This window comes from Rhodohalobacter sp. 614A (assembly GCF_021462415.1).
Classification (GTDB): domain Bacteria; phylum Bacteroidota; class Rhodothermia; order Balneolales; family Balneolaceae; genus Rhodohalobacter.
Genome location: NZ_JAKEDS010000001.1, coordinates 1,546,713 through 1,604,383 on the forward strand (window position 1 = coordinate 1,546,713; position 57,671 = coordinate 1,604,383).

Annotated in this window: 45 protein-coding genes and 1 tRNA gene (2 of these 46 cut by a window edge); 26 read left to right on the plus strand and 20 right to left on the minus strand. The window is 43.7% G+C overall.

Features of this window, described 5'->3' with window-relative positions:
* On the plus strand, nucleotides 1-218 hold the 3' end of the coding sequence (locus L0B18_RS06215; protein ID WP_234570297.1) for an SGNH/GDSL hydrolase family protein. Its footprint begins 526 nt before the window's first position; only the last 218 of its 744 coding nucleotides appear in the window; its start codon lies beyond the left edge, outside the window; it ends in the stop codon at nucleotides 216-218.
* A gap of 188 nt (nucleotides 219-406) precedes the next feature.
* On the opposite strand, the gene pdeM is transcribed toward L0B18_RS06215, so the two are convergent.
* Complete coding sequence (pdeM, locus tag L0B18_RS06220; RefSeq protein ID WP_234570319.1) at nucleotides 407-1,060, minus strand: ligase-associated DNA damage response endonuclease PdeM; 654 nt, start codon at nucleotides 1,058-1,060, stop codon at nucleotides 407-409.
* 175 nt (nucleotides 1,061-1,235) lie between these two features.
* Nucleotides 1,236-3,689: a ligase-associated DNA damage response DEXH box helicase gene (locus tag L0B18_RS06225; protein WP_234570328.1), complete on the minus strand. Its 2,454-nt coding sequence runs from the start codon at nucleotides 3,687-3,689 to the stop codon at nucleotides 1,236-1,238.
* Between the two features lie 409 nt (nucleotides 3,690-4,098).
* On the opposite strand from L0B18_RS06225, the gene acs reads away from it, so the two are divergent.
* Nucleotides 4,099-5,997, plus strand: a complete 1,899-nt coding sequence (acs, locus tag L0B18_RS06230) for an acetate--CoA ligase (protein WP_234570336.1) — start codon at nucleotides 4,099-4,101, stop codon at nucleotides 5,995-5,997.
* Nucleotides 5,998-6,137: 140 nt separating this feature from the next.
* Here acs and L0B18_RS06235 read toward each other — a convergent pair whose 3' ends face one another.
* Both L0B18_RS06235 and L0B18_RS06240 read right to left on the minus strand, forming a co-directional pair.
* Nucleotides 6,138-6,506: a hypothetical protein gene (locus L0B18_RS06235; RefSeq protein ID WP_234570338.1), complete on the minus strand. Its 369-nt coding sequence runs from the start codon at nucleotides 6,504-6,506 to the stop codon at nucleotides 6,138-6,140.
* Between the two features lie 140 nt (nucleotides 6,507-6,646).
* On the minus strand, nucleotides 6,647-7,861 hold the full coding sequence (locus tag L0B18_RS06240) for an alanine dehydrogenase (RefSeq protein ID WP_234570340.1): 1,215 nt from the start codon (nucleotides 7,859-7,861) through the stop codon (nucleotides 6,647-6,649).
* Between the two features lie 185 nt (nucleotides 7,862-8,046).
* Between L0B18_RS06240 and rsmA the strand changes: the two genes are divergently transcribed.
* From rsmA to L0B18_RS06285, 9 genes are all read left to right on the plus strand, one after another.
* On the plus strand, nucleotides 8,047-8,826 hold the full coding sequence (rsmA, locus tag L0B18_RS06245; RefSeq protein ID WP_234570370.1) for a 16S rRNA (adenine(1518)-N(6)/adenine(1519)-N(6))-dimethyltransferase RsmA: 780 nt from the start codon (nucleotides 8,047-8,049) through the stop codon (nucleotides 8,824-8,826).
* A gap of 186 nt (nucleotides 8,827-9,012) precedes the next feature.
* The gene (gene groES / locus L0B18_RS06250; protein ID WP_234570378.1) at nucleotides 9,013-9,300 is read left to right on the plus strand and encodes a co-chaperone GroES; all 288 of its coding nucleotides are present in this window, start codon (nucleotides 9,013-9,015) and stop codon (nucleotides 9,298-9,300) included.
* Nucleotides 9,301-9,350: 50 nt separating this feature from the next.
* Nucleotides 9,351-11,015: a chaperonin GroEL gene (groL, locus tag L0B18_RS06255; protein WP_234570395.1), complete on the plus strand. Its 1,665-nt coding sequence runs from the start codon at nucleotides 9,351-9,353 to the stop codon at nucleotides 11,013-11,015.
* Between the two features lie 333 nt (nucleotides 11,016-11,348).
* Nucleotides 11,349-12,146, plus strand: a complete 798-nt coding sequence (locus L0B18_RS06260; RefSeq protein ID WP_234570405.1) for a DUF305 domain-containing protein — start codon at nucleotides 11,349-11,351, stop codon at nucleotides 12,144-12,146.
* A 47-nt stretch (nucleotides 12,147-12,193) separates the two neighbouring features.
* Nucleotides 12,194-14,215, plus strand: a complete 2,022-nt coding sequence (locus L0B18_RS06265; RefSeq protein ID WP_234570407.1) for an LVIVD repeat-containing protein — start codon at nucleotides 12,194-12,196, stop codon at nucleotides 14,213-14,215.
* Between the two features lie 206 nt (nucleotides 14,216-14,421).
* Nucleotides 14,422-15,732, plus strand: coding sequence for a Gfo/Idh/MocA family protein (locus L0B18_RS06270; protein ID WP_234570417.1), 1,311 nt, complete (start codon nucleotides 14,422-14,424; stop codon nucleotides 15,730-15,732).
* Nucleotides 15,733-15,797: 65 nt separating this feature from the next.
* Nucleotides 15,798-16,739 carry a sugar phosphate isomerase/epimerase family protein gene (locus L0B18_RS06275; RefSeq protein ID WP_234570419.1) on the plus strand — a complete coding sequence of 314 codons (942 nt, stop codon included), beginning with the start codon at nucleotides 15,798-15,800 and terminating at the stop codon, nucleotides 16,737-16,739.
* 491 nt (nucleotides 16,740-17,230) lie between these two features.
* A complete protein-coding gene (locus L0B18_RS06280; protein ID WP_234570443.1) occupies nucleotides 17,231-17,974 on the plus strand; it encodes a phosphoadenylyl-sulfate reductase in 744 nt (247 codons plus the stop codon).
* Between the two features lie 165 nt (nucleotides 17,975-18,139).
* Nucleotides 18,140-18,976, plus strand: coding sequence for a ZIP family metal transporter (locus L0B18_RS06285; RefSeq protein WP_234570445.1), 837 nt, complete (start codon nucleotides 18,140-18,142; stop codon nucleotides 18,974-18,976).
* A gap of 81 nt (nucleotides 18,977-19,057) precedes the next feature.
* On the opposite strand, the gene L0B18_RS06290 is transcribed toward L0B18_RS06285, so the two are convergent.
* The gene (locus L0B18_RS06290; protein ID WP_234570447.1) at nucleotides 19,058-20,011 is read right to left on the minus strand and encodes a DNA-3-methyladenine glycosylase family protein; all 954 of its coding nucleotides are present in this window, start codon (nucleotides 20,009-20,011) and stop codon (nucleotides 19,058-19,060) included.
* Between the two features lie 138 nt (nucleotides 20,012-20,149).
* Between L0B18_RS06290 and L0B18_RS06295 the strand changes: the two genes are divergently transcribed.
* On the plus strand, nucleotides 20,150-21,475 hold the full coding sequence (locus L0B18_RS06295; RefSeq protein ID WP_234570457.1) for an amidohydrolase: 1,326 nt from the start codon (nucleotides 20,150-20,152) through the stop codon (nucleotides 21,473-21,475).
* Complete coding sequence (locus tag L0B18_RS19825; protein ID WP_234570459.1) at nucleotides 21,475-24,432, plus strand: BamA/TamA family outer membrane protein; 2,958 nt, start codon at nucleotides 21,475-21,477, stop codon at nucleotides 24,430-24,432. Before L0B18_RS06295 ends, L0B18_RS19825 begins: the two co-directional genes overlap by 1 nt.
* 221 nt (nucleotides 24,433-24,653) lie before the next feature.
* On the opposite strand, the gene L0B18_RS06305 is transcribed toward L0B18_RS19825, so the two are convergent.
* From L0B18_RS06305 to gltX, 7 genes are all read right to left on the minus strand, one after another.
* Nucleotides 24,654-25,424: an outer membrane lipoprotein-sorting protein gene (locus L0B18_RS06305; protein WP_234570460.1), complete on the minus strand. Its 771-nt coding sequence runs from the start codon at nucleotides 25,422-25,424 to the stop codon at nucleotides 24,654-24,656.
* 144 nt (nucleotides 25,425-25,568) lie between these two features.
* Nucleotides 25,569-26,564 carry a prolipoprotein diacylglyceryl transferase gene (gene lgt, locus L0B18_RS06310; protein WP_234570469.1) on the minus strand — a complete coding sequence of 332 codons (996 nt, stop codon included), beginning with the start codon at nucleotides 26,562-26,564 and terminating at the stop codon, nucleotides 25,569-25,571.
* 135 nt (nucleotides 26,565-26,699) lie between these two features.
* The gene (locus tag L0B18_RS06315; protein WP_234570470.1) at nucleotides 26,700-28,643 is read right to left on the minus strand and encodes a hypothetical protein; all 1,944 of its coding nucleotides are present in this window, start codon (nucleotides 28,641-28,643) and stop codon (nucleotides 26,700-26,702) included.
* A 130-nt stretch (nucleotides 28,644-28,773) separates the two neighbouring features.
* The gene (locus L0B18_RS06320) at nucleotides 28,774-31,866 is read right to left on the minus strand and encodes an AsmA family protein (protein ID WP_234570477.1); all 3,093 of its coding nucleotides are present in this window, start codon (nucleotides 31,864-31,866) and stop codon (nucleotides 28,774-28,776) included.
* A 108-nt stretch (nucleotides 31,867-31,974) separates the two neighbouring features.
* Nucleotides 31,975-34,254 (minus strand): TonB-dependent receptor, encoded by a 2,280-nt coding sequence (locus L0B18_RS06325; RefSeq protein WP_234570479.1) that lies wholly within the window; start codon nucleotides 34,252-34,254, stop codon nucleotides 31,975-31,977.
* Nucleotides 34,255-34,256: 2 nt separating this feature from the next.
* Complete coding sequence (locus tag L0B18_RS06330; RefSeq protein ID WP_234570481.1) at nucleotides 34,257-34,736, minus strand: hypothetical protein; 480 nt, start codon at nucleotides 34,734-34,736, stop codon at nucleotides 34,257-34,259.
* A 192-nt stretch (nucleotides 34,737-34,928) separates the two neighbouring features.
* Nucleotides 34,929-36,419, minus strand: a complete 1,491-nt coding sequence (gene gltX / locus L0B18_RS06335) for a glutamate--tRNA ligase (RefSeq protein WP_234570483.1) — start codon at nucleotides 36,417-36,419, stop codon at nucleotides 34,929-34,931.
* 188 nt (nucleotides 36,420-36,607) lie between these two features.
* Here gltX and L0B18_RS06340 point away from each other — a divergent pair, with 188 nt between their 5' ends.
* Together L0B18_RS06340 and L0B18_RS06345 are read left to right on the plus strand one after the other, a co-directional pair.
* The gene (locus L0B18_RS06340) at nucleotides 36,608-37,333 is read left to right on the plus strand and encodes a DUF1499 domain-containing protein (RefSeq protein WP_234570485.1); all 726 of its coding nucleotides are present in this window, start codon (nucleotides 36,608-36,610) and stop codon (nucleotides 37,331-37,333) included.
* A 111-nt stretch (nucleotides 37,334-37,444) separates the two neighbouring features.
* Nucleotides 37,445-37,864, plus strand: coding sequence for a VOC family protein (locus L0B18_RS06345; RefSeq protein WP_234570486.1), 420 nt, complete (start codon nucleotides 37,445-37,447; stop codon nucleotides 37,862-37,864).
* 65 nt (nucleotides 37,865-37,929) lie between these two features.
* On the opposite strand, the gene L0B18_RS06350 is transcribed toward L0B18_RS06345, so the two are convergent.
* Entirely contained in the window at nucleotides 37,930-38,931 is a 1,002-nt protein-coding gene (locus L0B18_RS06350) for a serine hydrolase domain-containing protein (RefSeq protein WP_234570488.1), read from the minus strand.
* Between the two features lie 154 nt (nucleotides 38,932-39,085).
* Between L0B18_RS06350 and L0B18_RS06355 the strand changes: the two genes are divergently transcribed.
* Nucleotides 39,086-41,368 (plus strand): glycosyltransferase, encoded by a 2,283-nt coding sequence (locus L0B18_RS06355; protein WP_234570490.1) that lies wholly within the window; start codon nucleotides 39,086-39,088, stop codon nucleotides 41,366-41,368.
* Nucleotides 41,369-41,413: 45 nt separating this feature from the next.
* Here the strand turns inward: L0B18_RS06355 and L0B18_RS06360 are convergent, their stop codons facing one another.
* The 3 genes from L0B18_RS06360 to L0B18_RS06370 are packed head-to-tail and all read right to left on the minus strand — an operon-like array spanning nucleotide 41,414 to nucleotide 44,140.
* Entirely contained in the window at nucleotides 41,414-42,760 is a 1,347-nt protein-coding gene (locus tag L0B18_RS06360) for a pyridoxal phosphate-dependent decarboxylase family protein (protein ID WP_234570492.1), read from the minus strand.
* Nucleotides 42,761-42,766: 6 nt separating this feature from the next.
* Nucleotides 42,767-43,642 (minus strand): DUF3078 domain-containing protein, encoded by an 876-nt coding sequence (locus L0B18_RS06365; protein WP_234570517.1) that lies wholly within the window; start codon nucleotides 43,640-43,642, stop codon nucleotides 42,767-42,769.
* 15 nt (nucleotides 43,643-43,657) lie between these two features.
* Nucleotides 43,658-44,140 carry a phosphoribosyltransferase family protein gene (locus tag L0B18_RS06370; protein WP_234570519.1) on the minus strand — a complete coding sequence of 161 codons (483 nt, stop codon included), beginning with the start codon at nucleotides 44,138-44,140 and terminating at the stop codon, nucleotides 43,658-43,660.
* A 128-nt stretch (nucleotides 44,141-44,268) separates the two neighbouring features.
* On the opposite strand from L0B18_RS06370, the gene L0B18_RS06375 reads away from it, so the two are divergent.
* From L0B18_RS06375 to rnhA, 10 genes are all read left to right on the plus strand, one after another.
* Entirely contained in the window at nucleotides 44,269-44,550 is a 282-nt protein-coding gene (locus tag L0B18_RS06375) for a hypothetical protein (RefSeq protein ID WP_234570522.1), read from the plus strand.
* Nucleotides 44,543-45,709, plus strand: a complete 1,167-nt coding sequence (locus L0B18_RS06380) for a DUF2851 family protein (protein WP_234570524.1) — start codon at nucleotides 44,543-44,545, stop codon at nucleotides 45,707-45,709. The genes L0B18_RS06375 and L0B18_RS06380 overlap by 8 nt, the downstream gene beginning before the upstream one ends.
* 48 nt (nucleotides 45,710-45,757) lie before the next feature.
* Nucleotides 45,758-45,828: transfer RNA gene (locus L0B18_RS06385), tRNA-Gln, on the plus strand.
* A 68-nt stretch (nucleotides 45,829-45,896) separates the two neighbouring features.
* A complete protein-coding gene (locus L0B18_RS06390) occupies nucleotides 45,897-46,829 on the plus strand; it encodes a ribose-phosphate diphosphokinase (RefSeq protein WP_234570525.1) in 933 nt (310 codons plus the stop codon).
* 18 nt (nucleotides 46,830-46,847) lie between these two features.
* A complete protein-coding gene (locus L0B18_RS06395; RefSeq protein WP_234570527.1) occupies nucleotides 46,848-47,543 on the plus strand; it encodes a 50S ribosomal protein L25 in 696 nt (231 codons plus the stop codon).
* 20 nt (nucleotides 47,544-47,563) lie between these two features.
* A complete protein-coding gene (gene pth, locus L0B18_RS06400) occupies nucleotides 47,564-48,121 on the plus strand; it encodes an aminoacyl-tRNA hydrolase (protein ID WP_234570528.1) in 558 nt (185 codons plus the stop codon).
* Nucleotides 48,122-48,164: 43 nt separating this feature from the next.
* The gene (locus tag L0B18_RS06405) at nucleotides 48,165-50,351 is read left to right on the plus strand and encodes a sodium-translocating pyrophosphatase (RefSeq protein ID WP_234570529.1); all 2,187 of its coding nucleotides are present in this window, start codon (nucleotides 48,165-48,167) and stop codon (nucleotides 50,349-50,351) included.
* Nucleotides 50,352-50,500: 149 nt separating this feature from the next.
* Complete coding sequence (locus L0B18_RS06410; RefSeq protein WP_234570531.1) at nucleotides 50,501-51,160, plus strand: hypothetical protein; 660 nt, start codon at nucleotides 50,501-50,503, stop codon at nucleotides 51,158-51,160.
* A 147-nt stretch (nucleotides 51,161-51,307) separates the two neighbouring features.
* On the plus strand, nucleotides 51,308-52,147 hold the full coding sequence (gene pyrF, locus L0B18_RS06415) for an orotidine-5'-phosphate decarboxylase (protein ID WP_234570533.1): 840 nt from the start codon (nucleotides 51,308-51,310) through the stop codon (nucleotides 52,145-52,147).
* Nucleotides 52,140-52,589: a ribonuclease HI gene (rnhA, locus tag L0B18_RS06420; RefSeq protein WP_234570535.1), complete on the plus strand. Its 450-nt coding sequence runs from the start codon at nucleotides 52,140-52,142 to the stop codon at nucleotides 52,587-52,589. Before pyrF ends, rnhA begins: the two co-directional genes overlap by 8 nt.
* Before the next feature lie 7 nt (nucleotides 52,590-52,596).
* Here the strand turns inward: rnhA and L0B18_RS06425 are convergent, their stop codons facing one another.
* The 4 genes from L0B18_RS06425 to pruA form a co-directional block, all read right to left on the minus strand.
* Nucleotides 52,597-53,502: a universal stress protein gene (locus L0B18_RS06425; RefSeq protein ID WP_234570536.1), complete on the minus strand. Its 906-nt coding sequence runs from the start codon at nucleotides 53,500-53,502 to the stop codon at nucleotides 52,597-52,599.
* A 15-nt stretch (nucleotides 53,503-53,517) separates the two neighbouring features.
* Nucleotides 53,518-55,137 (minus strand): BCCT family transporter, encoded by a 1,620-nt coding sequence (locus L0B18_RS06430; protein WP_234570538.1) that lies wholly within the window; start codon nucleotides 55,135-55,137, stop codon nucleotides 53,518-53,520.
* A 43-nt stretch (nucleotides 55,138-55,180) separates the two neighbouring features.
* Nucleotides 55,181-56,332: a hypothetical protein gene (locus L0B18_RS06435; RefSeq protein WP_234570539.1), complete on the minus strand. Its 1,152-nt coding sequence runs from the start codon at nucleotides 56,330-56,332 to the stop codon at nucleotides 55,181-55,183.
* A 283-nt stretch (nucleotides 56,333-56,615) separates the two neighbouring features.
* A protein-coding gene (gene pruA / locus L0B18_RS06440; RefSeq protein WP_234570541.1) for an L-glutamate gamma-semialdehyde dehydrogenase crosses the window boundary here: on the minus strand, nucleotides 56,616-57,671 show its 3' portion. Its footprint extends 576 nt past the window's final position; 1,056 of the gene's 1,632 nt are visible here — the last part of the coding sequence; its start codon lies beyond the right edge, outside the window; the stop codon is at nucleotides 56,616-56,618.

The following is a 57,671-nucleotide window of genomic DNA, read 5'->3' on the forward strand; positions in this document are numbered from 1 at the left end:
TGTGGCCACAAATGAAAGAAGTCAATCAGCGGATCGAGGATCATATGAATGAGAATAGCCAGTTTTACTATGTAGATCTTGCCTCACCAATTTTAGGTTCCGACGGTACGCCGGATGATTCTCTTTTTATGGATGATCTGCTTCATTTGAATGAAGACGGTTATGCGAAATGGAATTCGGTAATTCGTCCAACACTGGAGGAATTAATGGATGAATAAAAAGACTGTCATTCAGAAGGAGGGGAGCGACTGAAGAATCTCGTAACGTAAGCTTCAGCTTTAATCAACGAGACCTTCTCATCTTCTGTTGGTTTGATGGTGTGAAATCCAGCAAGATTTGATAGCGCGAGCGTCTCGTTCGTGTTTACCGATTTGTGGCACAAGCGAAACGTTACACCATTTTTCTTCTATAATTCCAGAATCGATTCCTCTACAATCGCATAAACCTGCTCATCCTCTTCCGGTTTGATGGTATGCAAGCCTGTAAACTCACCAAACGCGGGTAGTAAAATTTTCTCATCAGAAAAAAGAAAACAGGGAAATCGTAACGATTGCCGGCCCTTTCCCTTTATAGAAATTCCGGGATGAATATGTCCGGCAACGACAGTGGTTGATGGCTTTAAGCCACTCAATTCTTGCGGATCATGCACAAAAAGAAAGTCATTGATTTCGAGTTTTTCATGAACGGTGATGTTTGCCGATTCATAAAAAGATTGGTGAAGGAGATCGTGGTTTCCAGTCACAAGTTGAATATCGAGAGTGCCAAAACCTTCCAGCCAAGCTTCAAACTCCAGCCATTCGCGATTGGCTTTGCTGTGGAATAAATCCCCCAAAATTAAAAGTCCATCCGGCTGAAGGCTTTCAATCAGGTTTCCAAGGCGACTCAATGTCTTTGCATTTATACCAGCCGGTGCTGCAATTCCTGATTTTCGAAAATGACCCGATTTTCCGATGTGAAGATCGGTGATGATCAGTGTTTTTCGATTCTTCCAAAAAACAGCCTTTTCGGGCAGTAATTCCCAGGTTTGGTTTTGGACAATTTTTGTGATTGAAGATGACATCAAAGTTCAAATTATAAAAAATTACGTCAGTCTGAGCGCAGTTCCATTCAGTTTTTTGAATGGAACGAAGTCGAAGATAATTCATTGGGAGGATACGAATCCAGAGATACATTTCGACTTCATATCAAAGGAAGAGCACTTTCGAAATTGCGCTCAATGTGACGACTCAGAAACTTTATTCCTCCTCCAACTGCTTCTGCATTTTTTTGACGCGGTCAATCAGCTTTTCGGAAGATAACTTCTCGCGCAGGCGATCTACAAATATCGGGAATGCGAATGGAGAAAACCGGTCCACGTGATTCAGAACAACTTCTTGCTTTCTGATTCGCTGTAAAGCCTGGCGCAATCGTGCTTCATCCAACTGGTGTTGGAGCACTTCATCATGAGCTTGCTGCAAAAGTAGATTACCGGGTTCGTGTTCGGAAAACACATCAAAGAAAAGCCCGGATGACATCTGTAAATGACGGCTTTTTTTTTGATTTCCGGGATATCCGGGAAAAATCAATCCCGCAATTTGACTGATTCCCCGAAATCTCCGTTTCGCAAGTTCAGTACTGTTCAGGCTTCCGCGAATATCGCGGACAAGATTTTCCTCAGAAAACAAATCATGTTTTAATGCTTCTTCAATGGGGATATCCTGATCAGATAACAACTCAAATCCGTAATCATTCATGGCAATGGAAAATGTGATCGGCATCCGTTTGGAAATTCGATGCGCCACCAAAGCCGACATTCCTTCATGGACATATCGTCCCTCAAACGGAAAGAAGAAGCAGTGGCAGCCTTCTTTGGAATAGGATTTTTCAATCAAAAATTGATCGTTTCCGGGAAGAATAGATCGCTTTCTCTGGATATCAAAAATGGGTTCGATGGTTTTTAGATCAATGCTGTCATGCATTTCATTCACCGCATCCTGAAGTTTGCGTCGGAGTAGTTCGGACATATTGGACGAAAGCGACATCCGTCCCCCAAGCCATGCCGGAACACGACTACTTGAGCCGGTCGTTTTACGAACATATGCCGTCAAATCTTTTACGCGAACCAGTTCCAGATTTCGTCCCGCAAACCAAAACGCATCACCTACATTCAACTGCGATATGAACCACTCCTCAATTCGTCCAAGCGATGCTCCTTTCAGGTATTTTACACGCATCATGGTATCACTTTCGATGGTGCCGATACTCATCCGGTGACGTTGGGCAATCCGGCGGTCAAATACTTTCAGGAGTCCGTTTTCGTCCGGTTCAACCTTGGAAAATTCATCATATCGCGAGAGAGATTCTCCGCCAAACTGGATGAATTTCAGAATCCATTCCCATTCATCTTCCCGCAGCGTTTGAAAAGCAAATGTCTGTTTTACTTCTTTGAAGATTTTATCCGGATCAAATCCCTCGGAAACCGCAAGTGTGACCAGGTATTGAATGAGCACATCAAACGGTTTTAAAACCGGGATTCTTGACTCCACTTTTTCTTCCTGAACGGCATCTTTCAAAGCAGCGGCTTCAATCAGTTCAAGTGCATGCGTGGGTACAAACCAGATTGTACTGATGGAGTTTGGTTGATGGCCGCTCCGTCCGGCACGCTGAATGAATCTTGCCACGCCTTTCGGGCTGCCGACCTGGATGACGGTATCTACCGGAGTGAAATCAACTCCGAGATCAAGGCTGGACGTACAAACCACAGTTTTTAATAAGCCGGAATGGAGTGCTTCTTCCACAAAATTTCTAACGTTTCGGTCCAGCGAGCCATGATGAATGCCGATCGTTCCCGCCAAATCCGGTTTTGCATCCAACAGTTTTTGGAACCAGATTTCGCATTGTGAACGGACATTCGTAAAAATGAGCGTTGACCCGCTTTTATCAAGAATCGGCAAGACTTTGTGAAGCAGGTTTGTCCCCAAATGACCCGACCATGGGAATTTCTCCACATCATCCGGCAGAACGGTTTTTACATTAATTTTTTTGTGGATATTCGCTTTGATGATGACGGCATCGGGAGGAGAGGGCGCGCCAAGCAGTACCTCAAACGCTTCATCAAAATTGCCGATGGTTGCCGAAATTCCCCACGTTTGCAGATCTTTATTCATGCCCCGAAGTCGTGATAATCCCAGTTCGGTTTGAGTTCCTCGTTTGGAGCCGAGCAGTTCGTGCCATTCATCGACAACAACGGTATTCAAATTTTTGAATCGTTTTGGATATCCTTTTTGTGCGAGCAAAACATGCAGACTTTCCGGCGTGATGATCAACACTTCCGGCATCTGCTTTTTCTGTTTCTGCTTGATGGAGGAAGAAACATCACCCGTTCGGCGCTGAATACTCCACGGGATTTCAAGGTCATTCACAACCTCGTGCATGATTTCTTCGAGATTTCGGGCGAGTGCACGCAGCGGTGTTACCCAAAGGAGTTGGAGTCCGTTATTCTCTTTGGTTTGATAACCTTCGGGATGGGCTTCAATCCACCGCATCAAAGCCGGCATAAAAAGGGCGAATGTTTTGCCGCTTCCGGTCGGGGCATTTAACAGTCCTGATTTTCCATCGAGAAAAGCCTTCCAGACCTCCCGCTGCCAATCAAACGGAGACCATTCTTTGGACTCGAACCACTTTTCTATGATGGATTGTGCTTGTTGCATGAATTGTATTTAAAAATTTCAAAGTGACCTGACAGCGTCACGGTGTAGTTCCGAGTCCTGTCAGCGTCGCACCATCAACGCTGTCAGGTCCTTCGGGCGCAGACAGATCCTGTAGTTACTAATTCGCAAACGAAGCCGTCAGATCGCTCAAAGCGGTCAGACGGCAAAATTTTAGCTGAATATACTCATCTGATGACTTTCTGATGATTGTAAAGTTGATTCTAAATTGAATGTAACGATGAATGCCGCCTAAATCGTTTTCCTGAAAAAACCGGCTGATTTTATAAGAGCTTGTAAAAAAAGAGAAATAGATTCATTTTTTTCTTGAAAATGGATGCAAAAAACGTCAACATAGAAGCGCTTACGTTATTTGAAAACCATAACATAGAATTAAACAGATTTACTGAATATGTGGCTCAATATTAAATCCTTTGAAGAGTACCAGGACGTTTACCAGGAAAGCGAAAAAGATCGCCTGAAATTTTGGGAGCATGAAGCCGGAACGTTTTATTGGAGAAAAAGCTGGGACAAGGTTCATTCCGGCGGATTTGAAAAAGGAGATATTAAATGGTTTGAAGGCGGGAAACTGAATATCACAGAAAATGCACTGGACCGCCATCTGAATACCATCGGCCATAAAACGGCCTTTATTTTTGAGCCCAATCACCCCGACAGTTTTCGCCGAACCATTACCTATCGTCAGTTATATGAGGATGTTTGCAGGTTTGCCAATGTTCTTGAGAGCAAAGGTATTGAGAAAGGCGACCGCGTCTGTATTTATATGGCGATGACGCCCGAATTGATTATTTCCGCTTTAGCATGCGCAAGAATTGGTGCGGTTCACTCTATTGTATTTGCAGGGTTTTCTGCACAATCATTGGCCGAGCGCATTCAGGATTGCGATGCTAAAATGCTGATCACCAATGATGGACTCCGCCGAGGTGACAAACACGTTCCGCTAAAAGATATTTCCGATGAAGCTCTTGAAAACTGTCCTTCGGTAAAAAATGTGATTGTCTGTCAGCGGACAAATCGTGAGATCGACTGGGTGGAAGGCCGCGACGAATGGTGGCATATGTTGATTCGAAACGCGTCCAAAAAACATAAGGCTGTTGAGATGGATGCGGAAGATCCTCTTTTTATTCTTTACACATCCGGTTCTACCGGTAAACCAAAGGGTGTTCTTCATACCTGTGGCGGGTATATGGTTTACACCAGTTACACTTTTAGAAATGTTTTCCAGGTTTCTGAGGAAGATGTCTATTGGTGTACGGCTGATGCAGGCTGGATTACAGGCCACTCGTATATTATTTACGGCCCACTTTTCAACGGGGCTACGGGAATTATTTTTGAAGGGGTACCGACGTATCCCGATGCAGGGCGATTCTGGGAAGTGGTTGAAAAGTACAAAGTCACTCATTTCTACACCGCTCCGACAGCCATCCGCGCTTTGATGAGTTATGATTTGGATTACGTGAAGAAGTACGACCTCAGTTCACTCAAAGTACTTGGAAGTGTGGGTGAGCCGATTAATGAAGAGGCGTGGCACTGGTATCATGATCATGTGGGTGGGGGAAAGAGCCCGATTGTGGATACCTGGTGGCAGACCGAAACCGGTGGAATTATGATTTCGCCACTTGCAGGAATTACTCCAACCAAACCAGGTTTTGCAACACTTCCGCTTCCCGGAATCAAGCCGATTTTAATGGATGAAAACGGCAAAGAAATTGAAGGAAATGCCGTCAGCGGAAATCTATGTATCAAGCATCCGTGGCCGGGAATTGCCAGAACCGTTTGGGGAGATCATGATCGATATCTGCAAACTTATATGAGCACGTATAAAGGATATTATTTCACCGGAGACGGATGTCGTCGAGACGAGGAAGGATACTACCGAATTACCGGCCGTGTGGATGACGTGTTGAACGTATCAGGACACAGGCTTGGAACCGCTGAGATTGAGAATGCAATTGATGAACATCCGAATGTGGTTGAGTCTGCAATTGTGGGCTATCCTCATGATGTGAAAGGACAGGGAATTTTTGCATTTATGATTTGTGAAAATGAACCTAAAGATCCTCATGATTTCAAAAAAGAGATCAATAATCTGGTAACAAAAATTATTGGCCCGATTGCAAAGCCCGATAAAATTCAGATTGTGCCCGGACTTCCGAAAACACGTTCCGGAAAAATCATGAGAAGAATTCTGCGGAAGATTGCAGCCAATGATCTCGAGAATGTTGGAGATACTTCAACGCTGCTGGATCCGGCCGTGGTGGAAGATATTAAAGAAGGAAAAGCGATTTAAAAATCCCCCTTTGAAGGGGGGAGCGAACGGTGTGAGCAGGGGGATGACTCATCATTTATGATTTTGATTGAGAAAATCCCTCTGATTTTCTAAAAAATTTTTGATAGAATCTGTCTCTCTTCAAAGGGAGATTGACAATCCTATCTTATAAGAAACCCAATCAACAAAAGGACCAGGCTGATGAAGAACAGGAACAGCCTGAAACGGGTACTGATAATGAGAGAGTGAAAAAGAAGCCCGTACGTTAACGGATATTCTTTCAGCCAGGAGTAGTAATGCTGCCGGTGTGCGGCACCCAACGCCATTGTTACGTGACCGTGAAGAATGGTGAGCATAAACGGGAGTCCAAAGATAATGGCACCCGGGAACGAAACAGCTTTGTGAATGCTGAAGATTTCACACAGGAAATAGAAGGGCCATGCGAAAATCAATAATAAAGGAACAGACAGTGCCCAGTTGATGTACGCAATCCGACGATAGTTGCTTTCATTTAATTCAGAACTCGACATCTTTACTATAATTTGAAAATTTGCCTGTTAAGATAGTTTACAGTTATTAAAACGTTTTTGTCAGTAGTTAGTTGTCAGTTGTTTTATACATCACACAACGGGCCAACCGACAACAAACAACTAACAAATCTTTCCTTCTATCAAATCTGGCTCGCAATCAACACTTCAATATCCCGGAAAGGCATTTCAAACTGATCGGCAAGGGCTTTTTTTGTGAGGTGTTTTTTGTAGGTGTATGCACCATTTCGAAGAGCTGTATTTTTCCAGAGGCAATCGTGAATTCCGGCTGAATCACCAAGTTCAATCAGGTAAGGGACAATCACATTATTTAAAGCGTAGGTGGCAGTTCGCGCTACATTTGAAGGAATGTTTGGTACGCAGTAGTGAGTGACTCCATATTTGGTAAATACCGGATTTGAATGCGTTGTCGGTTCACTGCTTGCTATACAGCCGCCCTGGTCAATCACCGTATCCACAATTACGCTGCCCGGTTTCATAGACTCGACCATGGGTTCGGTTACCCAGCAAGGAGCGCGTTCGCCCTCCGTCATGGCTGCACCAATTACAACATCGGCAAAGCCCAAAGCCGTGGACAAATATTGATGATTGGCGGTAGCCGTAATAATTCGGCGATCGAGTGCATTTTCGAGATGGCGCAGCCTGGTCAGGTCGTTATCCATTACAAAAACCTGGGCGCCATATCCCAAAGCGGTTCGGGCAGCATATTCGCCGGTAATTCCCGCTCCTAAAATGGCCACCGTTGCCGGTGGAATTCCTGAAATTCCACCGAGCATAATTCCCTGCCCGTCACTGCTATTCTCGAGGTAGTGAGCGGCAATTTGAACCGACATGGAGCCGGTGATTTCATGCATCATTCTGACGATTGGGAATTCGCCATCTTCAGCCTTTAAAAATTCATACCCGATTGCACATACGCCTTTATCAATCAGGGTTCTCATAAATTCATGGGTGGTGTGCCCTAAATGGAGTGCAGACAATAAAATCTGGTTGGGCTGCATCCAGCTCAATTCGGTTTTTGTGGGAGGGGCCACTTTTACAATCATTTCCGAATTGGAAAACAACTCTTCTGCACTGTAAGAAATTTCGGCTCCCGCTTCCTGGTATTCATGATCGGAGAAATGGGCGTCAATTCCGGCGTTTTTTTCAACAAAAACTTCATGGCCGTTAGCCGTTAAAATGGATACGCCGCCCGGTGTGAGAGAAATGCGGCGCTCATCATTGGAGGTCTCTTTTGGAAGCCCGATCTTCAGGGATTTTTTGGATTTCGATTTCATCAAACTCTTCTCCAAGGTTTTGATGCCAATTTGTTCCGTATCGAAAGGGCTTAACTCCATAGTGCAATTTTGGTTACTGATTAATAGGACACAAAAATCAATCACTTATAAAGTGATGAAATTCGGGTATATTGGAACGTAAATTAAGATTTAATAATGTTATTTAATAGAATGTGGAATTGAAAATGATCCACGGTTTTATCATAAGCATTCAGCCATCAGCTTTTTCAAAGTAGTAAACTTTCATGTCAAAATATCCACGAACAAAAAAGAGTCTCGGCCAGCATTTTTTAACGGATGGGAATATTATTCGGAAAATAGTAGATGCCATTCCTGCAAAACCAGATGATTGTATTGTTGAAATTGGCCCCGGTTCCGGCGCTGTGACTGAGATTTTGCTTCAGCGGTTTAAAAATGTTACTGCTATTGAATTAGACCAGCGAATGGTTGAATATCTCACTGAAGAGTATCCAGATCTGAATGTTATTCATAAAGATATTCTTGAGTATGACTGGAGTGTTTATGAAGATCAGAACCGGCCCATTCACGTAATAGGAAATCTGCCGTACTATATTACCAGCCAGATTCTTTTCAATTTATTTGAATATCGGCCCATTTTGTCTACAGCAACGTTAATGATGCAGAAAGAAGTTGCCGAACGAATTGTGGCTGAACCCCGCAACAAAGACTATGGAATTCTCAGTGTGCAGTCTCAACTGATGAGTTCTCCGGAGATTCTGTTTGATGTATCTCCTCATGTTTTTTCTCCGCCGCCAAATGTTCAAAGTTCGGTGATTCAATTTACGTTTGATAAAGGAGGTTTGGACTGCTCAGATCAACATTTGAAAACCGTTGTTCGGATGGCGTTTAATCAGAGAAGGAAAAAACTGAGCAATGCACTAAAAAGGCTCGATGCAGAACTGCCGGTTGATGAGTTCAATTTTGACTTGCGGGCAGAAGCTTTGGCACCGCATATGTATGAAAAGTTGACAGCACGTCTTGAACAACTTGGCACGTTTGGGTGAAAAACCGTCAAAAAGATCAAATCTGTGCTCAAAAAACAGGAAATCGAGACCATTCCGGATATCTTTTGACAAATCAGATGTTTTGGTACGGAACTTGCTACCAATAGTAACAGCTTGCATCACTTGTGTGGATGCTAAAGATTTTTAAACAACTAACACTAAACAATAAAAGTAAGGAGTCATCATATGGCCACCATAAAACCTTTAAGCGATCGTGTATTGGTTCGTCCGGTCGAAGCTGAAGAAAAAACCAGTTCAGGAATTATCATCCCGGACACAGCAAAAGAAAAACCACAAAGAGGAACTGTAGTTGAAGCAGGCCCCGGTAAAGTGGAAAACGGAACCAAGATAGACATGTCGGTTAAAAAAGGAGATGAAATCCTTTATGGTAAATATTCAGGTACTGAAGTAACTCTAGACGGAGAAGAATACCTGATTATGAGAGAATCCGATATTCTCGGAATTGTATCATAACATTGATCTAACCAAACATTTTAAATACTAACCAAACAAATAAATAAATTATGTCAGCAAAACTAGTTCATTACGATGCGGATGCACGCGACGCGCTAAAACGCGGTGTGGATAAGCTTGCAAACGCTGTTAAAGTTACTTTAGGTCCTCGTGGACGAAATGTTGTTATTGAAAAGTCTTTTGGTGCACCTACTGTGACCAAAGACGGTGTAACTGTTGCCAAAGAGATTGAACTCTCTGATAAAGTTGAAAATATGGGCGCACAGATGGTGCGTGAAGTTGCATCAAAAACAAGCGACAATGCCGGTGACGGTACGACCACCGCAACTGTATTGGCTCAATCTATTATTCAAACCGGCCTGAAAAACGTTACTGCCGGTGCCAACCCAATGGATCTGAAACGAGGTATCGACAAAGCTGTTGTAGAAGTTGTAAAAGAGCTGAGAAATCAAAGCAAACCAGTTGGAGACAGCCTCGACAGTATTCGCCAGGTAGGAACCATTTCTGCCAATGGCGATGAAGAAATTGGTGGATTCATTGCACAGGCCATGGAAAAAGTTGGTAAAGACGGTGTAATTACTGTTGAAGAAGCCAAAGGTACCGAAACCTATCTCGATACCGTTGAAGGTATGCAGTTCGACAGAGGATACCTCTCTCCATATTTTGTTACCAACAGCGAAACCATGACCGCTGAAATGGAAGAGCCTTACATCCTGATCTTCGACAAGAAGATTTCCAGCATGAAGGATCTGCTTCCAATTCTTGAAAAAGTAATTCAAACCAGCCGTCCGCTCTTGATTATTGCTGAAGATGTGGAAGGCGAAGCTCTCGCAACATTGGTTGTTAACAAACTGCGGGGCTCTCTGAAGATTGCCGCTGTTAAAGCTCCCGGCTTTGGCGACAGAAGAAAAGCAATGCTCGAAGATATTGCGATTCTTACCGGCGGTACCGTAATCAGTGAAGAGCGCGGTTACAAACTTGAAAATGCTACTCTTGATTTCCTCGGCCAGGCTGACCGAATCAACATTTCCAAAGACGAAACAACCATCGTTGGCGGCCAAGGCAAAGATGAGGACATCAAAGCACGCGTAAACCAGATTAAATCTCAAATCGAGACAACCACTTCTGATTACGACCGTGAAAAACTGCAAGAACGACTTGCCAAATTAGCAGGCGGCGTTGCAGTTCTTTATATCGGTGCAGCTTCTGAAGTTGAAATGAAAGAGAAAAAAGCACGGGTTGAAGATGCTCTGCATGCAACAAGAGCAGCCGTTGAAGAAGGTATTGTACCCGGCGGTGGTGTTGCATTCCTGAGAACTCTCAAAGTATTCGAAAAACTCGAAGGCGATAACAACGATCAGAAAGTTGGTTTCGACATTATTAAACGTGCGCTTGAAGCTCCATTGCGTGCAATTGCAAACAACGCAGGCGCTGAAGGTTCTATCGTTGTCCAAAAAGTTCTTGAAGGAAAAGGCGCTTTTGGATACAACGCACGAACTGAAGTGTACGAAGACCTGATTAAAGCCGGAGTTATTGATCCGACTAAAGTTACCAGAACTGCTCTTGAAAACGCAGCTTCTGTAGCCGGACTCATGCTTACAACCGAAGCTGTTGTTGTAGACAAACCTTCTAAGAAAGGTGATGACGACAATGACGGTGGCGGAATGCCAGGTGGAATGCCCGGCGGCATGGGCGGAATGGGCGGCATGATGTAAAATCATCCCCCCGTTTTAACTCCTTTTAAAGGACGTCAACAAAACCCCGTTTCAGATTCTGAGGCGGGGTTTTTTATTTGTAATTCAACAAACTCTACGTTGAAGCTTTTATGATTTCAGCGATCACAAACTCTCGTTATTTAAATGATTTCTGAGGAAATGGGATATCGTGGATTTTGGGGCGAGCTGCAGAATCAGCATAAAAATGAGTAAACTTCTGAAGATTTATACCGATTTTTTGTACATTCACAAGTCCTGATTTAATCAGGAAGAAGGGCATTAGCTATTTCTTGCCAAAATCGAAGAAAAGATCACTGTAGATTTCTATTCTCTATGGATCAAATTGTAGGAGTTTCAAAGAGTATTTTTGAGCTCTATTTGTCAAAGCATACGTTTACATTACTTTTTTGCTCAATCGTTTTCAGTATTGTGTCTTGTACCAGTACGGGGCAACTCTCTGAAAGTGCAAGTACATCTCACACCTCTTTCAAACCGGAAAAAACGGAAACAGAAGAACGTCTTGAAGAAGTGTATTGGGCCAAGGTGGAAAGTGCTAAAATGAACTTTACCCAAGCCGATGTGGATTTTATGGTGGGGATGATTGCGCATCATTCTCAGGCTCTTATTATGTCGGATTTAGCTCCCAAAAACGAAGCCGGCTCAATGGTTCAAACTCTTGCCGCAAGAATCATTAATGCTCAAAAAGATGAAATTGCATCAATGCAAAGGTGGCTGCGTGAACGAAATCAGCCTGTCCCCAAGGTTCATATCGATGGCCTGACGCTTACAATCACGATGGAATCTCCCGAAGGCCAATCTTCAGGACACGAGCATATGGAGCATTCTCATTCAGCCCATGCCGGACCCGATCATTCAGGTATGCCTGGTATGCTCACACAAGATCAACTCAATGAATTGGCCGGGCTCAACGGAGATGCATTTGATCAGGCTTTCCTTACGTATATGATATCGCATCATGAGGGCGGTGTAACAATGGTAAAAGAACTTTTTAATACAGATGGTGCCGCTTTGGACCATCAGGCTTTTCGTCTGGCATCCGATATTCAGGTGGATCAAACTACAGAAATTGAGCGAATGGAACTCATGCTTCAAAACATGAAGGGCTCTTAAAGCACTTTGGACTTCTCTTAACTAATAATCAACATCCAGTACGCTACATGAATAAAAAGATATCTTTTGTGAACTTTCTGATGAAGGTTTGTACGGTTAAAAAACTATCCATTTTAATAATGATAACGGCATTTGCAGGGTTGATAAGCTGCTCTACCTCAGAAAATGCCCAGCAACGAAATCAATCAACAATTCCACAGCTTTCGGAAGCGCCCCGTCCGGTTCCTGATCCACGGGTTGGATTGCAAGCGGGAGTTTTTGATGCAGAAGAAGCAATATGGAATCTTCGTAAAATGTCATCCACACCACCGACGGAAGATTTTCTCGGTGCCGTAAATTCCGACCTTGCTTTTAAAGGTAATTATGTGATCCAGGGGAATTATAATGGATTTATGGTGTGGGATCTCACCAATCCTGAAGATCCGCAACTGGTAGTTGATTATTTGTGCCCGGCATCCCAAAGTGACGTATCCGTGTACGAAGATCTGCTGTTTGTGTCTGGCGAGGGTTTAGGAGGCAGGCTTGATTGTGGCTCGGAAGGAGTGCCTGAAACGGTAAGTGAAGTTCGTCTGCGGGGGATCAGAATTTTTGATATTTCCGATATAAAAAATCCGAAGTATATCTCGAATGTTCAAACCTGTCGTGGATCACACACACATTCTGTACTGAAAGATCCCGATGATAATGAAAACGTATACGTTTATGTTTCCGGTTCTGCAATGGTTCGGCCGGAAGAGGAGCTTCCGGGCTGCTCGGATTTACTTCCCGAAGATGATCCAAACAGTGCTCTTTTCAGAATTGAAGTGATACAAGTTCCACTTTCAAATCCTGAAGAAGCAGCCATCGTAAATTCACCGAGAATTTTTGAAGATTTGGAAGCGGCACCTTCTCACGGACTTGCACCTGCAGATCTTGAAGAGATTGAACAAGCTAAAGCCGATGGCAAGTTTGTTGGTCACTTTTACGGTCGCGAGCGTATCATTTCGGGTCGGTTTATTACAGAGCTTTTGAATGAAATTGTAGAAGAACGCGGCGGAAATGGTGACCCCACAGCAGCGGACAGTTCCGCTTTGAGAGAAAATCTTCAGGAAATGTTAGATGAGCGAATGGCTGAAAGAAGTACTGGAGAAGATGATCGGGGGCCCAATCAGTGTCATGATATTACTCTTTATCCCGAAATTGGTTTGGCCGGTGGCGCTTGCGAAGGATATGGTTTATTGCTGGATATTTCCGATCCTGTTAAACCTGTTCGGGTGGATGCCGTAGCCGATTCTAATTTTGCATACTGGCACTCGGCCACCTTCAACAACGACGGTTCTAAAGTACTTTTTACCGATGAATGGGGAGGTGGAACCCAGCCAAAATGTCGGGCAACCGATCCGATGGAATGGGGAGCCAATGCAATCTTTACAGTTGAGAAAGATAGCATGAATTTCAAGAGTTACTATAAAATGCCGGCCGCTCAAACACCACAGGAAAATTGTGTGGCACATAACGGTTCTCTGATTCCGATTCCCGGCCGGGATATTATGGTTCAGTCATGGTACCAGGGTGGCGTCAGTATTTTCGATTGGACCGATCCCGAAAATCCAATCGAGATTGCATATCATGATCGCGGTCCTGTTCATGCAGAACAACCAGTTCTGGCTGGAAGCTGGTCCGTATATTGGTACAATGGAATGATTGTGAGCTCAGAAATTGCCCGGGGTCTCGATATTTTTGAACTGACCCCCAGTGATTTTCTGACTGAAAATGAAATTGCAGCGGCAAACACTGTTAAGCTTACATACCTGAATGCACAGGGACAGCCGAAATATGTTTGGCCTCCTACATTTGAGTTGATGCATGCCTATTTGGATCAACTTCAAAGAGAGCGCGAACATGATTTGGATTTTATCGAATCAATCCGCGATGGCCTTGATAAAGCTGAAGAGGCAAATGGATCCGAAAAAGCTCTTTTGTTGAATCAGCTTGCCCGTCAATTGGAAGTAGAAGCCAACGGCTCAACCCATAAATCAAAAACAAGAGTGTTGGCCCGGACCATGAAAACCATGAGTTCAAAGATTTAAGGAAACTCAGTTTAGAAAAAAGCTGATTCTATCAAGGATCAGCTTTTTTTATTTAAACCTGTTTCGGGAGGATCAGGTTTAATATCCTTGAGAAGAAGTTTGTAAAAAAAATTACCGGTTTTTGTAAATCCTATCTTCCGCTTCTTTTTTAGACGAGATTGTTTAAATTTTACAAATACCATATTGCTCAATAAAGCCTTAAGAACATGAAAGAACATAATCGTCGTGAATTTTTGAAATTAACCTCCCTGGCAGTTGCCGGAAGTATGCTGCCATTAAGTGCTTGTTCAAGCCAGAAGGAACTTGCTGTTGCTGCCGGAGTGGCCGGCGTTGATCCCGGGTACAAATTGAAAGTTGGCCTGATTGGTTGCGGGGGACGCGGGACCGGCGCTGCAAATCAGGCGCTGAACGCCGATTCTAATGTAGAGCTTATCGCCATGGGAGATATTTTTGAGGATAAGATGACCCAGTCACTACAGATCCTCAATCAGATTCACTCAGACAAAGTAAACGTACCGGAAGAGAGCCGGTTTTTGGGGTTTGACGCCTATCAAAAAGTGTTGGATTCTGGAGTGGATGTGGTAATACTTGCCACGCCGCCAACATTCCGGCCTTTGCATCTTGAAGCATCCGTAAATGCCGGAGTTCACATTTTTTGTGAAAAGCCGGTTGCTGTAGATGCACATGGTTATCACAGAATTATAGATGCCGTAAAAATTGCAGAACAAAAAAATCTAAACCTTGTTTCTGGATTTTGCTGGAGATATCACAATCCCAAAAGAGCGTTTTTCAACAGGGTTCAGAATGGCCAATTGGGCGATATCACTTCGATTTACTCCACATATAACACCGGCGAACTGTGGTCATTTGATCGGCAACCGGAATGGTCTGATGCCGAATATCAGCTTCGTAATTGGCTATATTATAACTGGATTTCAGGCGATCATATCGTAGAACAGGCTATACACAGTGTTGATTTTATGATGTGGGCCATGAATGATGAACTTCCGGTAAGTGCAATGGGCACAGGAGGAAGACAGGTTCGTACAGACGAGAAGTTTGGAAATATTTATGATCACTTTGCAATTACGTATGAATATGGAAGTGGGGTGAAGGGATTTCATTTTTGCCGTCAGCAGGAAGGCTGTGAGAATAGTTATCACGCTGAAGTGTTTGGTACGAAAGGCCGGGGAGTAGCAAGTGTCACCCGAGGCGAACACTTTATCGAAGGAAATAATGATTGGACGTACGAAGGTGAGGACAATGACATGTACCAAGCCGAACATGATGCTCTTTTCGCTGCTATTCGATCCGGCCAAACCATTAACCAGGGAACGGAGCTTGCCAACAGTACAATGGTGGGTATTATGGGACGAATGGCTGCTTACACCGGTAAACGGGTAACGTGGGAACAGGCGATAAATTCCGATCAACGGTTATCGCATGATATTACAAGCTGGAATCATTTTCCGGAAGTGAAAAAAGTTGCCATGCCGGGACAAACTCCGTTAGCATAAAGCTAAAAATTCTTCCGGAAAAAGGGATTTCCTATTCCAGCGAAGTAAGCGCAATAACTTTACAAATGAAAAGAAAAGACTTCCTGAAATTCGGGACTTTGGGATTGGCATCTCTTACTCCGGGTGCGGGGCTGTTTAATCCTGAAAAGCAGATGAAAATCAATCAGAATTTATCTTCAAACGGTTCTCTGAAAAAGGGATACATGCTTGAAACGTTTCCTTCCGGGGAGAACTATTCGATTCTCGAAAAGTTCAAAATGTTAAAAACGGCCGGATTTCATGGGGTTGAACCGCCCAGCGGTCTGGATCGTGCAGAGGTTTTGGAAGCAAAAGCCGAAACCGGATTGGACATTCCGAGTGTAGTTGTTTCAACACATTGGAGTTCTCCCTTGACCAGTCCCGATGAGTCCGTTCGGAAAATTGGCCTGAAAGGACTTGAAACAGCGCTTTATGATGCGGATGAATTTGACGCTTCAACAATTCTTCTCGTTCCCGGAATTGTGAATAATGAGGTTTCTTATAAGGATGTCTATTCAAGATCGCAGGAACAAATCCGGAAAATACTGCCTCTTGCCGAAGAGCTTGAAATTGTTATTGCAATTGAAAATGTATGGAATCATTTTTTAATGAGTCCATTGGAAGCTACTACGTATGTGGATGAGTTTGATTCACCCTGGCTGGGATGGTATTTTGATATCGGCAACATCATAAATTATGGCTGGCCCAGCCATTGGATTGAGATTCTGGCTGATCGTATTGCAATGATACACATCAAAGAGTTCAGCCGACAAAAAAGAGATGACGAAGGGTTGTGGAGCGGTTTTCGTGTAAACTACCTGGAAGGGGATAACGACTGGCCTAAAATTATGCAGGCATTACGTGAGGTTGGATACAGTGGATACGGAATTGCAGAGCCCGCTTATCGCCCCGAAAACATATCTCCTGAAGTATTTCTGAGTGAATATGTCTCGCAAAGGATGGATGAGATTTTCCACCACTTCCAGTGATCCATTCATATAACTTTTTCTACATAAAAGTAGATGAGTTTAAGCGCTGAATATCTACTATTCGCGCAAGATTATATATTCTTCACGTGATTTTTTGCCATTATTTTCCCGAAATATTCTCAATATGCTGAAATATAAAATATGAAAGCGCTTTTTTGATGGTTATGAGTCTTCTACAGGATCCGTCAAGAAATACGATTAGTTTTATTTAAATCATTTCGATCCTGAGGATAATTTAGTATCGTTCATCTTATGAATTTGTTTTAACAAGATTCTTTAACCACTACCCAATATGATTTTTGCTATTTCGTGTTGTTGTTGCTGTTGCTCAAAAAGTTTGTGCAGCCTGATGTAAACGGGTAGTGGGGAGTTAAAAATTTGATCGATAAGTATGATAACCCGCCGCCTGTACAGGATGCGGGTTTTTTTATGCTTATAAATCGATGTTGAAGTAGAAAATAAAGGCGCTTGGCCAACGAATAAAACGTTTTATGAACCGACAGGAAAAGCAAGTACTAACAGATAGGAAGTTTGAGATTGAAAATTTGTCCGACCTGAATCATCAGTTTGAATATCAGTCGCCGGATGATTTGCTTCTTTGGGGGGCAGAACACTTTGGGAATACCATTGTATTGGGAACCGGTTTTGGCCCTTCGGGCGTGGTTTTGATTCACAAAATCACGAAGCTCCAACTGCCGATTAAAATCTTTTGCCTGGACACAAACCTGCTGTTTAAAGAAACCTACTCATTGTGGGATAAGATTGAGGATCGGTTTGATATTCGGATTGAGTCCGTTTCACCCATTCTGACACTTGAAGGACAGGCCAAACGTCACAAAGAAGAACTTTGGAAAACAGATCCCGACAAATGCTGCTATCTTCGGAAAGTACTGCCGCTTCAAAAATACCTGAGTAATAAGAAAGCCTGGATTACCGGGTTGCGGCGTTCGCAATCAGAGATGCGGAAAGATGTCGGCAAAATTGAGTGGGATCCGGGAAACAAAGTCTACAAACTAAACCCGCTTGCCACGTGGACTCAGGAAGAAGTTTGGGAGTATATCGAAAAAAATGACCTTCCTTATAACCCGCTTCATGATGAAGGGTATCCAAGCATTGGATGCATTCCCTGTACGGAACCTTCTACCGATCAAAGTGAGAGATCGGGCAGATGGAAAAATCTTGAGAAAACCGAGTGTGGAATTCATCTTCCCAGTTTGAAGAACAAGCTGAAATAGAGAGTTCTTGTTACTATTCCTGCTCATTTAGATTCACTCTATTGCTTATAACTCGTATTATTTTTGGAGAGAGTTTGTCAAAAATAAATTTTTAGTCTAAACTAAAAATTTATACTTTTCTAAAAAGAAGAAAGTATAAAACATAAATTTCAGATCAAGTGACATATGGAAATTGAAGCTATCAAAATGTGGTTTTTCGATTTAAGTCCGGTCATGCAGGCACTTATGGGCGGATTATTTACCTGGTTTCTAACAGCACTAGGGGCCGCCCTGGTTTTCTTTACAAAAAATGTAGGCTACAAATTATTAGACACCATGCTCGGCTTTGCCGCCGGAGTCATGATTGCCGCGAGTGTGTGGTCGTTAATCATTCCATCCCTGGATATGGCTGAGGGGCAAGGATATATACCATGGATACCGGCTGTTATTGGATTTATGGGAGGGGCACTTTTCTTAAGAATTTGTGATGCTTATTTACCCCACCTTCATTTAGGTCAGCCCAAACAGGAAGCCGAAGGTGTACAAACAACCTGGCGGCGAACAACCCTTCTTGTGCTTGCTATCACTTTGCATAATATTCCTGAAGGATTGGCCGTAGGCGTTCTTTTTGGTGCAGCAGCCAGTGGAATTGATCCCACAAGTACGGCCAGTGTTGCTGGCGCTGTAGCATTGGCAATTGGTATAGGTATACAGAATTTTCCCGAAGGTATGGCAGTATCCATTCCGTTAAGAAGGGAAGGCGTTAGCATAGGGAGAAGTTTTAATTATGGCCAGATGTCAGGAATTGTTGAACCGATTTCTGCTGTAATTGGTGCGGCAGCTGTTATTATGGTTCAGCCCATTTTGCCATATGCCCTGGCATTTGCAGCCGGAGCAATGATGTTTGTAGTGGTTGAAGAACTTGTTCCCGAATCGCAGCAACATGGGCACACAGATTTGGCAACTCTCGGTACTATGATCGGATTTTGTACCATGATGGTTCTGGATGTGGCTTTAGGCTAAAATCTCATTATTGCGGGGAATTTAACGGCTGTGGCAATTCCATAATGTTGGGATTGCTTCACTCCGTTTGTAATGGCAAATTCAAGATTTTTTCGCCTTTTTCTTTTTAGAGCTAATGACCCAATTCACAAACAGGAATTCAATTGCGGCTGCTTCGTAGCCTTTCCAGTTTTTTATGAATGATTGAAATTCTTTCTCACTTGTGTTTGATGGATCACCATCGTAACTCATGATAATCCATTTCCGCAACCCTTTTTCTTCTCCTTTAGTCCTATTGCTTGGAAAAACAGCGTCGGTTCGTTCTCTGAACAGCATTAAATCCTGGCCAGTTGTGGGGCCGATTCCTTTGATCTCTGAAATAGAATCATAAAATTCCTGGGGATCCGCATCTTTATCGAGATATTCCAGATCCACCTCGCCGGCAAGCATATCCTGGGCAAGTCCCACGAGATATTCACCCTTTTTCAGGGTCGGGCCCAGCTTTCTGATTTGCGCCGGATTTGCTTTTGCAAGTTGAAACGGACGCGGCCATGCAGGAATCTTCTCTCCATTATGCTGAAGATGAGCTCCGTAAGCCTCGCGAACTTTAAAAACCATTTTTTTAGCTGTCGGTTTGTGCGACAATCTCATCTGAACAATCCTGTTGATAATATCTTCAAGCAGACTTCCCCGAGCCATGCGTTTCAACCCATAGAATTCCTGAAGTTTTGGGCCTAAAACAGGATCATTATCGGCCTGATCATAAAAGGGCCGAAGATCGATATTTGTGCCTAAAATTCTGGCAAGGCTCTGATTGGTCTGAGCTATTTCGTCTTTCGATAAAGATTCTGACGACTCAACGTGAAATTCGGGATTTTCAGGATCACCATTAAAAAAAACGGTAACAATGAAATCCTTGTCATCAATGGAAATCGGGCGAATGAATCCCTCTTCAAAAATTTTTTCGGGATCGTGTTCATGATCGAAATAAGGATCAATATCAAGGCAGATAAACCAGTCGTGCGGAGGGATGGATTTTAAAGTCCAGGAAGACATTGTATATGATTTAGAAATTAAATGGTTCTATAGTAAAACAATCAAACAGCAGAAGATTCCAAGATTTATCAAAATTGTGAAATCAATATATTAAATGGTTTATTCTATGTACCGAGGCTTAAATCTAACAGAACTCCGATGAAAAAAACATTTCTATTTCTACAGGTACTTTTATTATTGTTCATTTCTTCAAAATCCATATTTGCCCAATCAAATAATTCTTCAGATTGGTATGAGTACATTCATCAAACCACTGAGGAAAAGTATAAGCAAATTGTAGAATGGAGACGCCATCTGCATGAAAACCCCGAACTTTCAAACAGAGAGTTTGAGACAGCAGAAATGGTTGCCGAACATTTAAGATCGCTTGGGATAGAAGTTGAAACTGAAGTGGCTCATACGGGAGTTGTAGGAATTTTGAAGGGAGGTAAACCGGGTCCGGTGGTAGGATTGCGGGCAGATATGGATGCACTTCCTGTCAAAGAACGTGTGGATATACCCTTTGCTTCTGAGGCAATGTCGGAATACCAAGGCGAACAGGTGCCCGTAATGCACGCATGTGGACATGATACGCACGTTGCCATGTTAATGGGAGTAGCCGAAATTTTAGCAGATCGAAAAGAGCATTTGCCTGGCACAGTTAAATTTATTTACCAACCCGCAGAAGAGGGTGCGCCACCCGGAGAGGAGGGCGGTGGAAAATTAATGGTTGAGGAAGGTGTCCTCACCAATCCCGATGTGGATGTGATTTTTGGCCAGCACATCTCGGCACAGACACCGGTCGGACATATCAACTATCGGCCAGGTGGGATTATGGCGGCTTCAAATCGATTTTCTATCGAGGTAAAAGGAGTTCAAACCCATGGATCGACACCATGGAGCGGTGTAGATCCCATCGTGACTTCAGCAAAAATAATTGACGGACTTCAGACCATTATAAGTCGCCGGACAGAGTTGACGAAGGAAGCTGCTGTGATTACTGTTGGCATTATTCGAAGCGGGGTTCGAAATAATATCATTCCCGAAGAAGCCTATCTCGAAGGAACCATCCGAACACTTGATACTGAAATGCAGGAAAAGCTATTTGCCCAGATGCACGAAACGGTAGATCTGATTGCAAAAAGTATGGGAGCCGAAGCTGAACTGACCATTTATGAAGGATATCCCGTGACGTATAATGATCCGCAGTTGACGGAGAAAATGGCTACTACAATTGAGCGGGTAGCCGGTTCGGAATATGCTCATGTGATTGATCCGATTACGGGAGCGGAAGATTTCTCATTTTTCCAGAGAGAAGTCCCGGGCTTTTACTTTTTTACCGGAGGAATGCCGGCTGATATGGATCCGGCTGATGCAGCGCCTCATCACACCCCGGACTTTTACATTGAAGAGGTGGGGATGAAAACAGGTGTGAAAGCTTTGGCCAACTTGACAATTGATTACATGATGATGAATCAAGAGTAGTGCATAAGAGAGAACCGTCGCTTGTGAAGATATACACGCTTATTTTAATTGCGATTTTAATCATTACTGAAAGCATTTCAGCACAGGGGTTTAATGTTTTCAATAGCCGAAATCACCCGGAATTAAAATGGCAGGTAGTTGAAACTGAGCATTTCAAAATTATTTATCCGGAGAGAATTGAGGGGATCGAAATATTAGCCGGGACGATTGCAGAGGAAACATATGACGCTCTTTCCAAAAACCTGGGTGTGACATTTACAGATAAAGTTCGGCTCTATTTGTCGGATGAAGATGAAATTGAAAACGGATTCGCGAACCCGATTGGCGGCGGTTATTCTATGATGTGGGTGAACGTCAACGGTTTCAGGGCGGGAAGAAACGGAAGTGTAAAATGGCTGCGGCATGTTATGTCTCACGAACTAGGGCATATTTTCCATTACAAGGCTGTGGAGTCGAAGATCGGGATGCTGCAATACGTTATTGCGACACCTATTTCGAGGCATTGGACGGAAGGTTTAGCTCAATACGAAACAGAAGAGTGGAATTCTCAGCGTGGCGACCGATGGCTTCGCAAAGCTATTTTCGACAGCCGTCCCGGTTTCAGGGATGGAAGTTCTGTTGAAAACGGATCCCTGATGTACGCCGTAGGAAACTCTCAGCTACGCTACTTTACGGAAACATATGGCGACAGTACGCTGGCAAAGATGTTCTCCTGGCGGGGTAAAAGACTCGGCCTTCTTGAATATCATGATTTTGAGAAAGCGTTCCACGAAACAGTAGATGGCGGTTATGATGCTTTTTACGAGGAATGGCGAAAGCACATGAATATCTATTACAATACGCTGGCCGCGAGTATGGAACGAACCGATTCTCTTGGAAGTGAGTCGTTTAATATGCCGGGCCAATTTTACCTGGATATGGTTGTTAGGCCTGATGATAGCCTGATAGCCGTTCAATCCATTCCATCTATGAGCAGGCAGGTGAGGAGTCTCTATATCGTTACAAACGATTCAACCCGAGAAAGCCGGAAAGTTGCAGAAGGAAATATCAATTACGATTTGAGCTGGAGCAAGGATGGAAAATCAATTTTCTATTCCAGGCGATCAAGAGGTGAGAATTCGTCGCTGTCCAATGATGTGTACGTCCTGAACATTGAAACCGGCAGGGAACAGAGAATCACACATAGCAGAAAAGCTGCATTTCCAGCTCCGGGACCAAATGAAAGCGAGATCGCGTACATCGTAAATGAAGCTGGAACCGGAAATCTTTTTACCCGAAATCTTGAGACCGGGGAAGAAATCCGAGTCACAAATTATAAGGAGAATGTACAGCTCAGCTGGCCGGTTTGGTTGGCTGATCAACAACGATGGCTGCTCTATAAATTTGATGGGGATTGGAACCGAAAATTCATTCTGTTAAATCCTGAATCAGGTGAAGAGAGTGTTCTTTTAGATAACGGTCAAGGGGATAACCAACGTCCGATTTTAAATCATGACGGCACAAAATTCGCTTACAATTCGCTGCAGGATGAAGTGCCAAATATATTTGTTTATGATTTTGAAACGGATTCATCACGCCGTGTGACAAACCTGTTTACGGGTGGAGAAGTTTATGGCTGGATAGCAGAAACAGATTCCGTTGATTTTGAAAGGTTGCTGGTGAATGCCAGTGAGACAAAGCGAAGAGATCATCTTTTTTGGGTGGATGTAAACCGTACTCCAAAATCACAGCCGGTTGAAATTCCTGAAGCGTATTCAAACTGGCGATTGAAATCTCCTCCGAATCAGATTCCATTCCAAATCGAAGGAGATCCCTCAGAAGTAGTCGCCCAATATGAATATCAGCCGTTGAAAAATATCACCCATATTGTTTCATTTGCGCTGCCGTATTATGCAGATACAAATAACTGGGGGCTATGGGGTATGACAAACTGGATGGAACCGATTGGCAAACACCTGGTCACAGCGTTTGGATCCGTTTCTTTGCCCACTCCGGCAGAAAATAGTTACGGTGCCATCAATTATCAGAATAATCAGCTCTACCCGAGCCTCACATTTTCGGCATATAGTTTTCCGGCAAATTCAAGATTTTATGGCGATAAGTTTTTGGTTGAAGAACTGACCGGTGGAGAGGTATCCGCCGTTTGGCCTCTGGATACATTTGAAAGATCCTATCAATCATCCACGGTTGGAATTCGGTTTCGCCACGTAAATGTTGATCCGGACAACTATGATTTCTCAGGCAATCCACGAATTCCAGAACCTGTTGAAGGACGCCAAACCGATCTTCAAATCGAGTGGATCCTGCGGAAACAGAAGCCCTGGCGTTTGAATGCTATTCATCCGTTGGACGGGTATGGAATCAAGGCAAGATTGTTAGGGGCTGAAAAAGTACTCGGCGGGGAGGTTGGTTATTTTGAAGCTGATTTAAATGCATATGCGGTTTTGCCATCCATTGGGGCCCATCGATTCTATTTGCATGCACGATATCAACAGCAATGGGGTGACCCTTTACCACAAAATAAGGTGAACCTGACGCGGTATGACAATATTACCATCACGTTGCCAGATCAGGTATTTATTCAATTTTTTGATAATTCGGAACGGGTTCGGGGATATCGTCAGTATGTGGCTGGAAAACGTGTTTTGTTTGGAAGTGCAGAGTATAGAATGCCGTTTATTCCATCTCTGCAAACTGAAATTCTTGGATTAATCCAGTTGGGATCAACTTCGCTTACACTGTTTACCGATGCCGCAATTGTTGGCGATGCTATTGGGCAGGATGGATCCACAAATACAATCGAACGGTGGGGAGCAGGTGCTGAAATCAAAAATGAACTACAGATTTTCGGGCTGAAATTTGCCCATTCTCTCGGTGTAGCTCAACCGGTTGAATCTTTATTTGAAGATGATTTTGTGGATCTTTACTATCGGGTGAAGGCCGTTGTTCCGTTTTGATTACATGTGAGAGAGTACCAAGAGGAGTTGGTAGACGTGTGTGAAACGTGAAAAGTCATTGCGAGGGAGTTTACGACCGCCGCAATCCCCAACACTTGGAGATCGCTTCACTCCGTTCGCGATGACGGGAATTGTGTTCAGTCAAGTCATTGCGAGCGAAGCGCGGCAATCTCAGAGTACAAGACATTGATAATTTGCGATGATCTGCTCGAGATTTGACATTAAATTCCCCGTCTTAATCCCCGAACTGTAAACCGCCAATCGGGAATGTCTGTATTGATCTCCCGTTTCTGCCAGGTTAGTTCTGTTTTTCGATCTTCACGCAGATCAAACATGGTCATTTTTGTAGGACTCCAGAGTACATCTGTAATCTGTTCAAAACTTTCAGACTCAAGGCGTTTTATGAGTTCTTCACTTTCGTTGTAGTAACGAACGGTTTCCAACGCATAAGTGTCTTTTTGGATGTCGAACTCAACAAATGCATATTGGTCAGATTCCGGTTTTGTGGCGCGAATGGTGTGTAAATTATCGTTCGTTTCCAGCCATTGAAATTCATAATCATCCGGATTTTGATCTCCCAAATCTTCATAGGTAAAATCGCTCCCCATAAACGAGTCTCCCTGCTCAGCAGCACTGATTACCTGGATTCGGCCGATGGATGGAAGGTACAGATGTTGTGTTTCATTACCATCCTCATTTACGGTAAGAAAGCCCGTTCCACGAACACTGCCCGGTTCAGAAAAAATAATGAGGTTGTCGTTATTTCCATCCCGGTTTTGGCTCCAGGATTGCATGGTGCGATTTCTGGTACGTCCCCTGGAATCTGTAATTACCATATCCAGGATTGACCATTCGGTTTCAATGGGATTTCGCCGTTCTTCCACTTCTTCAAAAACAGTCCGGGCTTGAGATTCATCGGTTATTCGTTCCTGGGCAAGAAGCGGCACATTTGCGAACCAAATAATCGACACAAATAAAATGATTCTATGCATGGTACTTTTTTGATTTCAACAAACATACCCGACAGAAACAGCGTTCATTAATTGAAGGAGTTGAAAAAGCGACTGATTTTTTCGATATCAGGAACTGACGAAGAGCTTTGTTTGCTGCTCAATCAGTTCCGGACGGCGAATTATCTATCGTTTCCAGTTAACTTTTTTCCAAAGAATCCAGATGCCAATCAGCACAAGCGGGATACTTAGAAGCTGCCCCATATCGAGTAAGGATCCTTCAAGGAAATCAGCGAGAGTTTGTTTAGCAAATTCGAGGAAAAACCGCCCTCCGAAAAGAAGAATGAGGAACGTTGCGAAGAGAGAACCTTCGGGGGGTTTTTGGTCGTATTTTTTGTAAATGGTCCATAACACGACCAAAACGATTAAACACAGAATTGCTTCATACAGCATAGATGGATGGCGGGGAAGCATATCAATCCGTGTAAAAATAATGGCCCACGGTACATCAGTCGGTATCCCCACAATTTCGGAATTAAAGAAATTACCAATTCTGATAAACATTCCACCAATGGCTACACCCGGAACGACACGGTCGGCCACCCAGAAGAAAGAGGCCCAGGAAGTTTTTTTAGCATATAAATACATGGCAACAATAATTCCAATCGCAGCGCCATGGCTGGCCAGCCCACCCGTCCAAACTTGCGGAATAAGAATCGGGTTTCGCAGGTAGAATTCTGCTTCATAGAAAAATACATGGCCAAGCCGGGCGCCAATCACAGTTCCCACCAACACGTACATCAACAAACGGTCTAAATCTTCAATCGATTTGCCGGCATCTTTGTACATCTTTACTCCAATCATGTAACCGCTGGCAAATGCACACACCCACATTAATCCATACCAGCGGGGTTGAATAGGCCCGATAGAGTTGAGAGTAGGAGAATCAATCAAAAGAAATGGAATTTGAGCCACAATCAGTGAGCCCAGAATTACAGCCCAAACTTTCCATGATTCTGGTTCTTCTTTTTCTGACGCAGGGGAGATTTTCTGAAAGCCAAAGTAGATAAGAATAAATCCAAGAATGAGCCCCCAGATAGACACCGGAAATGGAAGCCCGAATTCCGGTATTGTGAAGATGACGGGATCCAATTCCCAAACTAAATAATCGCTTGTATTCATAAACTCAGTTCATGGTGATAAATAATTTGAGTGGGAAAATACGAAAGCGAAGTGGTAAATACAGACCTGTACGCAAAATGAAGAGAAATTTAACAGCTTCTAATTTTAAATAAAGTGATAGCAGGAAAGCTATCATTAAGCCGAAGCAGAGTCTGAGTCAGAACCTGATTTTGGTTTTATGAATTTTGAAAGAAAATAAACCGCTCCTAAAACAGCTACCGCGATGAGAGCGTACCAGGTCCATTTTATGTCTTCATCTTCTGTCTGTTCTATGGCATCCATTGGTTCTGTGGCCTCGTCTTCAGTGGGTGCCATTGCAGCAGTAGTGTCTGCATCAGTCTGAATGGTTGATTCGGCAATATCTGCTTGTTGTTCCTCAGATGTTGTGGTTGCAGCATCGTCTTTTGTGACATCTGCAGAGGCGAGAGTTTCCTTACTTACATCTTTTTTCGGCTGAGCTGCGGGAAGTTCCGGTTCTTTTTCTTCCGGTTTTGGTGTAACTAAATCTGCAGTGTCAGGTTTGGTAACATCTGTTCTAACCGGTGACATTCCGCGGTCTGTACTGTCAAGTTCTTCAATAGACTCAATCACTCTCAAAGAGTCAGCTCTCTTGATAATATCTTCCTGATCATGTTCTACAATCTCAGTTTTATCAGTATCTGCTTCAGCAAGAGTTTCAGAAATTTCTGTTGGTTCAGTGGGTTTGTCAGCCTCGGTAACTGTTTCCTCAATCACAGTTTCGGTAACTACTTCCTCTACAGGAGCTTCATCTTCAATCGTTTCGGCTGCCTGCTCAACTTCCAAATCCTGCGGCTGTTCCTCAACCACTTCATTTTCCGGAGTATCTACTGATTCAGCTATTAATTCTGCATCTTGAGTCTCAGGCTCATCTGGTACCAGAACAATATCAATCGGCAGAGGTTTTGGTACTTGTCGAACCCCCAGCTTCTCTCCCTGTATGCGAACCCGTTGAATCGCTAATTGCTCGGGACGTTCTTCTCTTTTTGGTAATTGCTTCGGCTCTTCTGGCTGCTGAGCAATGGTAGGTTGTTCAGGTGCCTCATTTTCAGCGGCAAGAGCACTTTCAAGTTCGGCAACTTTTTGTTGTAACTCACGAATCATTTCCGCCATTTGCTCATTTGGAGGTGGCGCATCCATTCGCAGTTCTTCATTTTTTTGTTTCTCTTCAACGAGGGCTACTTCAAGAGAATCGATTCTTTCATTTAACTGGCCGATTTCCTCTTGGAACAAATCTGCCTGTCGTGCAAGAAGCTCTTCCAAACGTTCAAACATGGAAGGCTCGGGTGGAGGTTCTGGTGCAATAACCCGTGAAACTGTAGGCCAGTCTGCATCTACATTTCCACCTCCAAATTTAAATTGCAATCCAAAAGTAACGGCACTCCAGGAGTTTGAAATTTGTGAAGATCCGTCAAGCTGCAACAGGTCTCCAATAAAATTTCCATCAATAATATCTCTGCTGGCAGAAGAATATTCGTACTGAGCAAATGAGTCGAGCCTGTGGCCGAGGTTAAATCGAAGTCCACCGCCAAAGGTGGTGAAAAATGTTTGAAAAGGGTGATCGGCAGCTGTTACATCCGATTGTGTGATACTTGGATGATCGGAGTGAATGGAAACATCATTGAACATTAAACCTGTTCCAAAACTTCCAAAGAGGTTGAAATTTCTGGCAGACGCACCAAATAATCGCACAAGACTTAGCTGGGTAGATAAAGTTGTGGATACGTAATTGTTATCAAATGTAAGAGCATCGTCGGGGAAGATATCACTCAGAATAGAAAACTTACCAAATACAACATTTGTCTGGAGAGCGATTTCCGGTGTAGCTACATAACGGAGATTGAAACCAACGGTACTGTTCAGGCGTTCTTCGAATTCAAAATTTGCATCCAAACCCGATTGAAATGCCGACCCAACATTAAGATGGCCAGTAGTCACAGCCCCCATTATACCAATACTAAGTCGATTGGGTTCTTGTTGATTATTTTGAGCTCCGGATTCTTTCTCCCCAAAAAAAATCAACGCCAATAAGAAGAGTGATATTTTTCCCCAGCTTTTCATTCCAAACAAAAAGTAATGCTGACAGGCACGTGTTTAATTTAGACCAGCAGTGGATAAACGATACGTCTTTGAGAGGAAAATTACAATAGAAATGACTGTTTTTTAATTTTTTAGCCTCAAATAAAAAATGCTATTCAGAACCATCAAGAAGATTTCTGAGTACATTTTTGGCTCCCTGCTGGACATAATCTCGGACAATTTGATCGATCGTTACCGTGTCCGGGCCAACTTTCGGAGAGGCTGTTGTTCCCGTAACCTGAAGGGGCACAGCCAAGCGCCCGTCTTCGAGTTGCAATGCATCAGCCGCTCTTGTTGAAATAACAGATGCTATTCCCTTTTTGAAACGCTCGGGCAGCAATACTGTCGCTTTATAGTCGATCTGGTCGGAAACCATATTTAATGTACCATTCAATTCAAGCCCAAGATTTCCACTTGTGAGCTTAAAATTCTCCAACGTCATTACGGCATCCGCCATTGTGAAATTGGCATTCCAGCGATCCAATGTGAGGGTTGATAGTTCCGAAACTTTCAAATATTCAGCGATTTTTTGCTGAATTGGATGACCGGAAAGTCTCACTTTTGTCATGCCGAAAGTGCCACTGGCTTCAGCCGTTTCAATATCGGGTGATAAATTGGGCTGAAGTTGTGCTGAATACTCGATATCTGCACTGAATGCACCCGTCAAGTATTGATGGATCGTACTCTTTGGGCCAAGAAAACCCGTATCGCGAAAGAATGACTTGGCCTGGAGACTGTCCAGTTTGCCTTCAAATGATATGCTCGTATTCAGGGGATCGGGAATACTCCATTCCATATTCCCATTGGCTTCTCCACCAAAAAGTTGTGCAGTGGCATTAGAAACTCCAAGTGTATTTGGTGTCATGCGTCCGTTGCCACTAATATTTGTAATAGAGAGTCCGAATATTTGAAGTCTGTCGATTTCTGCACGAACAGAGGCAACCATGTCCGGAAGTTCAACCGGGGTCGGTTCAGCGTCCGTTTCTTCTTCCCAGTTAATCATTTCGTCTACATTTACCAAGCTACTCGTATAGGTTCCATTAACGGTAGGCATGGCCGATGTGGAATTTTGTTCGCCCAAGAATGCCATATAATTTTGCAGCGAACCTTCCAGTTGAATATCAGACTCTCCAAAATTCATGGAAAATCGTTCGAGATTCATCTGCTGTGGAGTGGCAGTCATTCGGCCTGAAAGCTGTGTAACCGGAAGTGGTAACGAATCGCCCCGGGCTGTTACGTTTTCCACTTCAAATGAGCCATTCAGGGACATGTTTTCAGCATTTCCTATCGGGCCTCTTACATTCAGATTTAAAGCTGCATTCCCGGTTAATTCCTGGATCATCGGCTCAAGAGAATAGTATTGAGTGATACTGCCAAACACAGCATCTCCATCCAAATTGAGATTAATGACAGGTTCGTCACTCAGGTAATCGGTAACCGAACCGTTCACGGCCAGTGCATTTTCTCCGGTTGCAAAATTTGCTTCGGTGATGTTTAAAGTTCGTCCGCTTGCATTGGCCCGGAAAGTAATATCGCGGATTGGGTTGGCCAGTGATTTATGAGAGAGAAATCCATTCGTCAGCTCAATAGTACCACTTTGCAAAACGGTTTCTATCTGATCGGGATCAGGCCGGCCTTTTAAAGCAACCTCTGCCACCAGTTTTCCCCGCATGGAAAGTGTATCCTCATCAATGGGGTAGAAATTTTTGATGGTTGCGAGGTCGAAATTAACATTTGAAACCACATCCACTGTTCGTTGGTTTTCATCCAGCGGATTCATGATGGTTCCTGAAAGCCTGAATTGATTTGTTTCTGCCGTAAATCCAGATTCTGCAATTTGAATCCTGTTTTGATTAGCGTCGATCCGGGCATTTATTTCTTCAATGGAATTCGGCACATCTGCATATTTCAGGCTTCCGTCTGCAAGAATAAATTCACCGGAAAAGTCGGTGTTTTCGAAATCATCCATCCGGCCGTTGGCAGTGGCATCAAGATTTAATTGACCGCTCAACCGTTCAATCCCAACCTCATCAATCGGGTAAAAACTGCTGATCGTTGCAAGGTTAATATCTCCGGTGGCATCGAGCGTAAAGGAAGCATTGTCTTCAAGCGGCCGCTCAATTCTTCCGGATCCTCTGAGATGGTTTTCTCCTGCTTCGGCACTGAATTGATCGATAGTGGCAAGCTCGTTATTCACTACTGCGGAAATGTTGATGTTTTGAATGGCCTCCGGCAAATCGGGATCCTGTAAATAACCATCCTGAACCTGTACAGTTATATTGAAATTTGGATAGGAACCTTCTGTTATACTTCCCTCTACATTTCCTTCCAAGACAAGAGAACCGCTGGTTTCAAGTCCGCTAAGCTGTTCCTCATATTCCGGCGGGGCCAGTCTCAGAAGTTCTCCAAAATTTTCGGAACTGGAACTAAAATTAAGTGAGACCTCCGGCGCTTCACTGCTCCATTTTGAAACGGAACCGGAAAGATCAAGGGCAAGTCCGCGAATCGAAAAAGTACCTTCAGAGAAAGTTAAGATTTCATTCTCCATATCCAGGGTGGAAGTCTGGTCCATGCTTAATGCCAAATCTTCCAGATAGACAGTTTCGCCCACAGAATAGGAAAGGGAAGCCAGCTCGGCATCAATTGTACTTTCAATGATTTCTCCGAATGAGAGCGAAATATCGGCATCCAAATCTTCTAAAATGAGAGATGAATGATTGGTCTGATCGCGGTAATTGATGCTGCCGTCGGTCAGCTCAAAACCGGATATAGAAATACTTGTAGATTGTGCGGTGGTATCCTCTTCACTTTCAAAATTTTCAAGCAAAAAATCGATGTTGGTGGTGGAGTCTTCGTACACCGTATAGAAAACTGTAGGGTGGCGAACATCCAGGTTGGAAATAGATATTTCATCCCCAAAAAGGCTGAAAAATTCAAGCGAGAGAAGAAGTTCATCAATTGTAGCAACAGGTTCACTTTCAGGATCGGGGACAAGAATTTCATCCAGTTCTACACCGAACTGCGGAAATGTTCTGAAAAAGGTGATTGACATTGTGCTCACCTGAATATCGCTTCCGGTGGCTTCACGGACTTTGGGTAAAACGGTTTCTTTCAGCCGTTCGTCCGTGAAATACAGATTCAGACCAACCAGCGCGAGAATCAAAAAAATGAGTACGCCTGCAAGTATCTTTAAAAAAGTTCTCATAATGATATTGTATCCATTTATATAAACAAACAATCTGTAGCGCAGATTGTTCCCATAAATCCAAGAGATACAGGAGGATATTCCCAGAAATTAGCTCTTAATTTATTCTCAAAAAATAGCTTCAATAACAATCTGAAAATTTCGGGGAGGAGCAAAAATAGCGGGTCTTTCTACATAGTAATAATCGAAGATATTGTTAACCAGGAATGAGGCATTTAGCTCCGGGCCGCTCTCAGAATTTAGAAGCAAGAATTTAAGGCGGGCATCCGTAATATATTGGGCTGGAAATACATCCGCGTCCGGAACAAAAAGAGAAAAGTCGGTATCTACACGTTCCGGCGGACTTGCTGCACGGAAATCAATTCCGGACTGAAGCCAGCTTGTAACCATTGAATTTGCCGATACATTTAACAGATGTTCTGATCGATAGAGCAGGGGCTCATTTAATTCGAGGTCAGTGGCATCGAGATAGGTATATCCCAAACGGATCTGGTGATTTTGATCCAGGGTTGATAGCGAAACAGATGCCTCAGCTCCCCGGATCCTGGCTTTGGTTACATTCACAAATTGAAATGCTGCAAGTTCTTCCACAAACGTTGGTTCTACAAGTCGGCGATATTCATTCCAAAAACCGGTTAATTCTGCTTTTAAGCTGAGGGAATTTATAAATGGCCCGAGATAGGTAATCCCCGCTTCATAGCCGGTACTTGTTTCAGGTTTCAAGGTCAGGTTTGATTCGAGTGGGAAGAAGTCGCTGCTGGTGACAAAGCGCTCAGCAACACTGGGTACACGGAATCCTTTACCGAAGGAAGCGCGTGCTGTCACATAATCAGAAATGGAATAGGATGTACTGAATTTCGGGCTGAACTGTGTCGCTGTTTCTTGCGTATGAACTTGATACGCATCGTAACGGAGTCCGGCTGTTGTGGTAAATCTGTCGCTCCAGTTATATTCGGCCTGAAGAAAAAGTGCGCCTTCCGGCTGACTCCGAACACGCAGAGAGTCTTCACCAAAAAAGAGGTCTGAATCCACCACATTTTCATCAAAAGAAAAACCGCCGCTGAGAATCATCTCATCTGTGGCCTGAAAGTTGATCTGGGCTTCCCCTCCATATCGGATTCCTTTGTTGTGTTTATCTGAAGGACGAATATTGCCTTCATCATCAAGCGGCCGGAATGCTACACCAAAAAGGCGGCCTTTGATAGTGTATTGAACTTTCTTGTTGACAGTATGCCGGAAAACGGGAAGTATGGTTAACCGGTCAGAAAGTCCGTCGTTTGCGCCGGTTGCTTCATTGCCGGTCAGGCTGATGGTGCCGGGAACAAGGACATCACCCAGTCCGCCCCAATACAGGAATTGCTCGTTATTGTTACGGCGGATGCCGGCATACATGGAGAGGTTGATGTCATCAGAAATGTTCCAGCCGAGTTTGGTATAGGTCTCAAATCCCTTGCTTGAGTTCTGCTGAAGGTACCCGGTGTCGGCATGAATTTTCCCACTGATCCAATATCCAAAGGAATCTGAAACCTGGTGAGATCGTCCAAAAATCAATCCACCTTGCGGACGATAATCCGAAGCGCCATCCCAGTCGGAAGTCCATTCGCCATATCGAACCGGCTCATAAGCTCCGCCATAAAATCGGAGTATGTTTTCGGGTTGTTCGGAAAAATCTTTGGTGATGATATTGACTACACCTCCCAAAGCTCCGCCACCGTAAAGTGCCGATCCGGGGCTTTTCAGAACTTCAATCTGCCGGGTTTGAACCAGCGGAAGTCCGTCAAAATCCATTCCTCCGTCATCGGGCCCCATGAGAGGAACGCCATCGACCAAAAGGAGAACCCGGCTTCCAACACCATACGAAAATCCGGATGAGCCGCGAATATTCACCGAATTTCCATGAACCTGCACGCCCGGAACGTATTCCAGTGCCTGATCCAGTGATGTAATATTTCGGGATGTGAGTTCTTCCGGTGAAACGGTATTTATGCTGACAGATACTTTTCCAATAAGCTGGCTTCTCCGGGATGCTGTGACGAACAATTCATCTGACTGAAAAATGAGTGGCATCAGTTCGATTTCGAGCGACAACGTTTGACCGCTTTGAATGGAAAGGGTTTCAGAGTAATCCTCAAAGCCGATCATAGAAAAATTCAGAAGGTGCGAACCACTCGGAATGGAAGTCATCCGAAAAAATCCATCCGAATTTGAAACGGTTCCAATATTCAGATTGGAAATGGTGATGTGTACGCCCGGCAAAGATTCTCCCGAACTGTTTTGAACCGTGCCTTCGATGATTCCGAATCCATTTTGGGCTTTTACAGAACCGGTACCGAAAACGATTAAACAGATAGCTGTAAACGCCGATAAAATGAATGCTGGCTGTTTCATAACTACTCGATATTGAACGGTGGGAGATTGTTAAAATCTACATGAACGGTAATGGATGTGGTATCTCCATTCACAATAATGATTCCGCCATTTTCTTTATAAAGCCCAACCGGCCGCCAGTCTGCAAAAATATTTGTACCGTATTGTTGAGCAACGGCATTATAAATGTACGTTCCGTTTGGAACGTCTGCGACTGTAAACGTATCTCTTTCAACGAAATAATCCAGCTGTTCACTGAATACGAGGTTTTCGATATCGGCAAAAATGTCCTGGGCTGTTCGCGGTTCATTTTTCAAGGGGACAAATACCAGTCTCTCCAGTGAATCAGCCGGCGGCCACTCACCGGAGTAAGTAACAATTCCAGTAATCACTCCGGTAGGATTGGTTTCTTCCATTGGCGGTTCCAGCCCACCTTCGCAACCGGTAAGCCAAAAGGAAGCAAAAAAAATAAGGGCAAAAGATATGGACAGAGAATGATTCAATAGCTGTTTTTGCCGTAATATGATTAACGGTTGGGACGCAATCAAGGGGTAGAAAGAACTCTCCTCTTGCCTGTCCCGACTTTTTCGGGGAGAGGAGAAAAGTGTAATCGCTTTCGATTAAACGAGAGGTGTGTTCATGAGACTTTAGCTTACATCTTAATTGAACACACCCCTATCAAGAGGGAACTTTTTTCATTGTTCCAACTCGTCAAGTGCCGTAACAATCCGTCTCAGAACGGTCTCTTTTCCAAGAAGCTCCATGGATGCAAACAGATCCGGGCCAAAACCTTGTCCGGTTACAGCAATTCTCAACGGCATCATCAGTTTACCGAACCCGACCTCTTTTTTGTTGATGACGGATTCGAGCGATGTTTTTAACGTTGCAGCTTTAAATTCTTCATCAGAGAGTTCTTCTATTTCGGATTTGTAGAGAGACACAAGTTCGGCACTGTCGGCTTTCCATTTTTTAAGAGCATTTTCATCGTACTCTTTTGGATCCTCAAAAAAGAAACTGCCCATCTCCAGGATTTCATCAATCTTGCTGACCCGGTCTTTCAGAAGCCCGACTGCTTTTTCAAGATAGTTGTCATCCACCTCTTTAATCTGATCTCTTTCAGTAATTTCCTTCAGACGGGAAGCGATCACTTTGTCCGGCTGTTCACGAAGATAATGTTCGTTATACCAAAGCAGTTTTTTGTGATTGAAAACGGCGCCGCCTTTGCTCACCCGATCCATCGTAAAAAGTTGAATCAGTTCTTGTAGTGAATGAATTTCACTGTCATCGCCGGGACTCCAACCGAGGTAGGCGAGGAAGTTGACCAATGCATCCGCTTCGTAATGCTGTTCGATATAATCTTTTGTATTGATTGGAATTCCTTCCGATTCTGCTTTCCGTTTGGAAAGCTTTCCGCCGCTGGGCGACATTATCAACGGAAGGTGCGCCATCTCGGGCATTTCCCAGCCAAACGCCTGGTAAAGGAGAACGTGCTTCGGTGTACTGCTGAGCCACTCTTCGCCGCGAATCACATGGGAAATTTGCATTTCGTGATCGTCCACAACATTGGCGAGGTGATAAGTCGGCATACCGTCTGATTTCAGAAGAACCTGGTCATCCAAGCCTTTGGTTTCGAAAGAGACGTGCCCGCGAATCAAATCTTCAAACCGGACCGTTTCGCGTCGTGGAACTTTCAGCCGAACCACATATTCTTCACCGGCATCCAATCGTTTCTCTACTTCTTCGGACGGAAGAGTCAGACTGTTTTTCATCGACTGGCGCGTAATGGCATCATACTTCGGAGAAGGATTTCCGGATTTCTGAAGCCGTTCTCTCATCTGACCCAGCTCGTCGGTTGTGTCAAACGCATAGTAAGCATGGCCGCTTTCAATGAGCTGATCGGCATATTTATGATAAATATCTTTACGTTCGCTTTGGCGATAAGGGCCAAGATCCCCCGGATTTTCAGGTCCCTCGTCAATTTCAATACCGCTCCATGCAAGGGATTTCAGAATATCTTCTTCTGCTTCCTCCACATACCGGCTTTGGTCGGTGTCTTCAATTCTCAGGATAAAATCGCCATTGTGATGTTTCGCAAAAAGGTAGTTGTATAATGCCGTTCTGAGTCCACCAATATGTAGATAACCGGTGGGGGAAGGTGCAAATCGAACCCGAACAGAGTTACTCATAAAATGATCAATACTTTATTTAAAATTTTTTCACCCCAAAAATACGGGGATTTCTGTACGATGGCTAATATTTTAAAGACCTGTTCAAGATATCTGAAGTTTTCGGGACTTCGGAGAATTTTCTGATGCTGAAATTTGTGGTTTCAATTTTATACATTCCGAGATAACCCGCACTTAAACTGAGTTAAATGGCCTACTCACGAATACTTCTCTACCTGTCAGTTGCCACTACAATTGTATTCATCCTATCCGGGTATGGGTATAGCTGGAACATTTGGTCACTTGGCATGGCATTTACACTTCTCACATACAGTGCTTATGCAGCAATTGGCCTGACGGTTATCAATCTTGTTTCGGTTTGGTTTTTGAGGAAATCAAAAGCGAAGGCGATTACTTATGTTGTATTCTCTCTGATCATTACGGGGATCGTAGCCGGAACAGCGTTTTATTGGCAGCAGCGCGCGCAGTCCGTTCCGCCTATTCATGATATCACGACGGATCTGGACAATCCGCCTGAATTCTCGGCAATGGTTCGATTGCGGGAGAATGCTCCAAATCCTCCCGAATATGCAGGAGAAGAGACCGCAGAAATGCAACGGGAATCCTATCCTGAAATCCAGCCGCTTGAACTTTCTAATGATCTTCAGGATGTGATGGATGCCGCCGTGATGCTGGTGAGCGAACGTGAATGGAAACTGGTGGCGGTCAACCGCAAAGAAGGGCGGATTGAAGCCACCGAAACCTTGCCATGGTTTGGTTTTAAGGACGATGTAGTTCTGCGATTCACCCAAACAGATGTGGGAGGAACAAAAGTTGATATGCGTTCCAAATCACGAATTGGCCGGAGTGATGTGGGCGTGAATGCCGAACGAATTGAAGAATTTTTGAATGATTTGGAACAGAGTTTAGAATAAGGAATTTGTCCGTTGTAAATGGCTGGTTGTGTGTTGTGAACGTTTTAAATCAGTATCTTTTTACCAACTCTAAACTACGGTCAACTGACAACTAACTACACCTAACTTTCTATGAGCATCCCCCGATTCCACCTCGCATTCCCAGTTAAAGAACTTGAAAAAACCCTCCATTTTTACCGGGATATTCTCGGTTGTAAAACCGGCCGAAGTTCCGATAAATGGATTGATTTTGATTTTTGGGGTCACCAAGTGGTGGCGCATGTCAGCCCGGATGATGCAGGAAAATCAGCTTCCAACGAAGTGGACGGACACGAAGTACCGGCCAAACATTTTGGTGTAATCCTGGAATGGGATGAATTTTTTGAACTGGCCGACCGTCTGAAAGAACACGCCTTGGAATTTATTATCGAGCCGTATATTCGTTTCAGGGGAAAACCCGGCGAGCAGGCTACGATGTTTTTCCTCGATCCCAGTGGCAATGCGCTCGAGTTTAAAGCGTTCAGGGATGAATCACAGATTTTTGCGAAATGACCCAACCGCTCCTTGTCTCGTGTTTTCGGGATAGGGAAGGGATTTGAGAGGATGGGGCCTTCAATTCAAGAAGAGGTATCAACTCCGGTTTCTTCAATAAATGGAATCATCGTATCCCGCAAAAAATCAAAAATACGATCCTGGTAGCGTCTTGAACCGGTGCTTCTGCCTAAATCGGATGTAATGGAAATGATCGCATCCAGCTCCGGTAAAATCATGATGTACTGCCCGCCATTTCCCCAGGCAAAGAAGATCTGATAATTTCCAACTGGCCGGCGCCACCACATGTAGCCATAATTATATGGGTTGAAATTACTGCGTGTGTATACTTGTACCGATTCCATGATCCAGTCTTTTGAAATCAGTTGTTGTCCACCGTACTCGCCCACATTCATCATTAATTCGCCGATTTTGAGAAGGTCGAGCGGAGCCACAGCCAGGTTATTTCCTCCCATATAATATCCTTGTGGATCACGATCCCAGCCGCCGATCCGGATATCCATCGGGCCGAAAAGGTATTCATTTGCAAACGCCCTTGTGGACATTCCGGTGGCTTTTGTCAGAATTACAGAAAGCAGATGAGAAGTGCCGGTACTGTAGACCATTCGTCCGCCGGGCTGTTCTGCAAAAGGCTGATCAAGTGTAAATTCCACCCAGTTGCTGCTCATTACCCAACGGCCATAGTTGCGAAAACTGGTGGTTTCGAGTCCGCTACGCATGGTGAGCAAATCGCGAATTGTGATAGCCGCTTTGGCCGAATCAGGATTTTCCTCAAAATACTCAGGAAAGAAATCGCCGATTGTCTGATCAACACCTTCAATAAATCCTTTGTCAATCGCAATTCCCACCAAAAGTGAAATGATACTTTTTGAAGCTGATTTAATATTGGTGGGCTCATCTCCCTCAATAGAACCCCGGTATTCTTCATAAATGATTTGATCATTCTTCTGAATAACCAGGCTTTGAACGGTACCAATATTGAAGATTTCATCGAGAGAATCCTGCTGAAAGGCAATTCCATCATCGATAAATAATGTAAGAAACAAGAAAGTCAGAACTAATTTCATGGCTCTAAATACAACGGGTTTGGGTGAATTTCAATCCTCATACGGCAAACGCAAACGAGATTTACAACGTTTTAAATTTTTTTGAAAAAGTGATTTCATAAACTCGTTTGAGTGACGCTTTCCATGTTGTATATTTGGGGAAAGAAAAGCCCGTATGACAGACTCCATCCAATTATCTATCATCTTAACGACTCATGCCAAGAGCAAACATTTTAATGCTCTTTTAAACGATATTTTACAGTTTGAGCACGGAAAGTTTGAACTGATTGTGATTGATGATGCCTCCGATCCGGTCACTTCACAGGCCATCCAAAAAGGGATTGCCAAAAGTGATAACGAACGAATTTATCTGTTTGAGCATACCGAATCAAAAGGGCGCGGTACCTGTTTAAATGAGGCGCTCACCCAGGCGTCGGGTACAATGATATGGGCTCCGCTTCGGGCCGATCGCCTGAATGAATCACTCCTGAAAGAGGCGATACGCCGTTTCAAAGCTGATCCCGCTGCTTTTTGGGTGCTTGATTATCACTTGCCGGATGAACCGGTCGACTGGATTCATGCCGCAGAAGAGGGAGATCTTCCGGACGATAGCTGCCTGGTTTGGAACCGGAATGTGATCCATCCCGAACAACTTTTTTTCAATCCTTTTTTGGACCAGCTTCACGGGGCTGAACTGGCATTTCGTCTTGTCGAGAGCAATGTTTGGTACACCACCGATCCGTTTTTTGTGATTGCTGATGATCAGTCGGTTCATCCTTCACATCTTGATGTCCAGGAATTTTTGTACACCGCACTTCGCCTGAATGATGAAAGTGCGGTGAGAAAAGCTCTGCTGGATGAATTGCTGGACTCAGAATCACGAATGAAACGGCAGACTTCCGACGATGAATACCTGATTCAGGCCCGGCGTCTGCTTCAGCAGGGAGACGCCAACCGTGCGCTGGAAATGATCAACAAATTTCTGAAACGTAATCCCGAGCATCACGAAGGGAGCCGGATTAAAATTACAGCGCTTGAAAAACTTCGGCGCCACGTGGAAGCGGCCGAGCTGAAGCATTCTCTTCAGCGGCGTCCAAAAGAGCCTGAAGAGCAAGGTGAGTTATCACTACTTCCGGAGAATGAAACGGAAGATTTATCCTCCCAGAAAGAGAAAAAAGATATTGAGTTGTCGGTTGTTATTCCTACAACGGCTCATGGAAAAGAGCCACTCGAACTTGCCCTTTTACATCTGGAAAAGGCTGTGGATTCGGATACAACCGAGTTAATTATTATCGACAACGCCAGCATTGATGATACGTTTGATTACCTGGAACAGCTTCAGCAGGAAAACTTTCTGAACATTAAGGTCATAACGAACAACGCCAATAATGGATTTGCAGCTTCTGTAAACCGCGGAATCGAAATGGCGAAAGGAGAGTACATCCTGGTGATGCACAACGATGTTCAACTCTCAAAAAATAGTGTCGATCTTTTGAAACGAGGATTCGGAAAATCGAGCAGAACCGCTTTGACAGCACCGGTTTTGAATTCCACGCGAATCCAGGCGCAAAGCAAAGAGCCTTCTTCTGATACGCCATTATTGGCGGTCGAACGTGTAGACAGTTGCTGTTTTATGATCAAAAAGGATCTTCCGGTTCGGTTTGATGAAGAGTACCAGCTCAGTTATTTCGAGATGGATGATTTCTGCAAACAACTGACAGAAAGCGATTTGGAGCTTGTGGTGGTTCGAAATACGGTTGTAGAACACCAGCGTGGAACGACCATCAAACTGATGGGGCTTGAGCTTAATCCCGAACTGAAGTGGATGAATCGCGAGCGTTTCTTTAAAAAATGGGGATCGGACCGGCCCGTGAAAATGCCGGAACAGGGTACACATCCCGAGAGATTTCAACGTTTGGGAGCGCCCGATAATCCTATGAATCCTGATGATGAATGGCTCGAAACGGTTCGGGGATATCTGACTAACGAAGTCCGGACCGAAATTCTCCGGGAAACCTGGACGGACGATGAGTTTTTTACCATCATTTTAACGCTCTTGATTGCCGACGAACGAGAACTGCTCAGAACTCTTGAAGAACGGCTGGACGGGATGCAGCCCGACAACTCGCTGCTGGTTCTTTTTATCCACTATTATTTCAAGAAAAATATCTATTCGCGCTGCAAACATTACATGAATTTGGCGGATAAAAATCTTCCGATTTTTGATCTTTACCGTCTCAAAATTTTTGTCGCTGACAAAGAGTTCGATAAAGCCATTCCGCTATTGAATGAAATGCTTGGTGAATTTCCATCGTGCCCGGAATTGTTTTACCTGGCGGGAGATATGTACCAGAAAAGCAATGAGCAGGGCGAAGCCAAATCATTCTTCGCGATGGCTGCCCAGTTGGATCCTTTCCGTTTTCAGATGGAAGACAGTTCTTTTGAGCTGAAGTTTTAGATTTTACTCTTCCAAAAAAGAGACGCTCTGGCTTAATTCATCGGGCTAAGATGTAAGCCGTTGGACCAATTCGTCAACAAAATCCTCGTGTTCCTCTTTCATAAACACACTTCTAAGAATTACGGCATGCTCAGCATTTGGCTGGTAATCGGGAAAGTTTTCTAAGAATTCATCCGCAGGCACTTTAAAAAGACTGAGGTGATATCCCGAGGTGCCCAGATTCATTCCGCGATCAAATATTTCGTGGCTGATTTGATTTAATCTAAGAATGGATTTTTCATTCGGCTCTTTGAAATAAGCCACAATATCGAGATCGGGATTTCTGTAAAGTTGCCATTTGGATTCCTCCTTAATTCTCGACGCAAATTTATTGGCAGCGTTAATCGTACTTGCAAGGATACTTCCAAGCCCCGATTTGGTTAAGGGCAAAAATTCCAGTGTTGACCAAAAAGCGGCAGCAGATGCGCCCGCCCGTGAACACTCCAGGCTGATTTCTCCAAGATGCAAATCATCAGATGTGAAATAAGTGTAAGGCGAGTCGTGCTTGAAATATTTTCCAACGGCGGCATCTTTGTAAAGTACACTTCCGCATCCATAAGGCTGCAATCCGTGTTTGTGCGGGTCAATCACGATACTGTCGCATTCGGAGAGGTAATCCCAATGCCGGCGGGAAGGAAGTTCGTCTGAAATCAGTTTAAAAAAACCTCCGTAAGCCGCATCGGCATGAACCCGAATATGATTGTTCTTTGCCACTTTTAAGATCTCTTGAAGCGGCTCAACAATTCCAAGACCGGTCGTGCCGAGGGTAACAACAATCGTCCCGATCTGATCCGCATTATTTTTAATAAAATCGATATCAGGAATTCCAAAATGATCTGCGGGTATTTTTATGAATTCGCAGTTCAAGACATGGCACATTCGTTGGTGAGTGTAATGTGCATTCGCCGACGCAGCCACCGCTTTTTTCGGATGAATTTCCCGGGCGATAAAAAGAGCTTCAAGATTGGCGATTGTTCCCCCGGAGGTCAGGTGGCCGAGGGAATTGGAATCGTAACCGATCATAGCAGCCATTTTTTGAATGACTTCCTTTTCCATTTCTGAGGTTGGCGGTCCGCCATCAAGCGCATGGTTATTTGGGTTGATGGTCATCGCCAATGCATACGAAAGCCAAGCCACAGGATGGGGAGGTTTCAGCATCTGGCCCGCATAACCGGGATGGTGAAACGGGTAATTTCCTTCAAGACGGACCGTCAGCCGGTCCGCTATTTTCTGTATTTGTTCAAACTGAGCATCCGAAATGGATCCAGTGTCTTTGCCATAGGAAACTCTCCACGAATCCAGTTTTTGTAAAGCTTCTTCAAGAATCGGGAGATATGGCTCAAACTGATTCAAAACTATTTATCGGATTGAATAGGAAATTCCGAGCGAGAGAATTTGAGCAACTTGTATTTCGTCGGAGAAATCGTCGTCGTATGCCAAATCCAGGCTCAAATTTGTATTCATATAGCTGTTAATCCGCCCGATCAATTTATTCGAAAAATAGACGTCGGTACTGCTGAGAGATCTGTTGAAGTTTGTAAATGTTTGAAGGCTTGATGAAAATTGTACATTCTCAAGAAGATTTGTTTCCAAACTTGCACCGATCGTTAAACCCGCTTCCGACCGAAACTGATCTCCTTCATCCAACCCGTATGTTTCGGAGAGAGATTCATCACTTACATAGGTTTGTTTTAGTCCGAGACCTGCTTCAACAGAAAAAACATCATCGGGAACATATGCTATCCCAATATTTTCACTAAAATAAGCCGGGGCCATAAAGTCCGAAATAAGAATATCTCCGTCATCTTCGGCAGCGCCATAATCGTAGCCTTTATCGAATTGGGTTCGGAAGGAGAGATTTGTGAAGAGTTTTAGTTTGGGATTTTCTTCATTCAACGTATACAGAAATCGGTTGAGGAAATAAAGGCGGTCGGCAATTTTCCGGGTGCCCTCGTCTTCAATTCTTGTTTTTCCATAGCGGGTATCCAGCATGAGGCCGTATGCAAACTTTTGCTTTCTGTAAAGGTAAGTTAAGGTTGACGTACCGGTTGCAGAGATATTATTTGTGCCACCTTGCGACCAGTTTGAATAAGACGCTTGAGATCCGTTTAAACCAATAATCCAGGAGGTTTGTCCACCTCTCAGCGTGTCGGGAATTGTGACGGAATCCTGAGCAAATGATTTATCTGAAATAAAAAGAGTTACAATTATGATAAGAAATACAGCTTGTTTCATGTCTTGATAGGAGTTTTATTTTTCGATCAGTACCACTTCGTAAGGTGAATCATCTTTTAAGCGTAGCTCGACTTGTTCGTTTAGTTTAGTAGGAGCATCCACACCAACGATTCCCGCCAGGACAGGATATTTTCGATGGCCCCGATCCACCAATACCACTACAAAAATCTTTTCGAAGCCGGATAGTTCCGAAATTTTTTGAATTGATTTGAACATGGTTTGCCCGCTGAAGATAACATCATCAATCATAAAGAGAGCCGAATTTTTTACTTCATCCGATTTAAACTCAGGGATTGAATCATCGTGAGAGTCGAGCTGTTTTAAGGTGACGGAAGTGTCAAGCGCTTCATCAAGATTTGTTTTGATTTTTTGCGCCAGGGAATATCCTCTTTCATTCAGCCCCACCAGGCAAACGGATTGAGTTTGTGCCTTCTCAAGAATTTGGTAAGACATTCGCTTGATGGTTCGTTCAATTCGATTTTTGTCGAGAAGAATCATAAAATTTTAAGAATCAGAAGGGTTTTTTATAATTCGTTAAAATTATTCAATTTATTAGCGTAATAAAACAGAAACATTTCAAGAGCGTTATCCAAGAGTCAGCACATTCAAAATTGGGAGGTACAATAATGAGACATCTGAAATCTTCACTTCTTTTCAGCAGCGGTTTTGCAGGTGGTGTACTTGCAGGCTGGATTTTTTCATCGTACAGAAATCCGGATCTTCTTCAGGATCAGAAAGAACGAGCCGAAGCAGCCCTTGCCAGGTTTAACACTATGATGAAAGACAGAACAGAACGGCTGCGACAACTGAATGACCGTTTGATACGAGAACTCAAACATCCCATTCCGGATCTTTACCGGGCTACCGAATCGTTATCGCTCGATGAAAGCGATCTGATTTATGACTAAACCCAGCTCATACCGGGAAGAACTCTTTCAGTGGATCTGGCAAAATCTGGAATTTGACTGTTCACAGTTACAAACCGCTTGCGGAAAGTCTCTGCAGATTGTAGATACCGGTGAATGGAATCACGGAGCCGGCCCCGATTTTTTGGGAGTACATCTTCAGATAGACGGAAAAGAGTGGTTCGGAAGTGTGGAAATTCATAAGAAAGCAGGCGAGTGGCTTCAGCATGCACACCATCTTGATGAAAATTTCAACAGTGTGGTTTTGCATGTGGTCTATCAGGATGAGCATTACTGGGAAATTTCAACTCAAGACGGACATAACCCGTTTACGCTTTTCTTAAAGCCATATCTCACCAAGAAAATGTATCGGTTGCTGGAGGCAAAACAGCAGAACGGAATTGCCTGCTCGGGCAACATTTCGTTTATCAACCAGGAAGCTTTTGAAGAACAGGTTAAAATTGCACACCGGGAGTACCTTGAATATAAGGTGGAGGAACTGTTGGAATTTTATGATGCATCTCTGCCATTATCCAAAGCCTGGAAGCATTCTTTGATTGTTGGAGTGTACAAAACGTTAGGAATCCCGGGAAATAAAACTCAAATGGCGAGTCTTGCTCAAGAAATACTTTCTGGTGCGATTTCGCTCCGTGATTTTCAATTTGTAGAAGAAGTGGAGCAATTGGCTTTTCAACAAGAGAGCAAAATATGCTGGGTTCACAGTGGAATGCGGCCGGCCAGCCGTCCTAAAATCAGAGTAAAACAGGCGGCGGCACTTCATCAGGCAATCCATCAAATGCCATTCCGGATATTTTTTAAACAAGATACCGGGCAATCATGGAACCATCTTTTAAAAATGGCAGATCCCAAATTATTACCGGGAAACTCTCGGCTGGCTCTCATCAAGCAAATTGTTTTTTTGCCGGCACTGTATCTTCTTGGGGATCTGATTCATTCGATACAATTAAAAAAGCAGGTACTGGAGGCATGGAAGTCAGGTACTCAATACGTACCGGAAGAGGTGAAAAAACCATTTAAAAGAGCCGGTTTTCAACTCAATAAAGCCACAAATGTAGTTGGTTTGGCTCATTATTATAAGAGATATTGCAGGGAGAAGAATTGCCACCAATGTGAAGTGTTTAAAAAAGCAATTCGTTCTTGATTGATAATCGATCTCTCTCTATCTTTGGAGTCTGTCGATAATACGATTTGCCCGGTCGTCTAATGGCAGGACAGCTGGTTTTGGTCCAGTCAGTGGGGGTTCGAATCCTCCCCGGGCAACTCAGAAAAAAAGGATGCCAGGTTGGTACTCCTTTTTCTTTTATAAAAACCATGACAATAACGTTTTTTTGGATACGCCATTAGCCATATTTGCAGGGAGAAGCAATCTTGCACTTGCCCGTGCAATTGCTGAGAATTATGGTACAGAATTGGGAGAGGTAACAATCAAATCCTTTTCTGATGGCGAGCTCTATGTGAAGTATGAACAGAGCATTCGTGGTGAGGACATTTTTGTGATTCAGTCCACACCGCCTCCCGGCGATAATATTATTGAATTACTGTTACTGCTGGATGCTGCCAAGCGGGCTTCGGTAAAACGGGTTACTGCGGTTATTCCCTATTTTGGGTATGCCCGGCAAGACCGTAAAGACCAGCCCCGGGTTTCCATCGCATCAAAATTAATGGCCAATGTACTTGTTGAAGCAGGTGCCGACCGTATTTTGACGATGGACCTGCATGCATCACAGATCCAGGGATTTTTCGACATTCCGCTCGACCACCTGTACGCAAGCCGGATTTTTATTGATTATTTTTCAAAAAATCCGATTGATAACCTGGTTGTAGTTGCGCCGGATGTTGGAAGTTTGAAAATGTCCCGCGCTTATTCCAAGAAACTTGGGGCCGGCCTTGCCTTTATAGACAAGCGTCGCCCCAAGCAGAATGTGGCCGAGGTGATGAACATCATCGGCGAGGTGAGCGGAAAGAATATTTTAATTGTAGATGATTTAATAGACACGGCAGGAACCATTACCAATGCGGCAGCAGCTTTGAAAGAGCGTGGCGCCCTAAACGTGATGGCTACATGTACACATCCCATTTTGTCGGGACCTGCGTATCAGCGAATTGAAGATTCTCCAATTGATGAGCTCTTGGTAACAGATACGGTTCCGCTTCGGAAACCTTCGGATAAAATTAAGGTTTTAAGCGTAGCCGGAATTTTTGCAGAAGCTATTGAACGTATCCATACCAACGACACGATAAGTGCACTTTTTGATGATTAATCGATAACTGAAAAAACAATGAATCAACCAGAATTATTTAAACTCGAAGGCGATAAAAGAGAGTTGGGCACAAAAAACTCCGAATCTCTGCGAGAAGAACTGAGAATACCTGCCGTACTTTACGGCCCTAAAATAGAGGAGAACATCCACTTTTCCATTAGTGAAGTTGAGCTGGAAAAGATTTTATCCGTCAGCCAGACAAAATTGCAGGAACTCACTGTAGACGGACAAACCTACAAAACATTGTTAAAGGATGTTGAATTCGATCCCGTTTCAGATCGTGCACTTCATGCAGACTTTTATGTTCTGGATGCAGATACTCCGGTGAAACTGAAAGTTCCGGTTCGCCTTAAAGGAATTGCAAAAGGTGTGCGCGATGGTGGTGGACGTGTATTCCAGCCGCTTCGAATTGTTCGCATCAAGGTAAAACCAGAAAAAATTCCTGCAATGTTCGAACTGGATATTACCAATCTTGAAATTGGTGATTCGCTTCACGTTAGCGAACTCGATATGGAAGGTATTGAACCTCTCGATGACCCGAGAAGAACGATTGTGACCATTGCTCCTCCAAAATCCGAATCACTTTTTACCACATCTTTGGTTACAGACGAAGCCGAAGAAGAGCTGCCTGAAGGTGAAGAGGCTGCTGCTGAAGGCGAAGAAGGAGCTGCTGAAGGTGAAGGCGAAGCCGGCGAAGAGGAAGAAAAAGAATAAATGAAGCGGTTCGGCTGTTTATGGCACTAATTGTTGGCCTGGGGAATCCCGGACTGGAATACAAAGGTACCCGCCATAATGTAGGCTTTGAACTGATTGATAACCTTTCTGAGAAACTGACCATTACTCTGCAACAGGGTAATGGTCTTTTCTTTTTTGGGGAGGGCCAATTTAAAGGCCGACCTGTTGCCCTTCTCAAGCCAACCACCTATATGAATAATAGTGGAAAAGCTGTGTCAAAAGCACTGGCTTTAACAGGAAATTCTCCTCAAGAGTGCATAATTTGTTACGATGATATACATCTGGAAATTGGTCGTATAAAACTGAAGCCCTCGGGAAGTGCCGGTGGGCATAATGGAATGATTGATATTATTGAACGTCTACAGACCCGGGATTTTCCCCGGCTTCGAATTGGGATTGGAAATGACTTTAAACGTGGCAGGCAATCCGAGTATGTATTGTCTCCGTTTACCTCATCTCAAAGAAACCAAATTGATGAGACGCTGGAAGTTGCTTCCAATGCAATTTTGACGTTTCTTCGGGGTGGCATTGAAGCTGCTATGAACCAATTTAACTGATCTATCATAACAGATATCGCTAACTATAATCCAAGAAATAATCATGGTTAACTCAATTATATATTTCATCCCGATTGCAGGGGTTTTGGCTTTACTATATACCTTCTTTAAAACATCGTGGGTATCTAAACAAGAAATAGGTACCGAGAGGATGGAGAGAATAAGTAAAAGTATTGCATCTGGAGCAATGGCTTTCCTGAAAGCTGAGTATAAAGTTCTTTCAATTTTTGTATTAATTGTAGCTCTTCTTTTGGCATTTAGTGCCGATCCTGTAACCTCAAGCTGGATGATTTCAATTTCATTTATTATTGGAGCACTCTGCTCGGGACTGGCAGGGTTTATCGGAATGAAAGTAGCAACCAAAGCGAATGTAAGAACTACACATGCTGCACGCACAAGCCTTGGAAAAGGCCTCGAAGTAGCATTTGCCGGAGGCTCGGTAATGGGGCTCGGCGTGGTTGGACTCGGCGTTTTGGGATTAAGCATACTCTTCATTGTATTCAGCCAGTTATTTGGCCTTGAAGGAGCCGGTGCGGTAAATAAAGTATTGGCTGTTGTAACAGGATTCTCATTTGGAGCTTCATCCATCGCCCTGTTTGCACGGGTAGGTGGTGGTATTTATACCAAAGCAGCCGACGTAGGTGCCGACCTTGTAGGTAAAGTGGAAGCAGGTATTCCTGAAGATCACCCCTTAAATCCTGCAACTATTGCAGATAATGTGGGGGATAACGTAGGTGATGTTGCCGGAATGGGCGCCGACCTTTTTGAATCATACGTAGGATCCATTATCAGTACAATGGTTTTGGGTGCAGCATTTATGACAATTCCAGGTTGGAGCGATAACTTTAACGGACTATCTGCTGTTTTACTTCCGCTCGTACTAGCCGGAACAGGAATTCTTACTTCTATTCTAGGCACCTTTTTTGTCCGGGTGAAGGAAGGCGGAAATCCACAAAAAGCATTGAATATTGGTGAGTTTGTTTCTGCTTTTGTAATGCTCGTGGCATCCTTTGTTATCATTCGATGGATGCTCCCGGCTGAATGGACATTCAATGGCCAGGCACTAACGTCTTTAGGTGTTTTTTGGGCCACGATTTTTGGTCTTGCAGCCGGTCTTCTGATTGGTCTTGTAACTGAGCACTATACGGGAACAGGTACCCGGCCGGTCTGGTCCATTGTAAAACAATCTGTAACCGGTTCAGCAACAAATATTATTGCCGGCGTTGGAGTGGGGATGATTTCTACCGCCATTCCTATTGTGATTATTGCCACTGCTATTATTGGCGCCTATCATTTTGCCGGATTATACGGAATTGCAATTGCAGCCGTGGGTATGCTTGCAAATACCGGAATCCAGCTCGCAGTGGATGCATACGGGCCCATTTCAGATAATGCCGGCGGTATTGCAGAGATGTCCGAATTGCCCAGCGAAGTTCGGGAACGAACAGACAAACTGGATGCCGTAGGAAATACCACTGCGGCTATTGGAAAAGGTTTTGCAATTGGATCGGCTGCATTGACTGCTCTGGCTCTTTTTGCCGCGTTTATCACAGCTTATGAAACTGTAAATCCGGGCGTTTCCGTATCCATCAATATTACAAATCCATTTGTAATGGCTTCCCTTTTTGTAGGAGCGATGCTGCCATTCCTCTTTTCTGCACTCTCGATGAATGCGGTTGGACGTGCAGCTATGAGCATGATTGAAGAAGTTCGCCGACAGTTCAAAGATATTCCTGAGCTTTCCAAGGCATTGGCTGCAATGAACAGAAATGAAGGCAAGAAACTGAAGGACTGGTCCACCGAAGACCGCCTCCTTTTTGAAGCCGCTGACGGTAAGGCAGAATATGAAAAATGTGTTGCGATTTCTACAACGGCATCTATTCGCGAGATGGTTGTTCCCGGACTTCTTGCCGTAATTGTGCCTGTGCTTTTTGGTTTCCTGGGAGGACCTGAAATGCTTGGAGGACTGCTGGCAGGCGTAACTTCCGCCGGTGTTCTGATGGCTTTGTTCCAGTCCAATGCAGGTGGCGCATGGGATAACGCCAAGAAAATGATTGAAGAAGGTGTTACAATTGACGGTGTGAAATATGGAAAAGGCTCCGATCCACACAAAGCCGGAGTTGTGGGAGACACCGTAGGAGATCCTTTTAAAGATACTTCCGGTCCGTCATTGAACATCCTCATCAAGTTGATGTCGGTTGTAGCGCTTGTCATAGCCACATTGATTTAGGAATTTATATTCGTACCGACTTTCAACTACACTTAAAAAAGCCCTGCAGAGTGAACTCTTTGCAGGGTTTTTTGTTTTAAAGAATCCCGCTCCGAAGGGACACTAGATTTGTTAACTTATCCAATGATTTAATCCTCTTACACAGTATTATGAATATTTTCAAACTCTTCTTCGAACACGATTTGCGTCTCGACGAACTTCGTGAACGTCAGCTCGACCGCAACATTCAGGACGTCACCACAACCATTGAAGATTTTATGAAACCCGATCCCACATACTCCAAATTCTATTTGGCAGGGACGGTTTTAGAAGAGGAAAAATTCGGATTGAGTGTTCTAAAGCAATATCCCGAAATTATCCAAGCACTCTCCGAAGCATTGACTTCCCATCAGGCTTTTCTGGAAGATTCTCCCGTAACTATTCAAAAAGCCGTGTCGGAAGCGCAAGTCGGTTGGCCTATTCTTTTATCAGAAAAAAATGATATAGAATGGAACAGGGAAGAACTGGTTGTGAATCATGAAAGCAATATTGGCTACAAGAAGGCGAAACTTGCAGAAGTTCTCAAATCAGGTGATTTGGTTTTATATAAAGAAAAAGCTCACCAGGGATTTGATCTGCACCTGTTCTCAAAGAAAAATATCTATCCAAAAATGTTTTATCCTTTGAGGGAACTTGTGGATGACGATTTCCGATTTTTTAGCATCAATGGAAAAAAGATTCGTACTGAAAGAAAATTTTATTTCGAAACCTGGACCCTGGAAAGGCCTCCGCATGGCGCTGAAGAGGTTTTTAGAGATACAGAAATCTGATTTTTTTACCATTTAAAATCCGGGAAATTCTTTTCAAACCAAATTCCAGGACAGAGCTATGTTTTGGATAAATAAATGTATAGTAGTGATGAACGCCTTATCTTATGCCATTAAGGTATATCTTGCAAAAAACATGATCGCAACTTTATGACATTTACCGAGAAGTTGAAGAAGGCTGTTTCTGCCTCCAACTCCGTTCTATGCGTGGGTTTAGACCCAAATCCCACTCTTATTCCCCAAAGCCTTCGGGAGCAGTTTTCTGAACCTCACGAGCTAATCCTTGAATTTTGTCGCAGAATCATCGAATCAACCAAAGATTCAGCCTGCGCATTTAAACCAAATACGGCTTTTTTTGAAGCTCTTGGCAGCAAGGGATGGAAAGTTCTTGAAGAAGTCAGGCGACTTATTCCGGAGGATAAAATCATCATTGCCGATGCTAAACGCGGTGATATCGGCAACACAGCGCTCCAGTATAAAAAAGCTTTTTTTGATGAGTTAAATGCCGATGCGCTTACAGTGAATGCGTTTATGGGAATGGATACGCTGGATCCTTTTTTGGATGAAGAAGGAAAAGCTCTTTTTGTGCTGGCAATGACATCGAACAGAGGGGCGGCCGATTTTTTGCAGCGAAGATTTGAAGGAAGGATGTCTCTTGGTGAATACATCGCCGAAGAGCTTGAAAAGAAACAAGAGAAAAGTGCTACACACCTCGGACTGGTGGTGGGCGCTACGCAAATTGCATCTGTCTCTCCGGTGATAAATGCCTTCCCGAATGCGCATCTTTTGATTCCCGGGATTGGAAAACAGGGCGGTTCTATTACTGAACTTCAGATGATTCTGAATGATCATCACGGAATTCCAATCATTAATTCGTCCCGGTCTATTATTTATGCCGGTGCGGATCATGAAAACTGGGAAGAAATCGTATCAAAAAAAGCAGCCGAAATGAAAGATACATTACAAACCATCACCCGGCGATATGTCTGATTCCCTTCCCACGGTCATTTTGTATACGGATGGAGCCTGTAGCGGAAATCCCGGACCGGGAGGTTGGGGGGCGTTACTTCTCTGGCAGGGAAAAGAAAAAGAGATGACCGGCGGCTCTCCAGATACAACCAATAACCGGATGGAAATGATGGCGGTTATCGAGGGATTGAAAGCCCTCAAAAAACCGTGTCACGTGAAAATACACAGTGATTCAGCCTTAATTGTCAACACGTTCAAAAAAGGTTGGATTCAAAACTGGATCAAAAGAGGCTGGAAAAAATCCGACAAGAAACCTGTAGAAAACCGTGATCTCTGGGAAAAAATGTTAAAGGCGATGGAACCCCACACCATTGAATGGGTCAAGGTGAAAGGTCACGCTGACAACATGCTCAACAACCGGGTTGACCGATTGGCTGTCGCGGCTTCTCAAAAGTTTAAATAGAAGTTGACTACTCTTTAAAAATCGATTTCAGAAATTCCGTGTATTTCTCTTTATTTTTTTGAATTAATAGAGGAATTCCAAAATTATACCCGACCATTTTATCGGTAAAATCGTGACGGATCAGGTTGGGCAGCTTTTTTGTTTTTGATCCGATAATAATCATATCTGCCTGCTGACTGATGGATTCTTCATACACACAATCTGCGAGGCGTCCTTGCTGACGGCGGGTTAATACGAAATTCACATCTTCAGGAAAAGAGAATTGATCAATAAACGTCGATTTTTTCTCTTTGATTTCATCATCAATTCTTTCTCTTTCCTCTTCCGATAGCATGTATGGAAAGAATTGCGCCCGGTATTCGTAAATATGCTGCGCCGTTACCGTTCCGTGTTTTACCAAACTTTGCGCAGCCTGTAAAGCTTTGGCCGATTGTTCGGAAAAATCAACGGGAACCAACACACTCTCCAAATTATAACGACAGTTTTCCGGTACAAAAAGGATGGAGGTGGGTACATATTTTAAAATCCGTTTTGGAATGATTCCCTCCCCGGCATATCCAACTTTTTTGCCCATAATCAAAAGGTCGGGTTCAAGAGAGTTGACAACTTGCACAATTTGATCGGTTGGTTTTCCCTCTTTTATGATAAGTCTGATTTCGATGGAACTGTTATTGAAATGGGCTTCAATTTTTTCGTTCAGTTCATTTCGGATGATCTCTTCAAATTCCTCTTTGGTTTCAATTTCAGGAAATTGTTCGACGATATTCAATGCCGTGGGGCCAGATTCAATCACGTGTAAAAAAGTGATTGTTTTTGGAGTTTTAACGGTGGATAAAAAAGAGCTGTATCCAACCAATATTTCGTCCATTTTTGACAGGTCGAGAGATACAATCCAATGATTTAAATTCTTCATAATCTTCTCTGATTTCTATTTTTTCTGTTTTTTGATAGCGTTCGCTACAAGATCCCGGTAAGATTCTCGTTCTTTGGCTTTCGTTTTATCAACAAGATCTTTGTGTTCTTTATTCAATCCTTTCTGCAGGCTGTAACACATTACTAAAAGAACAATAGTAAAAGGAAGCCCGGTGCTTATCGCTCCCGCCTGTAGAGCACCTAACCCTCCACCCACCAGTAAAATAGCAGCAACAGCTCCTTCCGTGGTGGCCCAGAAAACCCGTTGACCAACAGGCGCATGCAATTTTCCGCCACTTGTTAAACCGTCAATCACGAGCGACCCTGAGTCGGATGAAGTAACAAAGAAACTCATGACCAAAATAATGGCAAGAAATGAGGTAATATTTGACAATGGAAACTGATCTAAAAGGATAAAGAGCGATGTGGTTTGATCGGCCTGAACGGCATTGGCTATCTCTGCAATGCCCCCGGTTTCGAGGAAGAGTGCACTGCCGCCAAAACCGCTCATCCAAAGAAATGTAACAAATGTTGGGATTAACAAAACACCTAAAACGAATTCACGAATGGTTCGGCCTTTTGATATCCGGGCGATAAACATGCCTACGTATGGAGACCAGGAAATCCACCACGCCCAGTAAAATACAGTCCATGTGTTCAGGAACTCACCTTCTTCATAGGATTGCGTCCATGTTGCAAAACCGGCAAAGTTCTGCAAATAATGCCCGATGTTTTGCATGAAGGACGAAAGAATGTAAAGCGTAGGACCGACTACTAAAATAAAGAGTAAAAACAGGGCTGCAATTCGAATATTAAATTCACTCAGCACCTTTACTCCTTTATCAATACCCAGCACAACAGAAATGGTAGCGATAGCCGTTACGCAAATAATAATGATGACTTGCAGGTTTATGGAGTTGGTTAATCCAAATACATATTCGATGCCCGCTCCGGCTTGAGCAGCTCCGAGCCCGAGAGAGGTTGCCAATCCAAAAAGAGTTGCCAATACTGCAAGTACATCAATGATATCGCCCATCCAGCCGTCAATTCGGTCGCCCAGTAATGGATAAAAAACAGATCGAAAGGAGAGGGGTAAGTCTCGGTTGAATGCAAAAAAAGCGAGAGCCAAAGCAACAATTGCATAGACAGCCCAGGCATGCAATCCCCAGTGCAGAAAGGTAATTCCCATCGCGTCACGTACGGCGTCGGTGGTTCCGGGTTCGGCATGCGGCGGACTTGTGAGATGCCACATTGGTTCGGCAACGGCGTAAAACATCAAGCCGATGCCCATACCGGCGCTAAAAAGCATGGCAAACCACGCCATGGTGCTAAAATCTGGTTCGGCATCTTGTCCTCCCAGACGGATTCTTCCAAATTTACTGAATGCGAAATACAGCGAAAATCCAATAAAAATATTAACGGCACCTACAAATAACCAATTTGCAGAACCTGTGATAAATACTCTTGCCGAATTAAATGCTTGTTCGGCGGATTCGCCGGCTATTAGCGTTCCAATAATCAGGGTGGCAATTAATATAACAGACGGCCAGAAAACCGGTCCGTGAATATCAAAGTACTTGTTTGTGTCGGATTTGTTGGATGATGATTGACTATTCTTTTGTTGAGAGTTACTCATGGAGTAAAAAATTCATTAAAAGGTTTTTATAATCGATCCATGTTTAAAAATAGAAACCGATATTAATATTGTAGCGGATGTTATATTCCGAGGAACCCGTTCCGAGATCTTCATGGCCAGGTCCCACGCCAATTCCGAAATTGTCTGTCAACCAGGGGTGATTGATTCCCTGAGCAATATCAAAATAAGTATACACAGGGCCGGCTGTTACAAGTAGGCCTGTTATATTTTGAATGGTCGACTGAAAGTTTTCTTCCAGGTCAAGCGAAGATTTCCCCGCGGTTAAGGTAGATCCCGATCCAATGCTATTCGCCATATAGCTGAAATCGTTGTAGAAGTTGAGGTTTGTGACGGGGCCCCACTCAACATCATAAGAGTACGAAATTCCAAGAGTAGCAATCCATGCTTCAGTAGAAACTTCGTAGGGAATAGCATAAGCCCCCATAAAGACAGTACTGATATTTTCACCGGCATCATTCCTGGTATCCATTTTATAATAGAGAATCTGTTGCAGAATATTAAAACTTCCCGAGTTGATATCAGCATGCAGGGCCAAGGCGTATTGGCTGTCGAATTCATTCCGAACGCTGTTATATAGCTGACCGAACTGTACCGAGCCCCCAATTTCACTTTCATCAAACTGATAAGCTGACCTTAGATTGAGCTGGTTTCGTTCGGTCAAAGATGTGTTTCCGTCGGGAATGACATCGTAGGAATATCGCCCCGGACCGCCACTGCCAAATGCCGCGGGTGGACCTTCCGGTTCAGCCTGAAAGAAATAGGCAAAATCCCATCGAAAATTGTCAGAACTATGCGTGATTTTTATTCCCATATCGTGATCATCTTCCAAACCAACATAATAGGGAAGGCTGAACCACCAGTTGTGTGAATTGTATTGAATATTGCCGAACGGAACCTGGGTAACACCAAGCTGCCCCTGGGTTGATTCTGAGAACTGATATTCCAGCCATCCCTGTTTAATAAAATGGGTTCCAAATGTGGGATAAAACCGATATTCGAAGTTAAGCCCGATTCCTGCTGGATTATCGTACAAAACATTAATTCGCCAGGTGTCCAGAGTAAAGGAAGAACTTGTGGCGTTAATGCTGCTTTCGTAATCCTGAAGAATCATATTGAAACGAAGGGCCCCGCCAATTTGAAGAAAGGGTTCCTCATCTTCCGTTTGAGCATTCACTAACGAGGGTAAAAATAGCAGAATAAGAAAGACGAGGGAATGAGAGCGAGAGGAAAAGTGAGGAGATAAAGTTTGTAGGGTAAAATGAATTTTAAAAGAGGTTAAAGGATAAAATTTATATATGATTTATTTTTATAAAGTATTGTTTAATATGGCTTTTTGATTGGTTCTTTCCAAGAAATTACTGCTAATAAAAGTATAAATGAGAGAAACAGATATTTTATTGAGAAATAAAAAAAGCCCTCCATTTGGAGGGCTTTGAACATCAGAAATTGAAAGAGATTTATTCTTCTCCCAAATAAGGATATTGCCACTTTTTAGGAGGAACTCTTGTCTCTTTAATGGCTTGTGCCGATAACCATCGTAACATGTTAATCACGCTTCCGGCTTTATCATTGGTGCCGGATTTTCGGGAACCGCCAAATGGTTGCTGACCTACAATCGCTGCGGTTGGTTTATCATTCACATAGAAGTTTCCGGCTGATTGCTTAAACCGCTTGGCCATCGTTTCGAGTGCATATCGGTCCTGGGCAAAAATGGCACCCGTCAGCGCATACGGCGATGTATTATCACAGAGATCAAGCGTTTCCTCAAAATCCTCATCTTTGTATACATAAATCGTGAGGACAGGACCAAAGATTTCCTCTTCCATTGTTTTGAACTTTGGATTGGTTGTAAGAATCACGGTAGGATTCACAAAATATCCCTCGGAATCATCATAGGTTCCGCCAACGAGAATTTCTGCATCCTCGGCGTCTTTTGCGTAATCGATATAACCGGTAATTTTATCAAATGCCTTCCGGCTGATAACCGCTCCCATAAAATTCGAGAAATCTTCCACATTACCGACCTTAATTTTTTTCACCTCTTCAATCAAAGGATCTTTGAAATCGGGCCAGATTGATTCGGGAATATACATTCGTGAAGCGGCCGAACATTTTTGTCCCTGGTATTCGAAAGCGGCACGCAAAGCTGCGATAACCAATGCTTCCGTATCTGCGGTGTTGTGAGCAAAAATGAAATCTTTTCCACCGGTTTCGCCGACAATTCTTGGATAGGTATGGTATTTGTCGATGTTATTTCCAATCGTTTTCCAAAGATGATTGAAAGTAGCCATTGATCCCGTAAAGTGGAGTCCGGATAAGTGAGGGCTTGAGATTGCCGGATCGCCAACATCGGCACCTTCACCAGGAAGGAAGTTGATCACTCCATCCGGAAGGCCGGCTTCCTGCAGCACTTTCATTACAAAATAGTTGGAGTAAACCGCTTCAGGCGACGGTTTCCAGAGTGACACATTTCCACACATGGCCGGCGCTCCGGGAAGGTTACCGGCAATGGC

Bases quoted from the DNA above. Each gene is read 5' to 3' on its own strand.
- pdeM (WP_234570319.1), bottom strand. From the start codon at position 1,060: ATGTCATCTTCAATCACAAAAATTGTCCAAAACCAAACCTGGGAATTA.
- L0B18_RS06225 (WP_234570328.1), bottom strand. From the start codon at position 3,689: ATGCAACAAGCACAATCCATCATAGAAAAGTGGTTCGAGTCCAAAGAA.
- acs (WP_234570336.1), top strand. From the start codon at position 4,099: ATGTGGCTCAATATTAAATCCTTTGAAGAGTACCAGGACGTTTACCAG.
- L0B18_RS06235 (WP_234570338.1), bottom strand. From the start codon at position 6,506: ATGTCGAGTTCTGAATTAAATGAAAGCAACTATCGTCGGATTGCGTAC.
- L0B18_RS06240 (WP_234570340.1), bottom strand. From the start codon at position 7,861: ATGGAGTTAAGCCCTTTCGATACGGAACAAATTGGCATCAAAACCTTG.
- rsmA (WP_234570370.1), top strand. From the start codon at position 8,047: ATGTCAAAATATCCACGAACAAAAAAGAGTCTCGGCCAGCATTTTTTA.
- groES (WP_234570378.1), top strand. From the start codon at position 9,013: ATGGCCACCATAAAACCTTTAAGCGATCGTGTATTGGTTCGTCCGGTC.
- groL (WP_234570395.1), top strand. From the start codon at position 9,351: ATGTCAGCAAAACTAGTTCATTACGATGCGGATGCACGCGACGCGCTA.
- L0B18_RS06260 (WP_234570405.1), top strand. From the start codon at position 11,349: ATGGATCAAATTGTAGGAGTTTCAAAGAGTATTTTTGAGCTCTATTTG.
- L0B18_RS06265 (WP_234570407.1), top strand. From the start codon at position 12,194: ATGAATAAAAAGATATCTTTTGTGAACTTTCTGATGAAGGTTTGTACG.
- L0B18_RS06270 (WP_234570417.1), top strand. From the start codon at position 14,422: ATGAAAGAACATAATCGTCGTGAATTTTTGAAATTAACCTCCCTGGCA.
- L0B18_RS06275 (WP_234570419.1), top strand. From the start codon at position 15,798: ATGAAAAGAAAAGACTTCCTGAAATTCGGGACTTTGGGATTGGCATCT.
- L0B18_RS06280 (WP_234570443.1), top strand. From the start codon at position 17,231: ATGAACCGACAGGAAAAGCAAGTACTAACAGATAGGAAGTTTGAGATT.
- L0B18_RS06285 (WP_234570445.1), top strand. From the start codon at position 18,140: ATGGAAATTGAAGCTATCAAAATGTGGTTTTTCGATTTAAGTCCGGTC.
- L0B18_RS06290 (WP_234570447.1), bottom strand. From the start codon at position 20,011: ATGTCTTCCTGGACTTTAAAATCCATCCCTCCGCACGACTGGTTTATC.
- L0B18_RS06295 (WP_234570457.1), top strand. From the start codon at position 20,150: ATGAAAAAAACATTTCTATTTCTACAGGTACTTTTATTATTGTTCATT.
- L0B18_RS06305 (WP_234570460.1), bottom strand. From the start codon at position 25,424: ATGCATAGAATCATTTTATTTGTGTCGATTATTTGGTTCGCAAATGTG.
- lgt (WP_234570469.1), bottom strand. From the start codon at position 26,564: ATGAATACAAGCGATTATTTAGTTTGGGAATTGGATCCCGTCATCTTC.
- L0B18_RS06315 (WP_234570470.1), bottom strand. From the start codon at position 28,643: ATGAAAAGCTGGGGAAAAATATCACTCTTCTTATTGGCGTTGATTTTT.
- L0B18_RS06320 (WP_234570477.1), bottom strand. From the start codon at position 31,866: ATGAGAACTTTTTTAAAGATACTTGCAGGCGTACTCATTTTTTTGATT.
- L0B18_RS06325 (WP_234570479.1), bottom strand. From the start codon at position 34,254: ATGAAACAGCCAGCATTCATTTTATCGGCGTTTACAGCTATCTGTTTA.
- gltX (WP_234570483.1), bottom strand. From the start codon at position 36,419: ATGAGTAACTCTGTTCGGGTTCGATTTGCACCTTCCCCCACCGGTTAT.
- L0B18_RS06340 (WP_234570485.1), top strand. From the start codon at position 36,608: ATGGCCTACTCACGAATACTTCTCTACCTGTCAGTTGCCACTACAATT.
- L0B18_RS06345 (WP_234570486.1), top strand. From the start codon at position 37,445: ATGAGCATCCCCCGATTCCACCTCGCATTCCCAGTTAAAGAACTTGAA.
- L0B18_RS06350 (WP_234570488.1), bottom strand. From the start codon at position 38,931: ATGAAATTAGTTCTGACTTTCTTGTTTCTTACATTATTTATCGATGAT.
- L0B18_RS06355 (WP_234570490.1), top strand. From the start codon at position 39,086: ATGACAGACTCCATCCAATTATCTATCATCTTAACGACTCATGCCAAG.
- L0B18_RS06365 (WP_234570517.1), bottom strand. From the start codon at position 43,642: ATGAAACAAGCTGTATTTCTTATCATAATTGTAACTCTTTTTATTTCA.
- L0B18_RS06370 (WP_234570519.1), bottom strand. From the start codon at position 44,140: ATGATTCTTCTCGACAAAAATCGAATTGAACGAACCATCAAGCGAATG.
- L0B18_RS06375 (WP_234570522.1), top strand. From the start codon at position 44,269: ATGAGACATCTGAAATCTTCACTTCTTTTCAGCAGCGGTTTTGCAGGT.
- L0B18_RS06380 (WP_234570524.1), top strand. From the start codon at position 44,543: ATGACTAAACCCAGCTCATACCGGGAAGAACTCTTTCAGTGGATCTGG.
- L0B18_RS06395 (WP_234570527.1), top strand. From the start codon at position 46,848: ATGAATCAACCAGAATTATTTAAACTCGAAGGCGATAAAAGAGAGTTG.
- pth (WP_234570528.1), top strand. From the start codon at position 47,564: ATGGCACTAATTGTTGGCCTGGGGAATCCCGGACTGGAATACAAAGGT.
- L0B18_RS06405 (WP_234570529.1), top strand. From the start codon at position 48,165: ATGGTTAACTCAATTATATATTTCATCCCGATTGCAGGGGTTTTGGCT.
- L0B18_RS06410 (WP_234570531.1), top strand. From the start codon at position 50,501: ATGAATATTTTCAAACTCTTCTTCGAACACGATTTGCGTCTCGACGAA.
- pyrF (WP_234570533.1), top strand. From the start codon at position 51,308: ATGACATTTACCGAGAAGTTGAAGAAGGCTGTTTCTGCCTCCAACTCC.
- rnhA (WP_234570535.1), top strand. From the start codon at position 52,140: ATGTCTGATTCCCTTCCCACGGTCATTTTGTATACGGATGGAGCCTGT.
- L0B18_RS06425 (WP_234570536.1), bottom strand. From the start codon at position 53,502: ATGAAGAATTTAAATCATTGGATTGTATCTCTCGACCTGTCAAAAATG.
- L0B18_RS06430 (WP_234570538.1), bottom strand. From the start codon at position 55,137: ATGAGTAACTCTCAACAAAAGAATAGTCAATCATCATCCAACAAATCC.